This window comes from Micropruina sp. (assembly GCF_047606665.1).
Lineage (GTDB): Bacteria > Actinomycetota > Actinomycetes > Propionibacteriales > Propionibacteriaceae > Micropruina.
This window is the reverse complement of the sequence record NZ_JASGEF010000032.1, coordinates 1-42,890: the sequence shown is the minus strand read 5'-3', so window position 1 is coordinate 42,890 and position 42,890 is coordinate 1. Positions and strand designations below refer to the sequence as shown.

General features: G+C 68.3%; 39 protein-coding genes. 21 read left to right on the top strand and 18 right to left on the bottom strand.

The annotated features are described in order from the left end of the window. Positions 1-73: 73 nt before the first annotated feature. Positions 74-982, bottom strand: a complete 909-nt coding sequence (locus QM619_RS07090) for a lysostaphin resistance A-like protein (RefSeq protein ID WP_415106016.1) — start codon at positions 980-982, stop codon at positions 74-76. A 132-nt stretch (positions 983-1,114) separates the two neighbouring features. Between QM619_RS07090 and QM619_RS07085 the strand changes: the two genes are divergently transcribed. From QM619_RS07085 to QM619_RS07075, 3 genes are all read left to right on the top strand, one after another. Further along, a complete protein-coding gene (locus QM619_RS07085) occupies positions 1,115-2,284 on the top strand; it encodes a sensor histidine kinase (RefSeq protein ID WP_415106010.1) in 1,170 nt (389 codons plus the stop codon). After that, complete coding sequence (locus QM619_RS07080; protein ID WP_415106008.1) at positions 2,275-2,940, top strand: response regulator; 666 nt, start codon at positions 2,275-2,277, stop codon at positions 2,938-2,940. The genes QM619_RS07085 and QM619_RS07080 overlap by 10 nt, the downstream gene beginning before the upstream one ends. 107 nt (positions 2,941-3,047) lie before the next feature. Continuing rightward, the gene (locus QM619_RS07075; RefSeq protein ID WP_415106005.1) at positions 3,048-3,368 is read left to right on the top strand and encodes a type II CAAX prenyl endopeptidase Rce1 family protein; all 321 of its coding nucleotides are present in this window, start codon (positions 3,048-3,050) and stop codon (positions 3,366-3,368) included. Positions 3,369-3,810: 442 nt separating this feature from the next. Here the strand turns inward: QM619_RS07075 and QM619_RS07070 are convergent, their stop codons facing one another. After that, positions 3,811-4,461, bottom strand: a complete 651-nt coding sequence (locus tag QM619_RS07070; protein ID WP_415106002.1) for a class I SAM-dependent methyltransferase — start codon at positions 4,459-4,461, stop codon at positions 3,811-3,813. A 318-nt stretch (positions 4,462-4,779) separates the two neighbouring features. Beyond that, on the bottom strand, positions 4,780-7,182 hold the full coding sequence (locus QM619_RS07065; protein ID WP_415105999.1) for a family 20 glycosylhydrolase: 2,403 nt from the start codon (positions 7,180-7,182) through the stop codon (positions 4,780-4,782). A 289-nt stretch (positions 7,183-7,471) separates the two neighbouring features. Between QM619_RS07065 and QM619_RS07060 the strand changes: the two genes are divergently transcribed. The 4 genes from QM619_RS07060 (at position 7,472) to QM619_RS07045 (ending at position 11,558) form a co-directional block, all read left to right on the top strand. After that, complete coding sequence (locus QM619_RS07060; RefSeq protein ID WP_415105996.1) at positions 7,472-8,401, top strand: alpha/beta hydrolase; 930 nt, start codon at positions 7,472-7,474, stop codon at positions 8,399-8,401. A 286-nt stretch (positions 8,402-8,687) separates the two neighbouring features. Further along, complete coding sequence (locus QM619_RS07055) at positions 8,688-9,989, top strand: MFS transporter (RefSeq protein ID WP_415105993.1); 1,302 nt, start codon at positions 8,688-8,690, stop codon at positions 9,987-9,989. A gap of 97 nt (positions 9,990-10,086) precedes the next feature. Then, the gene (locus tag QM619_RS07050; RefSeq protein WP_415105991.1) at positions 10,087-10,584 is read left to right on the top strand and encodes a VOC family protein; all 498 of its coding nucleotides are present in this window, start codon (positions 10,087-10,089) and stop codon (positions 10,582-10,584) included. Between the two features lie 68 nt (positions 10,585-10,652). Then, a complete protein-coding gene (locus tag QM619_RS07045; protein WP_415105988.1) occupies positions 10,653-11,558 on the top strand; it encodes an alpha/beta hydrolase in 906 nt (301 codons plus the stop codon). A gap of 133 nt (positions 11,559-11,691) precedes the next feature. Here the strand turns inward: QM619_RS07045 and QM619_RS07040 are convergent, their stop codons facing one another. Further along, positions 11,692-12,597: a helix-turn-helix domain-containing protein gene (locus QM619_RS07040; protein WP_415105985.1), complete on the bottom strand. Its 906-nt coding sequence runs from the start codon at positions 12,595-12,597 to the stop codon at positions 11,692-11,694. Between the two features lie 288 nt (positions 12,598-12,885). Between QM619_RS07040 and QM619_RS07035 the strand changes: the two genes are divergently transcribed. The 5 genes from QM619_RS07035 to QM619_RS07015 all read left to right on the top strand — a co-directional run bounded on the left by QM619_RS07035 (position 12,886) and on the right by QM619_RS07015 (position 18,448). Continuing rightward, positions 12,886-13,329, top strand: coding sequence for a hypothetical protein (locus QM619_RS07035; RefSeq protein WP_415105982.1), 444 nt, complete (start codon positions 12,886-12,888; stop codon positions 13,327-13,329). Between the two features lie 371 nt (positions 13,330-13,700). Further along, complete coding sequence (locus tag QM619_RS07030) at positions 13,701-14,873, top strand: integrase (RefSeq protein WP_415105979.1); 1,173 nt, start codon at positions 13,701-13,703, stop codon at positions 14,871-14,873. Between the two features lie 426 nt (positions 14,874-15,299). Further along, positions 15,300-17,177, top strand: coding sequence for a universal stress protein (locus QM619_RS07025; protein WP_415105977.1), 1,878 nt, complete (start codon positions 15,300-15,302; stop codon positions 17,175-17,177). Between the two features lie 102 nt (positions 17,178-17,279). Then, positions 17,280-17,771 carry a universal stress protein gene (locus QM619_RS07020; RefSeq protein WP_415105974.1) on the top strand — a complete coding sequence of 164 codons (492 nt, stop codon included), beginning with the start codon at positions 17,280-17,282 and terminating at the stop codon, positions 17,769-17,771. Between the two features lie 92 nt (positions 17,772-17,863). Further along, positions 17,864-18,448, top strand: coding sequence for a MarR family transcriptional regulator (locus QM619_RS07015; RefSeq protein WP_415105971.1), 585 nt, complete (start codon positions 17,864-17,866; stop codon positions 18,446-18,448). A 126-nt stretch (positions 18,449-18,574) separates the two neighbouring features. Here QM619_RS07015 and QM619_RS07010 read toward each other — a convergent pair whose 3' ends face one another. The 4 genes from QM619_RS07010 to QM619_RS06995 all read right to left on the bottom strand — a co-directional run bounded on the left by QM619_RS07010 (position 18,575) and on the right by QM619_RS06995 (position 23,401). After that, positions 18,575-19,408, bottom strand: a complete 834-nt coding sequence (locus QM619_RS07010) for a PRD domain-containing protein (protein WP_415105968.1) — start codon at positions 19,406-19,408, stop codon at positions 18,575-18,577. A 52-nt stretch (positions 19,409-19,460) separates the two neighbouring features. After that, on the bottom strand, positions 19,461-21,482 hold the full coding sequence (locus tag QM619_RS07005) for a glucose PTS transporter subunit IIA (protein WP_415105965.1): 2,022 nt from the start codon (positions 21,480-21,482) through the stop codon (positions 19,461-19,463). A 189-nt stretch (positions 21,483-21,671) separates the two neighbouring features. Beyond that, the gene (locus tag QM619_RS07000; RefSeq protein ID WP_415105962.1) at positions 21,672-22,157 is read right to left on the bottom strand and encodes a universal stress protein; all 486 of its coding nucleotides are present in this window, start codon (positions 22,155-22,157) and stop codon (positions 21,672-21,674) included. Further along, a complete protein-coding gene (locus tag QM619_RS06995) occupies positions 22,154-23,401 on the bottom strand; it encodes an SLC13 family permease (protein WP_415105959.1) in 1,248 nt (415 codons plus the stop codon). Before QM619_RS06995 ends, QM619_RS07000 begins: the two co-directional genes overlap by 4 nt. A 99-nt stretch (positions 23,402-23,500) precedes the next feature. Here QM619_RS06995 and QM619_RS06990 point away from each other — a divergent pair, with 99 nt between their 5' ends. Then, complete coding sequence (locus QM619_RS06990) at positions 23,501-23,629, top strand: hypothetical protein (protein WP_415105956.1); 129 nt, start codon at positions 23,501-23,503, stop codon at positions 23,627-23,629. A gap of 101 nt (positions 23,630-23,730) precedes the next feature. On the opposite strand, the gene QM619_RS06985 is transcribed toward QM619_RS06990, so the two are convergent. The 4 genes from QM619_RS06985 to QM619_RS06970 form a co-directional block, all read right to left on the bottom strand. Continuing rightward, positions 23,731-23,856: a hypothetical protein gene (locus QM619_RS06985; protein ID WP_415105953.1), complete on the bottom strand. Its 126-nt coding sequence runs from the start codon at positions 23,854-23,856 to the stop codon at positions 23,731-23,733. A 52-nt stretch (positions 23,857-23,908) separates the two neighbouring features. Then, a complete protein-coding gene (locus tag QM619_RS06980; protein ID WP_415105950.1) occupies positions 23,909-24,964 on the bottom strand; it encodes a D-2-hydroxyacid dehydrogenase in 1,056 nt (351 codons plus the stop codon). Further along, positions 24,957-26,333, bottom strand: coding sequence for an MFS transporter (locus QM619_RS06975; RefSeq protein ID WP_415105947.1), 1,377 nt, complete (start codon positions 26,331-26,333; stop codon positions 24,957-24,959). Before QM619_RS06975 ends, QM619_RS06980 begins: the two co-directional genes overlap by 8 nt. A gap of 127 nt (positions 26,334-26,460) precedes the next feature. Next, entirely contained in the window at positions 26,461-27,255 is a 795-nt protein-coding gene (locus tag QM619_RS06970; protein ID WP_415105944.1) for an IclR family transcriptional regulator, read from the bottom strand. Positions 27,256-27,382: 127 nt separating this feature from the next. Between QM619_RS06970 and QM619_RS06965 the strand changes: the two genes are divergently transcribed. Beyond that, the gene (locus QM619_RS06965; protein WP_415105941.1) at positions 27,383-28,864 is read left to right on the top strand and encodes a glutamate-cysteine ligase family protein; all 1,482 of its coding nucleotides are present in this window, start codon (positions 27,383-27,385) and stop codon (positions 28,862-28,864) included. Between the two features lie 227 nt (positions 28,865-29,091). Here QM619_RS06965 and QM619_RS06960 read toward each other — a convergent pair whose 3' ends face one another. Further along, positions 29,092-29,484, bottom strand: coding sequence for a hypothetical protein (locus QM619_RS06960; protein ID WP_415105938.1), 393 nt, complete (start codon positions 29,482-29,484; stop codon positions 29,092-29,094). Between the two features lie 254 nt (positions 29,485-29,738). On the opposite strand from QM619_RS06960, the gene QM619_RS06955 reads away from it, so the two are divergent. Beyond that, positions 29,739-30,701 (top strand): L-lactate dehydrogenase, encoded by a 963-nt coding sequence (locus tag QM619_RS06955; protein ID WP_415105935.1) that lies wholly within the window; start codon positions 29,739-29,741, stop codon positions 30,699-30,701. 97 nt (positions 30,702-30,798) lie between these two features. Here QM619_RS06955 and QM619_RS06950 read toward each other — a convergent pair whose 3' ends face one another. After that, complete coding sequence (locus tag QM619_RS06950) at positions 30,799-31,305, bottom strand: hypothetical protein (RefSeq protein WP_415105932.1); 507 nt, start codon at positions 31,303-31,305, stop codon at positions 30,799-30,801. 308 nt (positions 31,306-31,613) lie between these two features. On the opposite strand from QM619_RS06950, the gene QM619_RS06945 reads away from it, so the two are divergent. Continuing rightward, positions 31,614-32,573, top strand: coding sequence for a DMT family transporter (locus QM619_RS06945; RefSeq protein WP_415105929.1), 960 nt, complete (start codon positions 31,614-31,616; stop codon positions 32,571-32,573). A gap of 36 nt (positions 32,574-32,609) precedes the next feature. On the opposite strand, the gene QM619_RS06940 is transcribed toward QM619_RS06945, so the two are convergent. Next, positions 32,610-33,398: a hypothetical protein gene (locus QM619_RS06940; protein WP_415105927.1), complete on the bottom strand. Its 789-nt coding sequence runs from the start codon at positions 33,396-33,398 to the stop codon at positions 32,610-32,612. A gap of 150 nt (positions 33,399-33,548) precedes the next feature. On the opposite strand from QM619_RS06940, the gene QM619_RS06935 reads away from it, so the two are divergent. The 4 genes from QM619_RS06935 (at position 33,549) to holA (ending at position 38,876) form a co-directional block, all read left to right on the top strand. Next, positions 33,549-34,523, top strand: coding sequence for a DUF4192 domain-containing protein (locus tag QM619_RS06935; RefSeq protein ID WP_415105924.1), 975 nt, complete (start codon positions 33,549-33,551; stop codon positions 34,521-34,523). 96 nt (positions 34,524-34,619) lie between these two features. Continuing rightward, positions 34,620-35,453, top strand: a complete 834-nt coding sequence (locus QM619_RS06930; RefSeq protein ID WP_415105921.1) for a helix-hairpin-helix domain-containing protein — start codon at positions 34,620-34,622, stop codon at positions 35,451-35,453. A 70-nt stretch (positions 35,454-35,523) separates the two neighbouring features. Beyond that, positions 35,524-37,770 (top strand): ComEC/Rec2 family competence protein, encoded by a 2,247-nt coding sequence (locus QM619_RS06925; protein ID WP_415105918.1) that lies wholly within the window; start codon positions 35,524-35,526, stop codon positions 37,768-37,770. A 128-nt stretch (positions 37,771-37,898) separates the two neighbouring features. Next, positions 37,899-38,876: a DNA polymerase III subunit delta gene (holA, locus tag QM619_RS06920; protein WP_415105915.1), complete on the top strand. Its 978-nt coding sequence runs from the start codon at positions 37,899-37,901 to the stop codon at positions 38,874-38,876. A 157-nt stretch (positions 38,877-39,033) separates the two neighbouring features. Here holA and QM619_RS06915 read toward each other — a convergent pair whose 3' ends face one another. The 3 genes from QM619_RS06915 to QM619_RS06905 all read right to left on the bottom strand — a co-directional run bounded on the left by QM619_RS06915 (position 39,034) and on the right by QM619_RS06905 (position 40,495). Next, entirely contained in the window at positions 39,034-39,603 is a 570-nt protein-coding gene (locus QM619_RS06915) for a hypothetical protein (RefSeq protein WP_415105912.1), read from the bottom strand. A gap of 296 nt (positions 39,604-39,899) precedes the next feature. Beyond that, positions 39,900-40,160 (bottom strand): 30S ribosomal protein S20, encoded by a 261-nt coding sequence (gene rpsT / locus QM619_RS06910; protein ID WP_415105909.1) that lies wholly within the window; start codon positions 40,158-40,160, stop codon positions 39,900-39,902. A 68-nt stretch (positions 40,161-40,228) separates the two neighbouring features. Next, positions 40,229-40,495, bottom strand: coding sequence for a Glu/Leu/Phe/Val dehydrogenase dimerization domain-containing protein (locus tag QM619_RS06905; protein WP_415105906.1), 267 nt, complete (start codon positions 40,493-40,495; stop codon positions 40,229-40,231). Positions 40,496-40,727: 232 nt separating this feature from the next. Here QM619_RS06905 and lepA point away from each other — a divergent pair, with 232 nt between their 5' ends. Then, positions 40,728-42,557: a translation elongation factor 4 gene (lepA, locus tag QM619_RS06900; RefSeq protein WP_415105903.1), complete on the top strand. Its 1,830-nt coding sequence runs from the start codon at positions 40,728-40,730 to the stop codon at positions 42,555-42,557. The last annotated feature ends 333 nt before the right edge of the window (positions 42,558-42,890 follow it).

Genomic DNA, 42,890 nt, shown 5'->3' with positions numbered 1-42,890 from the left:
GTGCGCGATCCCGGTGTTCGGCCGTGGTCCCGAAGGAGTCTGTGGTCCGGAAACAGCCCCCATGCGGTGGAACCTATGCGGACTGGGCGAGTGCGGTCGTCCGGGCGTAGCGGGAGTCACCGTCGGTGCGGTGCCACCACCAGGCGAAGACTGCCGCGGAGCCGACCGCGATGAGCGAGGACAGCAGTGCGTCCAGCCAGGTGCCGCTGGTCTCGTTCAGATCGGCCATGCCGAACGCGCCGAGGGCGAAGATGACTGCATTGTTGACCGCGTGCAGGGCGATGGCGGCCTCAAGCCCTCCGGTGCGCCAGGTCAGCCAGGTCGCGGCCACGGCGAACACGCCCACCGCGGCGAGTCCCCAGGCGTCGTAGTCGTGTCCGAGCACGAACAGCGGCAGCGAGATCAGCAGTCCCCAGATTGGCGCCCTGAGCCAGTGCCCGACGACCTGCATCAAGACGCCGCGGAACAGGTATTCCTCACCGGCGGCCTGCAGCGGAATGATCAGCACGGCGACCGCCAGCATGCCCAGCGTCCGGCCGGAGACGACGGGCGCCCACGGGTCGAGCGCCCAGATCACGGCGAGCGGCAGCAGCACCGGCCCGGTCGTCAGCATCAGGGAGCGGGCGAACAGGCCCCAGCGGAAGCGTCCCGCCACCGAGTCGAGGGTGCCGCGGCGTCCCATCAACCGCACGGTAAGGCGTCCGGCGGGAATGAACAGTGCCAGCATCAGACCCAGGAACGCTGCCTGCGCGGGGTCGTTCAGGTCGAGATTCTCGGCGCTCATCGAGTCGGGCGAGAACGGCAGCTGCATCCAGATCACCACCAGACCGACCATGAAGACCAGGTAGCTCAGGATGAACAGTCCGATGGTGGCAAGCGGACGCGACCAGCCGGGCGTGAGCCGGCTCAGCCGGAAATAGGTCAGCTCCTCCTGCGCCGGCGTTGGGGTGGATGTCGTGGTGTGTTCCAGTGAGAGTGTCATGGCTTCACCCTCGCGGTGGGCGCCCACCCGGCGGGATCGGTCGACCGGACGCCTCACGCCGCCGAAAGTCGCCCCTGCCCTCATCCTTTCGGCTGACAGAACCGTCCGCGCCGGATCGGTAGATTGCGCCGGGTGAGCATTCTGCGCGGAGCCCGGACGGCGGCGATCCTGGCCGGGGTCGCCCTGGTCGGGGTCGTGGTGCAGGTGGTCTCGTGGATGATTCTCTACCCCGACCTGCCCCAGCTGCCGGACGCCGAGTTCGAGCCGATCGCGTTATTGATGCTCGGCGAGGTGGTCCTCGGTCTGCTCGCGATAGTGCTGCTTCCGTTGGTGATCGGGGCAGGTGCCCGACCCGGACGGCGCGCCGGCATCGCCGCGCTCGTCATCATCGTTGCCGGGGCGTCCGCGTTCGCCCTACCGGCGTCCCTGATCGCGTTGGGCGTGATGGCGTCCTGGCGCCGGCGGGGCTGGCTGATCGCGGCCGCGGTGGCCTGGCTCGCGGTGCAGATTCCGATCATCGCGGCCGACGCGGACCCGTGGCTGGGCCTCGCCGCGGCCTCCTTGGTGGGTGCGGTGGTCGTGCTGGTGGGACTGTCGGCGGGACGCCGGCGCGAGCTGATGGAGTCCCTTCGCGACCGCGCCGAGGCGCTGGAGCGCGAGCAGGCGGCGGTCGTCGCCCGTACCCGGCTCGCCGAGCGGACCCGGATCGCCCGCGAGATGCACGACACGCTCTCGCATCGGCTGTCGCTGATCTCGCTGCATGCTGGCGGCCTCGCGGTGCACCCGGACGCGGAACCGGCCCGCGTCGAGGAGACCACCCGGCTCATCCAGCAGGCGGCGCAGACGGCGTCCGAGGAACTCCATGCCATGCTCGCCGTGCTGCGCGACGATCAGCACGACGTCCGGCCCGATCTGACCCTGGCCGACCTGACCCGTGCCGACCGGGACGGCCTCGCCGCCGCACCCGGCACCGACATCCAGGTCGACGTCGATCCGGCCCTCGCCGCGCAACTCGGCACCCTGAGCCCGTCGGCATCGAGGGCGCTCGCCCGCGCCGTCGCCGAAGGGATCGCCAACGCCGTCAAACACGCGCCGGGGCGGCCGGTCGCCGTCACCGTCACCGGGACGCCGAGCGAATGGGCGCAGGTGGAGGTACGCAATCCGCTCGGCGCCGGATCCGCGCTAGCCGGCGGCTATGGCCTCGTGGGGTTGCGGGAACGGATCGAACTCGCCGGCGGCCAGTTGGACGCCGGGCGCCACGGCAGCGACTTCGTGCTGCGAGCATGGGTGCCATGGACGTGACCCCGCCCGCCACCGCCCGCACCCTGCTTGTCGACGACGAGCCGCTGATCCGATCCGGACTACGCCTGATCCTCGACGGCACGCCCGGTATCGAGGTGGTCGGCGAGGCCGGCGACGGACGGGCCGGCGTCCAGGCTGCCGCGTCGCTGCGGCCCGACGTGGTGCTGATGGATCTGCGCATGCCGGTCCTCGACGGCATCGCCGCCACCCGCGAGATCGTCGCCGCCGGGCACGGCGCGGCCGTCGTGGTGCTCACCTCGTTCGACACAGAGGGGTTCATCGCCGACGCCCTGGACGCCGGCGCCCAGGGATTCCTGCTCAAGAACGCGCCACCGGAAGAGTTGATCGACGCCGTCCGGCATGCCGCAGCCGGGGCGATGCCGTTCAGTCCGGCCGTATTGCGCCGGGTCACTCAGCTGGCTGCCCGTGCGCCGCGTCCGGGTGGTGCCGACCCGCTGGGCGCCTTGAGCGACCGCGAGCGCGAGGTGGCGCTGCTGATCGCCGACGGCCTCGGCAACCAGGAGATCGCCGACCGGCTCTATCTGTCGCTGCCGACCGTCAAGACCTACGTCGGCCGGCTGCTGACCAAGCTGGACGCCGGCAACCGCGTCCAGATCGCCCTGGCCGTGCAGCGTGCGCGGCTAAGGAACCGCTGATCATTCGCGTCATCCCGGACTTGATCCGACTTGATCCAGGCCGGCGTGCTGGCGGTTGCCGCGGGGCGTCCGCTCTCACCGTCGATTCGGCCCCGCTGCTGTCGCGGATGCTGCTCGCCCTGCTGGTGGTCGGACCGGGGAGGAAGCCGTTTCCGCGGGCTGGTGCAAACCCGGCTCGATCAGGCGTTGGACGGCCGTGCGCGTCTTCGGCACCGAACTGGGCTGGGTGGGTGCTGGCCTCGCTACTCTTCGGTCTGGCCCACCGTCAGTCGCCCGTCGGTGCCGGACTGGCCGGTTGGGCGCTGTGGACGACGGTCGCCGGCCTGCTCTTCGGCTACATCCGGGCCAAGGCTGGCAGTTTCGTTGCGTCCGGGATTGTGCACGGGGTGCTGCCGGCCGTGTCGGCGGTCTTTACGCCAGGGCCGTGAACTCATGCGGTCGGGAGCAGCTGGCAAGGTCTCCGCAAGGTATCTGTGGATTTCCCGGTCGCTCGAGCCAAATTCTTGTGGTTATTCCGACCGTGGAGCGGGCCGATCCGGACTCGAGCCACTTTCTTGTGGATATGGACACCCCGGCGGGGTAGGTCATTTCCACCAGAATTCGGCTCGAGTGCGGACTGGACCTCGACACGGCTGTTATAACCATCAGAATTCGGCTTGAGCGGTCGACCACGGTCGAGCACCGAGTCCAGTGAACCTGCTCACCGTGTCGTCGACGCCCACACGGCCAGCTCGTTGCCGGCCGGGTCGGTGAAGTGGAAACGTCGTCCACCGGGAAAGTCGTCCACCGGGAAAATCGTAGGGATCGGCCAGCACCCTCCGAAACGGACGGCCGGGCCAGGCCAGGCTGCCACAGATCGTCCGGATCGGGTCAGCGCCGGGCGATCCCGCAGATCATCGTGTTGACCGGATAGAAGACGCTGCCACGCAGCTGCACTTCGACGATGGTGGTGTCCGCGAACCCGGCGTGTTCGATGGCGGCCGCGGTGTCGCGATGCAGATCGCACCCTTCGAACAGCCAGGCCCATGGGACGTCTAACGCATGCTGCATGCGCAACCGAAGGCTGCCGGGCGGGGCGGCGACGTGTTCGACGAAACGGAACCGGCCGCCGGGACGCAGCACCCGGACGACCTCGCGCAGCACGGCGTCCGGATCGGGCACGGTGCAGAGCACCAGCGAGCAGATCACCTCGTCGACCGAGCGGTCGGGCAGCGGGAGCCGGTCGGCGTAGCTGGGGAGGAGGGTCAGCGGGACGCCGGCCCGTGCGCAGCGGCGTTCGAGGGCCGGGTGCATGCGCAGGTTCGGCTCGACGGCGACGAGTTGGGCCCCGGCAGGAAGGTAGCGGAGGTTGGCGCCGATGCCGGGGCCGATCTCCACCACCCGGTCGGCGGCGAGATCGTCGAAGGCGGTCCGCTTGAGCGGCCGGGCGATGCGTTCGATGTACCGGTCGAACGCCACAAAGAACCAGGCGTTGAAACGTCCACGGACGGCGTGATCGAAGGTCTGTAGGCCATCGGCCATCGGACTCCTCCCAGCGTCTCGAATACATCGGCACCCCAGTATCGGTGCCGGGCCGCCCCCACGACAGCGGCATCTGTGACAGATCGGCCATTGGAATCGCCATGGGACCAGTTCAGTGCCGACCCCTTTCGGGACACTGTCTTCGTCATCCCGGCGGATGCCGGGATCTCTGCGGCCCTTGATCGTCGAGGGTGGTGGGACCCGAAGCTATGTGCCAGTTGCACGGGGTCTCGACCAGCGGTGGACGCGTCGATCAGTGCCTTCCTTGGTGAAGAACGGGCTTCCGTTGGCCGAGCTTGTCGAGTCCGGTCGGTTCAGTCAGCTCTGCGGACGCCGGCGGTGGCTGGATCCGGCTTGCTGCCAGGGGTGGGCGCCGCCGACGCTGCGGTGGTTGATGCCGGCGGCGTCCCAGCGTTCACCTTGGTGCACCAACCGGGCGAAGAAGTCGTCGGCGCCGGCCGGGGTCGCTGCCCAGGCGATCTCGGCCAGCGCGGCCACCCGCGGGAACGCCATGTACTCGAACTGTTCGATGGTCGGCAGATACTCCGCCCACAGTTGCGCCTGGACGCCGAGCAGTAGGCCGGGTGCGTCGTCCGGCACCCCGAGCGCAGGGTCGTAGCCGAGCACCTTCTGCCACGGCAGATGGCCGCCGATCGCGTGCGGCTCGTTCACGTGGTCGCTCTGGTACTGGTCGATGTAGGTGAACTCGCCGGGTGCCATCACCACATCGTGTCCGCTCGCCAGCGCCTTGACGCCGGGCAGATGGCCGCGCCACGACATCACCACGGTGCCGGGGGAGTCGTGACCTTCGACCACCTCGTCCCAGGCGACCGCCTGACGTCCGTGGGCGGCGAGCCAGTCGCGCATCCGGTCGGTGAACCAGTCCTGCAGGTCGTCGACACCGGCCAGGCCGAGTTCGCCGGCCAGCGTCGTCGCCGCCTTGCTCTGCCGCCATTGAGTCTTCGGGCACTCGTCGCCGCCGATGTGGATATGCCGGGACGGGAACACGTTGATGAGTTGGGTGACGATCTCCTCGATCAGCGCCAGCGTCGCGGGCGCCAGATGCAGAACCTCGTCGAAGACGCCGAACCCGGTAGCCACCGGCTTGCGCTCGGCGTCCGGATCGCCGTACTCCGGGTACGCCGCCAGCAGGGCTCGGACGTGGCCGGGCAGGTCGATCTCGGGCACGATCGTGACGCCGCGACGCTGCGCGTAGCCGACCAGGGCGCGAAGCTGGTCCTGCGTGTAGTAGCCGCCGTGCGGTCGTCCGTCGACCGCGTCCCAGGCCGGAACATAGGTGCCGGTGCGCCACGAGCCCACCCGGACCAGCTCGGGGTAGCCGTGCACCTCGAACCGCCACCCCTGGTCGTCGGTGAGATGCAAATGCAGCACGTCCAGTTTGAGGGCGGCCATCTGATCGACGAACCGGTACAGGGCCGGCAGCGGCTTGAAGTGCCGCGCCACGTCGACCAGGACGCCGCGCCAGCCGAAGCGCGGGGCGTCCTCGATCAGCAGCTGCGGCAGCACCAACGGCGCGCCGGGCAGCGGGGCGGGTCCGGACGCCCAGGCTGGCAGCAGTTGCCGCAGCGTGTGGCCGGCGGCCAGGTAGCCGGCGGAATCGCCGGCCGCGACCTCGACGCCTCGCTCGCCGATCTCCAGCCGGTAGCCGCCCGGCGCGATCCGGACGTCGTCGACCAGCCGGATCAGGCCATCGGCGTCCGGAATCAGGCGCAGCCCGGCGCCGGGGCCGAGGGCGTCCGCCACCAGGTCGATCGCCGTCGGCGAGCCGGTCACCGTGGTCGCCGTGGGCAGTGTCACCGTGCCGTGGCCGAGGGTGACGGACGCCGGCGCGGGAATCAGGCCCAGCGCGTTGACCCGGTCGGCGCCCGCGGTGAGCGCGGCACGCACCCGGTCGATCCACAGCCAGGGCGCTGTCCGGCCTCCCGGCAGTGCCTGGAAGTACTCCCAGACGTCCACGCCGCCGATCTCGGGGTATTTCGCGGCGATCGCCGACAAGGTGGCGCACAACCGATCGATGGCGACGTAGCCCTCGGCGTCCGCGGGATTGCCGACCACGCCGAGAACGAGCTTGTCGACTTCGACGACGCCCCGATCGATCACCCGCTGAATATCGCGGGTGTCCTGCAGGCTGCCGTAGCCGCTGTAGAACTGCAGCTGCAGCCAGTCGATCTGGTCGCCGCGAACCCGGTACAGCTCTTCGTAGTCGAAACCGGACAGATTGGCACCGCCGCACATCGCGGACGCGACCGGGGACAGAACGATGTCGAACTCCGGACCGAAATCGGCCCGCAATGCGTCGATCAGCCGGACGACGCCCGCGAGACTCATCTCCTGCTCGACGTCGATGTCGACGCCCTGCAGGTCATGCGTCCGGAGAAAATCGCGGAACGCCGGGTAATAGGTCGCGAACTCGTCCCCGTCGAGTTTGCCTATCGTTCCGGGGGCCCAACCGCCCACCATTGCCAGCACCCTCACCCCATGGCCGCGGACCATGGCGGCCTCCGACCACAACCTGTCGTGATGCGGATCGTCGTGCGGGTGGTCATTCACCGTGACCGTGGCGTCACTGCGAATGTGCACCGCGGCAATGATCAGATGGCTGAGACCGCCGCTGGAGATCACCGGGGCGAGCGGCACGAACGTCTCGCCGTGTCCGTGGGACTGGTGATAGACGACGACGCGCGGCGTGGCTGATGGCAACGGGGCAACTCCTATCGGCGATCGGGTGATCGGGTCACCTGGACGGCATCAGCGACGGGGCGGCTGTCGACGAAACGGTATCGCGGAACGTGATGTCGCTTCGACCGGCCGTGCGGCGGTTCACGCGCAGCAGCGGTGGTCCGTCCCACCCTCGCGAACCGGCGGGCAGGGGCCGGTCGGCGTACCTGGGACGCATCTGTCTCTGGTGCAGACGGCCACGGTCGCCCAGACTGGAACCCGACCGGGGCCGGTTGAGCCCTGCGATTCCCCCAATCGATGAGAGGACGACATGGCGTCGGACATCAAACACGTCACCTTCCGCAACCCGGACATGTACTGGGACATCGCGGCTGACATCTACTTCCCGCCCGGCTTCGACGAGTCGAAGAGCTACCCGGCGATCGTCTGCGCGCACCCGATCGGCAGCTGCAAAGACCAGACCTCCGGGAACATCTACGCCACCGCGCTGGCCGAGGCCGGCAACGTGGCGATCGCCTTCGACGCGAGCTTCCAGGGTTCCAGCGGCGGCACCCCGCGCTTCCTGGAAGATCCGGCGCAGCGCGTCGAAGACTTTCGTCGCGTGGTCGACTACCTGGTCACCCTGCCCTACGTGGACGGCGACCGGATCGGCGTGCTCGGCGTCTGCGGTGGCGGCGGCTACACCCTCAACGTCGCGATGACCGAGAAGCGGTTCAAGGCCGTCGTCTCGATCACCGGCGTGAACTACGGCCGGATGCTCCGGGACAACACCGGCGACGGGCTGCTCGACGCGCTTCGCGGGGTGGGCGTGCAGCGCACCGCCGAGGCGCGCGGCGCCGAGGGCGTGGTGAACGGCATGCTGCCGCCGACCGCCGAGGGCGCCCAGCAGGTCGGCGACATCGACGTGATCGAGGCGTTCGACTACTACCGCACCGGACGCGGCGAGGCCGCCAACGGCTGCGTGCTGTTCGAGGCCGCACACGGCGCGTCCGCGCTGGGCTGGGACGCCTTCCACCTGGCCGAGCGGCTGCTCGACCAGCCGCTGCTGGTCGTCGTCGGCGACAAGCAGGGTGCGTTCGGCGCCTATCGCGACGGCCTGGAGATCCACGAGCGGGCGGCGTCCACCGACAAGGAGCTGCTGGTCCTGAAGGGTGTCTCGCACTACGACCTGTACGACCAGCCGGTCGGAGCCGGCGAGGCGCTGAAGCGGGTCGTCCCGTTCTTCGCCGAGAAGCTCTGAATCGTCGTACCGCCGGCCCCGGACCCTCAGGGTTCGGGGCCGGTTGCCTTTGTCCCCCGACGTCTCTTTCGGACGCGATGCGCGGGCACGCTCAGGGGCGTGCCGCAGGCGGTTCGGCCGATAGCTGAGTGGGACAGTTCTGGACCAGGATATGTGTCGATTCCGGCGATATTCTGTGGGCGTTGTGCGCGCAGCGGCAGCGTTGTCGCTATGCGCGCGACATAAACCAACCAGTTCTTGAAGAGGATTTCGTCGTCGCCTCCTCGTGACCGCCAAGGGACCTCACATGTCTGAATCGCATTCGTCGGCGAACGTCGCCGACAGTCTCCAACCACCGACACCCGAGGGCATGGAGCCATTCCGGCTCAATGCCGTCCAGCGCAACACGCTGTTCTTCTCGCTGATGATCGGGTTCTTCCTGATCTTCGTCTGCTACGCCAGCGTCGGGGCCGTGTTCTTGCCCGCGGCGCTCTCCGAACTCGACGAGGCGAACAAGGAAAACAACCTCGCCGCGATCATGAGCCTGACCGCCGTGTTCACCATGTTCATCCAGCCCATCGTCGGCGCGGTCTCCGACCGTACCCAGTCGCGGTTCGGACGTCGGACGCCGTGGATGGTGCTCGGCGGCCTTTCCGGCGGCACGATCGTCATTCTGATGCAGTTCGCCAACACGTTCGCCTACCTGGCGATCTGCGCGATTCTGGTGCAGGTTCTGCTCAACATCATGCAGGGCCCGATCTCGACGATCCTGGCCGACCGGGTCAGCTATGACCACCGCGCCTTCGGATCGTCGTTCGTGGGTGTCGGCCAGGCGCTCGGCATCTCCGGCGGCATGGCGCTGGCCGGCAACCTGATCAACCAGATGGGCGTCGGGTACACCATCTTCGGCGCCACGATGATCGTCGTCACCCTGCTCTTCGTCGTGCTCAACAAGGACATGGACTCCACCGGTCTGGTCCGGGACGCCTTCAGCTGGAAGGAGTTCGGGCTCGGTTTCGTCCGTCCGTTGAACTTCAAGAAGCACCCCGACTTCGTCTGGGCCTTCGGCGGCCGCTTCTTCATGGTGCTGGGCTACCAGGCGATTCAGGCGTACGGCCTCTACATTCTCACCGACTACATCGGCCTGCCGATCACCGAGGCCGGCCAGGTGCTGGGCATCATGTCCATTCTCACCATGATCACGATGATGATCTCGACGGTCGTCTTCGGCCGGCTCTCCGACACCACCGGACGCCGCAAGATGTTCGTCTTCGGCGCCAGCGCGCTGATGGCGATCGCCATCGCGGTGCCGATGGTAGTGCCCACCACCATGTCGATGTACATCTACGCGTTTGTCGTCGGTATCGGCTACGGCGCCTACACCTCGGTCGACCTGGCTCTGATGATCGATGTGCTGCCGTCGTCCGGAGCGGTCGGCAAAGACCTCGGCGTGCTGAACCTGGCCTCGAACATTCCGCAGATCCTGGTGCCGATCCTGGCCGCTTTCCTGATCGCCCTGGTCGGGAACTACACGGTGATCTTCATCTACGCGATCGTCGGCGTGGTGGTCTCGTCACTGCTGGTCTTCCCGATCAAATCGGTGAAATAGCCGGCGCATTCTTCACCGAGGGCGGCCGCGATTCCGAACTCCGCCGCCCTCGGTGAGCCCTCCGTTTCGTCCAGACCACGTCTCTCGCTCAAGGAGCATGCACATGCCGGTACGGCCACGTTTTGAAAATTCGCGAATCCTGGTGTCGAACATGGACGCCTCGCTCAAGTTCTATTGCGACACGCTCGGGCTGGTGCCGGTCGGCGGCTTCCGGGTGAAGGGCGAGGTGGCGTTCGTCGAGATCTTTCTCGCCGACCGGGAGAACCGCCGCTGCCTCACCCTGCAAGAGTCGCCGCTCACCCCGGTCGCGTCCGGGACGACCGGCTACCCGCCCTTCGTGATGACGGTCGCGACGCCGGACGACCACGCCGAGGCGCTGCGCGCCGTTCAGGACGCCGGCTACGAGATCGCGGTGCAGCCATTGGAGATCGGCGACACCAGGTGCTTCATGCCGGTCGACCCGGACGGCTACCTGGTCGAGGTCATCTACCAGCCCGGCGAGGACGATCTGGCCTGGGGGAATGTCGACGGGGAGTATTCGGTCATCGAGGTGGACGGCCTGCCCGACGGTCTGCTCGGCCGGACCCTGAAATAGCCCGGCCACGCGTCGGCAGCCCAACCGCCACGTCGAAATCATTCACTTCACCACAGAGGAGTCATCTCATGGCAACGTTCACAGAGCCGGTGCGCGGCGGATGGTCCGGGCGTATCGCGCAGCTGAACACCGAGTACTTCGAGGCCGCGTCCGACACGTTCGGCGGCAAGGTCGGTGTGTCGGTGTCGTTCCCGAACGGCTACGACCCGGACGGCCCCGCCATCCCGGTCGTCTACGCACTCGATTCACAATGGCACGGCGGAATCTACGAGAAGATGCATCTGGGGCTGACCGGGCCCGAGGGCACCCAGGCCGTGCAGCGATTCGTCCAGGTCAACATCGGCTACATCGACGAGGGCGTCGATGCGCTGGCCGTGCGCAACCGCGACCTGGTGCCCCCTGGTGAACCGGTTCCCGCCGCAATGCGCGACTTCATCACCGAGATGTTCGGCTCGCAGGAGGGACTGGTAGAGCAGTTCTTTGAATGGCTGGACAACCCGCACGCCGACCACTTCCTCGCCTTCCTCGAGAACGAACTGCACCCGTTCGTGAAGGGCCGCTACAACGTGAGCGACGAGAATGTGGGACTGTTCGGGTTCTCCTACGGTGGTCTGTTCGCTATCTACGCGTTGACCCAGAACTCGACGCTGTTCAGCAACTTCGGCGCCGGCAGCCCCGGCATTCTGGTGCCGGACAGCACGATCTGCGATCTGTACCGGGCATTCAAGGACGATCCGGCCAGCGCGGGGCGGGCACGCCACCTGCATGTGACATTGGGCGCGGGAGAGATCTTCGGTCCGCATGCCTTCTATCGCCAGCTGGCGATCGAGGTTCTCCAATTCCTGGATCTGGTGAGCGGCGACCCGGTGCCCGGTGTGACGTTGTCCACCAAGGTCTTCGAGGTCGAAGACCACGAGACCGGCACCATCGACGCCTACCGCAGCTTCGCGCGCACCTGCTACCCGGCGAAGTAATCGTCCTCGGCCGAGCCTGCCGGGCGCCGTTGGTCGAGCTTGTCAGCCTGTCGTTGGTCGAGCTTGTCGTGCTGTCGTTGGTCGAGCTTGTCGAGACCCTTGGTGGTACATCGGCGGCACGGGTTCGACAGACTCAACCAGCGGCAGACCGACGTTCGGCTGGTGTGGGCAAGGGCGTCGCCGGGGACGAATTGCGGCCGTTCGCGGCAGTCGTCATGTCGGCGAGCATCCGCAGGGCCTGCTCCGAGTGCGAACCGGCCCGTGCCGTCCACAGAATGAGTTCCTGGTCGGGGTCGGACACCGAGGCCAGCGTGTCCCATTGCAGGGTGACGTCGCCGATGATCGGATGCCGGAACACTTTCGAGCCGACATTGCGCACCGCGACATGGTGGGCGGCCCACAGCGTCCGGAATGTCTCGTGCCGAGCCGACATCTCATCGATCAACGCGTTCAGTTCGGGATCGTCTGGGTAGCGGCTCGCCGACATCCGAAGATGTCCGAGGCAGGTGATCGCGACCGCCTCCCAGGACGGGTAGAGGTTGCGCATCGCGGGCGAATCGAAGAGCAGCCGCACGTAATTGCGGTCCGATGCGGGAAGCGCACCGAAATCGACCATCAGCGCGGCGGCCAGCGAATTCCAGGCCAGAATCTCCATCCGGGGGCCGACCACCAGGGCCGGAGTGAAGGTGAGTTCGTCGAGCAGCGTGCGCAGCGCCGGACGCAGGCGTTGTGGGCTGGAGGGCGGGGGATGGACGTCGTCCTTGCCGGCAAGCTCGAACAGGTACGCGCGCTGATCGGGGTCGAGCTGCAGACCGCGGGCCAGGGCGTCCAGGACGCCGAGGGACGCCGGCCGCCGACCCTGCTCGATCCGGGTGTAGTAGTCGGTGCTGATCGAGGCGAGCATCGCCACCTCTTCACGGCGCAGCCCGCGCACCCTCCGGCGGGCGTCGCTACGAGGCAGTCCGACTGCCGCCGGGGTGAGTTGCGCGCGGCGGGTTCTGAGGAAGGCGCCCAGGGTCGTGGCGCGATCGACGCTCATCATCGGGCGGTCGCCTGTCGATGTCTCGAGTCACCGATCACCGCGCGAAGCTCCTTGTCCTGGCCGGTCGTCCGTCGGGATGACCTCCGAGTAGCCGCCAGGCACAACCCAGCCTCCGTCAGGGCGTTGACGATCGCGACTCTACCCGCGGGCACGGGCCGGGACCTGGGCCAAGAGTGGCCCATGTTGGGGTGTCTCGGGCGCGGGATAGGGTCGGAACGGGTCGAACGGACGGCGACGGAGCCCGTCCTCGGCCCCCTCGCCGATCCTTCTTGGTGGGAGATCAGCATGCGCTATCCCGACGAACCGTTGCGCCTGCTCGACGGGCTGATCGCGGGGCTCCGGTTCGCTCCTGCCGAGGCTGGGGACGCCCCGACCATCGTCTACCTGCACGGCGGCGAGAGCCAGGCATCCGACGCGGTCGTGCAGCTGGGGGCCGCCGCCTACAACGGCTATCCGGGCATCTCGCTGAACCGTCCCGACTATCTCGACAGCGCCTCGCTGGGCATGCCGTACGACCAGGACGAAGGGTTCTATCTGGCCAGCGCCAAACGGCTGGACGACGCCATCGCCCTCCGTGGACGCCGGCGTCATGGAGGGCGCCTCGCACGCCATTCACGACGGTCCGCGGGGCCGCGGCTATCTGTTCTCTGTGCTCGCCTTCGTCGAGCGGTGCCGCACCGCACCGTGAGCATCACGTCGCAGACAGTGGAGTCGCGGACGCGCCATTGACGCCGACGCGATCCGTGGGTGCCGCGATCCCCGAGTTGGATCGTCCGCTGCCCGATTCTGGGTGACAGCTGCGCATCCACCCGAGGCGATCTGCGGCCGCCAAACCTTACACCGTGCGTCCCGCACGCCCGCGCTCGGGGGCTGCAGCGGATCCCGCCGGTCAGGTCCTCGCCCGGAACTGCATTGATCAGCGTTCCCTCTCACGGTTGACATAAGGCGCAGTTTCTATAGAGACTGGATTAATAGAGGTGATCGGTTGCCTGCTGGCTCGGTGGCCTCACAGATGGCGCTCCTCGGATGCGTGCGTGCGCCTCACATCGGAGTCTCCGCGTGACTGTTCTCGTCGTGCGGCCGAGACGTGGAGGTTGTGGTTGTCGGCGCGTCACGAAGTCGCCAAGCAGTTCGCCCGCACGTACGCGCAAGCGGACAAGGCGCGCAAGGGCGAACTGCTGGATGCACTCGCCGCAACCACCGGATGGACCAGGGACCACTCCCGACGGGCGATCCGTCAGGCGGCCCTCGACCACCACGATGCCGGTCCACGGTCGCGTAAGCCCAAACCGCGAAAATACTCCGACGACGCCCTCGCCGTGTTGCAGGAAGTCTGGAGGCTCACCGGCCGGCCGTCGGGCAAATATCTGGCCGCGGTGATGGACGACATCCTGAACCGGCTGATCCGGTTCGCCGAGCTCGACCAGGTCGGTGCGCGGCTCACCCCGGAGGTGCTGGACGAGGTGCGGTCGATGTCCGCGGCGACCATCGACCGCTACCTGAAGCCGCATCGGGTGGAGGCTCGTCCGGCGAGCCCGGCCGTGCCGAACCTGAGCCAGATCCTGCGGCCGTCGAGCCACGTCTGCGTCGCCGCCGGACGTCCGACGGGTGCCGCCCTGTTGGAGGTGAAGGCGGTCGCTCACTGCGGCGATGATCCCACCGGCGAGTTTCTGTGGACGGTGGCCGCCACCGATCCGATGACAGGATGGACGCAGCTGCGGACCGCCGCCAATCGCTCCGTCCGAGACATCGCCGCGGCCATGGACTGGATCGCCGGCAACGTCGTGCTTCCGCTCGGAGGGGTCGTCGTGGGGACTGGTGCCGACGAGTTCATCCGCGGCGCGGTGGCTGACTGGGCGCACGCCAGGAACGTCGAGATGGTGGGAGTTCCGGATCGGGGCGACGACCTCGCCGACAGCGGGCAACGCCGGACGGGACGACGTGGGCGGCGGGCTAGGTACCGGACCGACGCGGAGCGGCGGTTGCTCGACGAACTGTGGGAGGTGAGCGCCGCGCGCAAGAACCATCTCGTGCCGTGCGTCAAGGCTGTCGGGTGGATCCAGTCGGACGTCGGGCGGAAGCGGCTCTACGACGCGCCGCGCACCCCCTATCGCAGGCTGGTGGAACAGCGTGGGCTTGCGCCGGCGGCACGCGCCCGGTTGGACGACGAGCACGCCCGGCTGAACCCCGCCCAGATCACCCGCGACATCGAACGCGTTCAGGACGAGTTGCGAGGCATTGCCGAACCGGATGCCGAGCCGACCGCCGGCTGATTCTGATCGGGATGCGCCACGGCCGAGGAGGCCGGGGTCGTGCGACGTGGGACGCGGTCGATCGGGTCGTCCTGCCGGAGGTGACCGGGCGCGCCGGCAACGGCGGGTGGGCGTGCCCGACGAGCTCAGCCGGAGCCGCCGTGGCAGAGGTGTGTCACGAACATTTCTTGATGAGGCAAGCACCGGTATTCGCGTACATGATTCTATGAGGCAGGTGGACGTATTGGTTGGTCGCAGATTCGCAGGCAGGTGCGCATGTCCGCTGAATCCCGTCTGCGTGTCGGTGCGTGACGTCGGGGGCATTCTTTCGACGCCGATGCCGTGTCGCGTGCGTGCTTTTGTGAGGCGCGTCCGACCCTTTCTCTCCGGATATCGACATGGTAACGTTCGCGGCGATCCGGACCAACGACGCCCCAGGAGGCCTGTATGACGACTCTGACCCGGGACAAGATCGCGACAGCCGACGCAGCGAACGACGCCGAGGACAGTCGGAAGCCGCTGCTCAGCACCCAGACCATCCTCTTGATGAACCTCGGAGGATTCGGTACGTCATTCGCTTTCGGCCTGCAGCAGACCGCCATCAACCCGCTGTTCGCGATGCTGGGCGCCGACGGACATTCGCTGCCGATCCTCAACCTGGCGGGTCCGATGACCGGCCTGATCATCCAGCCGATGATCGGGGTGATGAGCGACCACACCTGGCACCCCAAGTGGGGCCAGCGCCGGCCCTACATCGTCGCGGGCTGCGTTCTCGCCGCGCTGTGTCTGTTCTTGTTCCCGTTCGTCTCGGCCATCTGGATGGCTGTCGTGCTGTTGTGGGCGATGGACGCCGGCAACAACACCGCCGCCGAGCCCTACAAGGCGATGATCGCCGGCAAGCTGCGGCTCTCGCAGAGAACCCAGGGCTTCCTGCTCCAGGCGATGCTGGGCGCGGCGGGCGGCATCGTCGCCAACATCGCGCTGTTCGGCTTCCAGCAACTCATTCAGGGCAGCTCGGCGGCGGGCATCCCGAACTGGGTTCCGGCGGTGTTCTGGACCGGTGCGGCCTGCGCGCTGATCACCGTGATGATCTCGACGGTCTACACCAAGGAGATTCCGCCCACCGACGAGGAACTCGCCAGGATGCGGGCCAAGAGCGTCGGCCCGGTCGGGATCGTCAAAGAGATCGCCGAGGCGGTCAAGGTGATGCCGATGGGCATGCACAAGCTCGGCCTGGTCTACGCCTTTCAGTGGTACGGCCTGTTCATCTGGTGGCAGTTCGCCTCGCTGGCGATCGGCAAGACCGTGTTCAACGCCGAGCCGGGCGGTCCGGGCTACGAGGAGGCGGTCGGCTGGACCGGCCTGGCCAACGCCTGGGGTTCGGTCGTGCAGCTGCTGGTGTCGCTGGCCCTGATCCCGATCGCGGTTCGTTTCGGTGCCAAGCGCGTCCACGCGGTCTGCCTGCTAGTCGCGGGCGTGGGCTTCACGGTCTTCCCGCACGTCTCCGACAAATACCTGATGTTCCTGCCGCTGGCCGGCTACGGCGTTGCTATGGCGAGCATCGCCTCGCTGCCGTACGTGATGGCCACCTCGATGGTGCCCAAGGAGCGAATCGGCGTCTACCTCGGCATCTTGAACATGATGATCGTGGTGCCCCAGCTGGTGCAGACACTGACCTTCGGCTGGATCTACGAGCATCTGCTCGGCAACGATCCCGGCAACGCTATGACGTTCTGCGGCGTGCTGTTCGTCTTCGGCGCCATCGCCGCGACGTGGGTCAATGCGCCGCACGCCGACGACGAGTCGCCGATCATGCCGCTGGGCTCCCCGCGTCGGATCACCTCGGTCTACAAGCGCGTGATCGTGGGTTCTGACGGCACCCCGGCGTCGCTGGCGACGGTCGGGCACGCCGCCGGCCTGGCGGCAGCCGCCGAGGCCCGGCTGGTGGTGGTGTCCGCCTACAACCCGGACGTCTCCGCGGGCCTGACCAAGCCCGGTGCGAACGAGCACATCGACCTGTACGGCGAGGACGCCGCCCGCGCCGCGGTCGAGGCGTCCGTCCGTGAACTCACCAAGCATCGGTTCAAGCGGATCGAGACCCACATGATCCCGGGCAGTCCCGCCCAGGCCGTCCTGGAGGCGGCCGGAAAGGACCCCGACAATCTGATCGTCGTGGGCAACCGAGGCGTCGGTGCGGCCGAGGGTGAGGCGCTGGGCGCGGTTCCGCGCGAGATCGTCAAACAGGCGGTGTGCAACGTGATGATCGTGCAGACCAACGACGACGGTTCGGTGATCGCCGGCGGCGGGATCCGGCAGGCGGACTGACGCCGTCCGATTCGCCGGGCAGCTACCGCCCGGCAAAACGGCTTCCACTCGGGCGCGTGCCACGCACCCCGACCAATCGACGCACCTGGAGGAGATCACGAGATGAAATGGAAGAACCTCGTCGTGGGGGTCGACGGCTCCGAGAGCAGCCGCGCCGCCCTGCGCTGGGCCTATGACGTCGCGCTGACGCAGAATGCCGAGCTCACCACGATCCTGACCTGGCGGCCGGTGCCGCCGCCACCCGCCGGCTCGGCGTCCACCTACAACCCGGAGTACGACCACGCCGACCAGGCGCGCGTCGCCGAGGAGCAACTGCTCGCGATCATCAGCGAAGAGTTGGGTGACGATCCCGGGGTGCTGGTGAGGCCGAAGGTGGTGGTGGGACGCGCGGCGAAGTCGCTGATCGATGCCTCCCACGATGCCGACCTGCTGGTGGTGGGCAGCCGGGGGATCGGCGGTTTCGCGGGCATGCTGTTGGGATCGGTCAGCCAGCATGTCGCCGCGCACGCGGCCTGCACCGTCGTCGTTGTCCGTGCTCCGGGCAGCGACGAGGCAGCGGCGACCGACGAGTCGCTCGCTGACGACGTCGGCTGACTCGGCGTCCTGGGCACCTCGGGCCTGCTGTCGCGCCCGGCTCCTGCCCAGAGCTGTTGAATATATCTATGTCGGAGGATAATCTCCGTTATATGAGAACTGAGGCACCTCTGCTCGCCCCGATCTTTCGTTCGGACGGACAGGCACGCCTTCTCTCGGCTTTGTTGCTCGGCGACGACGAACTCAGCGTGACAGACCTGGCGACGCGCACGGGGTCTGCCTACCCGAGTGTGCATCGCGAAGTGGCGCGGCTCTTGGACGCCGGGATCCTCGCGGAGCGCCAGGTTGGCCGTACCCGGTTGATTCGGGCGAACGCAGGCAACCCGATCGTGCCTCCGCTGCGTGACATCCTGCTGATCGTCAGCGGACCGGCGGCGCTTCTGGCCGAAGAACTGCGGGGGATCGGAGGCGTGGAGTCCGCGTTCCTGTACGGCTCGTTCGCGGCTCGTGTGCAAGGGGTCGAAGGGCCGGCGCCGAACGATATCGATCTGATGGTGATCGGGACGCCCGATCCCGATCTGGTCGACGAGGCGTGCGACCGCGTCGAGGACCTTGTCCAACGACCTGTGAATGCCACCATCCTGACTGCCGCCGAAGCGCAGCAGGAGTCCGGCTTCCTCACCCAGGTGCGTAATAGCCCGATTGCGCCGATTGTTGGCTCTCCGCCATGGCAGTGACCCCACTGACCACGGCGCAGGCCCGTGCGGTCGCAACCCTGGTTACAGCCCAGTACTCAGCTGCTCTCGGGCTGGGGGTGGGAACATGACCGGGTTCAGCGGGAACAGCCACGAGCCGCGCGCTGATCAGCGCTCGGTGGTCACTCGTGCGACGTGCAGGGCCAGGTATGAGATCTCGTCCGGGGTGAGTGCCGAGCCGAGCCGCAGTTCCAGCACGCCGGCCAACCGGACGGCGACCTCGGCCGCCTTCGGGAACGATTCGCGGATGGCCAGGCCGACGCTGGTCGGCTCGGCGTCCAGTTGCTTGTGGTTGTGGATCCGGACGAACAGGTAGCGCAGGTGGGTGATGAACCGTCCGACGCTGACGCTGCCGGCATCGAGGGTGATGCCGTAGGCCTGCTCGATGACGGTGACCAGCTGCTGGATCACCCCGGTCATTCGGTAGGTGTACGACAGGTCGCCGGTGGCGAAACCTGCGTTGACCAGGTGTAACGCCAAACCGACGGCTTCACTGTCGGGGAGCTGGACGTCGCTGTGGGCGTTGATCTCGCGCAGCAGCGCCCCGGCCTGGCGGTACTCGTCGGTGTACAGGTGCTGAACCTCGGCGAGCAGGGGATAGGCGATGTCTATGCCCAGACTGACCCGGCGGATGGCGAAGCTGACGTGATCGGCAAGGGCGATGACCGCGGCCGGGTTGCGGCTGACCGCGTCGAGGCCGACGGCGCCGATGGACCGGCTGACCAGTTGGATGTGCTCGGGCGGGATGCCTGCCAGCAGTTCGGCGAGATGGTCGGGGTCGCGTCCGTCGGCCGGGACGAAGATGCGGACGACCTTGCCTGCGTCCACGCTCTGACCCGGCCGGGCCTGGAACCCCAGGCCGCGGCCGGTCAGGATGACTTCGCGCCCCCGCTCGTCCAGAGCGAGGACGAGGTTGTTGTTGAAGACGCGCAGAATTTCCATGCGATCACACCGGTGGCCGCCCCCGAGCGGGGGCGGCCACCGGCGACTCCTCTCAGGCCTCGATGTCGATGACCGGGTCGCCCAGGGAGACCGTGCCCGGTGCAGCCGGCGTGACCGACTTCAGAGTCATCGTGTTGATCACCACGACCATGGTGGTGGTGTCGTATCCGGCGGCCTTGACGGTGTCCAGATCGACGGTCGCGAGCGGGTCTCCCACCTCGACCCGCTGATCCTTGGCGACGCCGACCGTGAAGCCCTTGCCCTCCAGCTGGACCGTGTCGATGCCGACATGCACCAGCACCTCGACGCCGTCGTCGGTCTTGATGCCGAAGGCGTGACCGCTCTCCGGCACCGTCATCAGCACACCGGACACGGGCGCGATGACCTGGCCGTCGGTCGGCACGATACCCACACCGTCACCCAGCGCCTTGGAGGCGAACACCTTGTCGGCGACATCGGTGAGCGCGACCAGCTCGCCGGCGACCGGGGCGGACACCGTGCGGGTGGCGACCAGGGTTCCGACGGCGGCGGGGGCCGCAGTGGCGACCGCAGCCGGGGCGGCGGCGGGGGCCGGGGCAGCGGCGGCCTGCTCGGCGGCGAATTCCGCCTTCTGCTCCGGGGTGCGGTAGTCGCTGATGATGACCAGCATCATCGACACCACGAAGGCCGCGACGATGGCGATGGAGTAGATCCACATCGGGCTGAACACCGGGATGGTGAGCAGCGAGGTGAACGCGAAGGTGGAGGCCTTCACGGTGCCGAACATCCACCCCAGGATGCCGATCGTCACGCCGCCGACCGCACAGCCGACCAGCATCCGCGGGTAGATCCGCTTGTAGCGCAGGTGGATGCCGTACAAAGAGGGTTCGGAGATGCCGCCCAGCAGGCCGGCGGCCAAGGCGCCGATCGCGGTCTGCCGCACCTCCATGTCCTTTGCCCGGCTGGCCACGACCAGAACGCCGGCGGTGGCGCCGAAGCAGGCGAAGTTCCAGGTGCCCATCGGGCCCTGGATGAAGTCGTAGCCCAGGGTGCTGATGTTGGCCAGCATCAGGGCGTTCAGCGGCCAGTGCAGGCCGAGCGGCACCAGGAACGGGTAGATCATCGGGATCAGCACGGCGAACAACAGCGGCACCGCAGTGTTCAACCAGGCCAGCCCGGCACCCAGGCCGTTGCCGATCCAGATGCTGAACGGGCCGATCAGGAAGCCGGTGATCGGGACCATGATCAGCAGGCTGAAGAACGGCACGAACACCATCTGCACGTTCTCCGGGAAGATCTTCAGCAACAGCTTGTACAGCTGGGCCAGCACCGCGACCATGATCAGCGGCACGAACACCTGGCCGCCGTAGCCGTTGAGTTGCATCGGCAGGCCGAAGATCTTCGCGACGCACTGGTCATTGCCCAGCACCTCGACACAGACCGTGTCGGCTGCGTCCTTGAGCGACAGGAACTCCGGGGTGAACATGGCGGCCATGATCGAGGCGCCGATCCAGGGATCGATCTTGAGTGCCTTGGAAGCGTTGTAGGCGACCATGATCGGCAGGAAGTACAGCACCGAGCGCCACATGCTGTCCCAGAACACCCAGGTGGCACCGGCGTCGGTCAGCCGGTCGGCGCCCTGGAACGGGACGAGGTGCAGCGCGTCCAGAACGGCCGCGATGGCGATGATCAGGGACGAGCCGAGCAGCACGCCGAGCAGCGGCCGGAACGCGTTCGAGAGGTACTCGAAGAAGGCGTCGAGCCAGGCCACCTTGCCGCGGGCCTTGGCGCGTTCGGCGGCCTTGATGTCGGCATCGCTGACTGCCGCGGACGGCGCGGCGCCACCCTTCATCGACGGCAGGTTGGTGATGTCGGCATAGACCGACGCCACGGCGCCGCCGATGATCACCTGGTAACGGTCACCGCTCTGCGGAACCGAGCCCAGGACGCCCTGAATGGCGTCCAGCGCCTTGGCATCGACCAGGCCGGCGTCCTTCAGTTCGAAACGCAGCCGGGTCGCGCAGTGGGTGAGACTTGTGATGTTGCCGGGACCGCCGACCTTTTCGACGATCTGCTCGGCCGTAGTGGACGCCATTGTCGGTTCCTGTCTACTCGTTAGCATTTGGGGAAATCTGGACTGGAAACAAAAAACGACCCGAGTTGCACCGCTAGATGCGACTCAGGTCTTGCCCCTAGTCGGGTAGCAACCCTTTGGTGAGCTTGCGCTCTCCGAGCACAGTAGCACCCGTGGTGCGGGAGCGTCAGCAAACCTGCGGACGACACGTCAGCGGTCGGGCGGTGGGGGCGGGATCGACCCCACCGCGGGTGCGTTCCCCGGCCAGATCAGCAGCACCCGGCAGGGGGCATGGTCGACCACGAACCGGGTGTGCTTGCCGAGGCTGCCCGGCCCGAGCCGGGTATGGTCGCCGTCCCGGCCCAGGATCAGGTAGTCGGCGTCACCCGCGGCCGCGGTGACGATCCGCTCGGGGAAGCCCGACTCCAGCCGGACTTCGGCGTCCTGACCGAGCCGTTCGCGGGCTTGCCGCAGCATCGTCTCGGCGGCCTCGCGGCCGAGCTGGTCGAGTTGTTCGGTGGCCTGCCGCCGGCGTCCGCGTCCGATCAGCGAACCGAAACCCGTGTCGGGTGCGCCGGCGGACGCTTCCCGGACGCAGATCAGGGTCACCTCGGCCGGACGGGACCCTGCCAACTCGCGGGCGGCGTCGACACAGGCCGGCCAGGTGCCTTCGCGCACCCAGATCGTGATCTTCATGCCATACCTCCGATGGTCAGCGAAATCCACAGTGCCAGCACACCCATGACGATCGCGATGGGGGTGGCCAGCAGGCCGAGCAGGGTGAACTCCTGGATCGGCGTCTCGTGATCGTGGGCCTGGACGATCCGGCGCCACAACAGAGTGGCAAGCGATCCGACGTAGGTCAGGTTGGGCCCGACATTGACGCCGATCAGCACGGCCAGCACCGCGCCCGGACCCGATTGGGCGGCGAACGGCAGCAGCACCAGCACGGCGGGCAGATTGTTCACCAGATTCGCCAGCAGCGCGGCCAGGCCAGCCCAGAGCAGCAGCGCGATCAGCGATTCGCCGGACGGCACGATTCGTCCGATGGCCGCACCCAGACCGCCTTCGACCACCGCCGTCACCACGACGCCCAGCGACAGCACGAAGGCCAGGAAGCCCAGGTTGATGAAATCGGGGATGTCCTTCGCCGTGACCTGCTTCAGCTTCAAGGCACGGGCCAACAGCACCAGCGCGCCGGCCAGGGCGACCCAGGCCGCTTCGATCTGGAACAGGGACGCCACCACGAAGCCGGCCAAGGTGAGCGCCAGCACGAGAGCCGAGAAGCGCGGCAGCTGCGGCACCTCAGGCGGTTCGGGGTTGGTCGCCGGAATCGACAGGTCGGCGGCGAAGAACCTCCGGAACGCGACGTACTCGACCACCAGGACGCCCAGCCAGGGCAGCGCCATCAGCCCGGCGAACGACACGAAGGTCAGCCCGGCCGCCGACATCGCCAGCAGATTGGTCAGATTCGACACTGGCAGCAGCAGCGAGCCGGCATTGGCCAGGTGCGTGCAGGCGTAGGCGTGCGGTTTCGAACGCACCCCCATTCGGGACGCCGTCGCGAAGACCACCGGGGTGAGCAACACCACCGTGGCGTCCAGCGACAGCACCGCGGTGACCGATGCCGCCAGCACGAAGACGGCAATCAGCAGGCGTTGCGGATCGCCCCGGCTCTTGGCGGCCATCAGGGCGCCGGCGTAGCGGAAGAGGTCGTCGGCATCGCACAGTTCGCTGATCACCAGCACCGCGGCAAGGAACGCGACCACCGGGAACAGGTGTTCGACCTCGGCCCAGGCCTTGTCCCAGCCCAGCGCGCCGGTCAGCAAGACCACCAGCGCCGCTGGGACGGCGGCCACCGCCTCGGACAGGCCACGCGGCCGGATCACGGCGAAGCCGAGCACAACGACCAGCATCGATACCGCGATGACCTCGCCCACGGACGTTCACCCTAGTCCTGCCGGACGCCGGCCTGCCCTCACCCCAAAGGGTCGGAGCGAAGCAGACGGGGTCATCCCGGATGACCCGGGATCTCTGCGATGACACTGTCAGGGTCGGGAGAGATCCCGGCGTTCACCGGGATGACGTGGGCCGGGGTGACGTGGATCAGCCGCGACGCAGCGAACGCGGGACCGTCCGGCACCGACCGCACCGGCGTGATCGACTGACCGGAACGGAACGGCGGCGAGGTCCACCAGGGTGACCAGGTCGACGTCGGCCACCCATTCGCCGGCCCTCGGGTCCTTGCCGATCCAGCCGACGCTGCCGATCAGCGCCCGGCGGCGTCCACGTCGACCAGGTAGGGACTGACCCCGGTGGCCAGCCGTTCCGGGCGGCCCACGGCGTCCAGATCGATCAGGCTGAGGGTGTCGGAACCGACGCCGGCCGGGAACACGTCCCGGCGTTGCGCGCCGGTTTGGCGTCGGCGCTGACGAACAAGTTCGACGTCAGTACCCCAACGCAGTGTCCACCACATTGTGCAGCGGACGCCCGGCCAGATAGCGCTTGAGGTTTCCGCAGAAGATCTCGCAGATCCGCTCGTCCTCCTTATTGTCCAAACCGCCCGAATGCGGGCTGATCAGGACGTTCTCCAGATCCCACAGCGGGGAATCGGCGGGCAGCGGCTCGACCGCGAAGACGTCCAGGGCGGCGAAACCGACCTGTCCCGAGCGCAGCGCCTCGACCAGGGCGTCCTCGTCGATCACGGTGCCGCGTCCGACGTTGACGATCGTCACGCCCGGCTTTGTAAGCGACAGCAACTGTGCGTTGACCAGCTTCTCGGTCTGCGCGGTGCCAGGAAGGGTGAGCACGATGTGATCGGCCCGGCCGACGATGCTCGCCAGGTCGTCCAGAGCATGCACCTCGTCGACGTTCTTGACCTCGCTGACCCGGCGCTTCACGCCGAGTGTGGTCATGCCGAGCGCCTTGCAGCGCTTGGCCACCTGCTGCCCGATGCCGCCCAGGCCGCCGATCAGCACGGTGCTGCCCTCGAGCGGACGTCCGACCACACGGGTGGGCCAGTCGTGGGCACGCTGCTGACGCTGCAGCCGGGGGAGTTCCTTGCAGCCGCAGACCAGGCCGAAGATCGCCCACTCGGCCAGCGGAATGCCGTGGGCACCCGCCGAGGTGGTGAACACGATCCGTTGCAGCGCCTCGGCGGGCAGGCCGGCTGCGACCACCTGACCGCCGCCGCCGGCGGCCATCGTCATCACCCAGCGCAGACCGGGATTGGCCGCGACCGTTCGGGCCAGGGCGGCCGGCTGGACGTCCGGGATGCCGTAGAGCACCTCGGCGCTGTCCACCAGGGCGTCGAAACGGGCCTGCTGCTCCGGCGTCCGGCGGAACGAGGGGTCGCCGGCGAAGTCTGCCGGGTGCCGCATCGGCGGCAGCAGCTCCTGGTCGACGACCACCTCGACCCGAGGGTCGACGGCCGCGACCCGGTCGCACAGTTCGGGGGCCAGCGGCGTGGCGACGACCACCCGCACCTTGTCCTGCTCAGGCATGCACAATCTCCTGTCCGGCGTCGTTGAGATCCGTCAGACTACGGCCCTTGGTCTCCGGGGTGACGAAGGTGGTGAGGAACGAGATCAGCGACAGCAGCGCCGAGTAGCCCGCGACCACCCACCAGGCGTTGCCGGTGACGGCGAGGACCGAGGCGCCGACCAGCGGAGCGATGCCGCCGGCGAGGACGGCGGAGAACTCGCGTGCCGTGGCCACACCGGTGAACCGGTGCTGGTTGCCGAACAGTTCGGGCAGCATGGCGCACTGCGGGCCGAGCATCGCCTGGACGCCGACGCCGATGCCGACGCCCATCACCAGCAGCACCAGCCAGATCTGGCCCAGGGTGAGCAGCCAGATGCCGGGGAAGGCGAACGCCATGCTGAAGAACGCGCCCCAGCGGTAGACCGGCACCCGGCCGAACCGGTCGGAGAGGTGACCGAACAGCACCACGGTGAAGATGGAGATCAGCGCGGCCACGACCGCACCCCAGGTGCTGAGCAGGGCCTGGCCCTTGTAGGCGGGCAGGCTGGCCACGTAGGCGAGCAGCAGCGCGGAGTAGATCGACGAGTTGCCGTTCTCACCCATCCGCAGGCCGATGCCGATCAGAATGTTGCGCCTCGAGGTGGCGATGGCCTGGCCGACGCTCTGCTTGACCGGGGCCTCGCGATGGGCCTCGGCTTCTTCCAGGGCCTCGAAGGCGGGCGACTCTTTGAGCCGCATCCGGATCACGACGGCGACGATGATCAGGACGGCGCCGAGCAGGAACGGCACCCGCCAGAGCCAGCCGAACAGGACGTCGCGACTCGCCAAGGCCAGCAGGGCGAAGGTGCCGGCGCCGAGCAGGGTGCCGACCTGAATGCCGACGAAGGGCAGGGCGGCGAAGAAGCCGCGGCGCTTGCGTGGCGCGAATTCGGAGATCAGGACGGTGGCGCCGGCCTGCTCGGCGCCGGCGCCCAGACCCTGGGCGATCCGCAGCGCGACCAGCAGGATGGCACCCCAGATGCCCACCGAGTCATAGGTGGGCAGCAGGCCGATCAGCATCGACGAGCCGCCCATCAGGGCGATGGTGATGATCAGGACGACCTTGCGGCCGATCTTGTCGCCCATGGCGCCGAAGACCAGGCCGCCGATCGGGCGGGCTGCGAAGCCCACCGCGTAGGTGCCCAGTGCCGCGATGGTGGCGCCGGCGGGACCGAGCGGCTTGAAGAAGAGTTCGCCGAAAATCAGTGCGCTGGCCAGGCCGTAGATGTAGAAGTCGTAGTACTCCAGGGCGGAGCCGACCGACGACGCGAGGGTGGCGCGCCGGAGCTGGACCGGATCAACCGACTCCGGCTCCTCCGTGGGTGGGCGGAGAGCGTATGGCTGAGACATGAGAGCTCCTTTGTTCTCGATGTGATGCCACCATCATCCACCATAGATCGAACGATGGGCAATAGATCGAACAACTTCCCGTGAGATCTTCCTTGAACCAAAGGTTGGGACGCGGGGCGTGGCCCGGTCAGCCGGTGGCCATCGGGTTGCCCAGCGAGGTGGCGACCCGGGTAAGTTCGGCGACCAGCCGGTCGCGGACGTCGTCGTTCCATTCGGATTTGTGCTTGGTGATGCTGATCGCCAGGATCGGCGCGCGCACCCCGCGGGTGGGCGCCACCACCGCGAGCCCGACCACGCTGTCGGCCGATTCCTCGTCGTCGATCGCGTAGCCGCGGGCGCGGGCCAGCTGGACGTCCTTCAGCAACCGGGGGACCGTCCGGCGGGATCGGCCGGTCAGCTGCGGCAGCTCATCGATGCCGTGGTAGAGCCGCTCGATCTCGGAGTCGTCCAGTCTGGCCAGCAGTGCTTTGCCCTGCGCGCAGGAGGACGCCGGTAGCCGGTCGCCGATATTAGTGGTCAGCCGGATCGCCGGATGGCCCTCGTAGCGAGCCAGGCAGAGCGTCTCGATGCCGGCCGCGGTCGAGAGTCGCAGCGTCTCGCCGCGAAGGATCTCCGACTCAAGGCAGGCCCGATGGAACTCGCTCACCTGGTCGAGGCGGGCGAGATAGGAGCCGCCCAGCTCGACCAGTTTGCGGCCCAGCGAGTAGCCGAGGTCGCCGCGCCGGATCAGGCCGCCGAGCTCCAGGGCGGTGCAGATGGTGCTGGTGGACGATTTGGGCACGCCGAGATCTCGGCTCAGGTCGGACAGCGTCATGCTGCCGGACTCGCTGGCGGCGATCGCGTCCAGAATGGCAACCGCCCGGCTTACCGCCGGCGCCGCCCCAGGGGGAGTGACATCGGTTCCACCACGCACGGGACACATGGCGGCACCCTAGCGATCGTTCGCTTGATTGAACATAAGCCAATGAACTGAATGGACGCGTGGATGTGCGTTCGTTGGTCGGTTCGGGTGGTGCGGACCTCGTCCGGCCTGGGTCATACTCCCCGCCATGGGACGCGACATCGAGGCCAGGAGCTACACCAGGGAGCAACGTCAGCGGTACCGCGAGAAGGTGCAGCACTGCTTGGACGTCTTCGAGCAGATGCTGGCCACGGACAGCTTCGAGTTCGACGAGCCGCTGAGTGGGATGGAGATCGAGCTGAACCTGATCGGCACCGACTACCTGCCGAAGATGGACAACGCGGAGGTGCTGCGGGCGATCGCCGACCCGGAGTATCAGACCGAGCTCGGGCGATTCAACATCGAATTCAACGTGCCGCCCGGGCCGTTGGCGGGCGACGCGCTGGTCACCCTCGAAGAGACACTGCGGACGTCGATGAACGAGGCGGAGCGGCGTTCGGCGGCCCTCGGCACGCACATCATCATGACCGGCATCCTGCCCACCGTGATGCCGGAGACCTTCGAGGGCGAATGGATGAGCGAGAACATCCGCTATGCCGCGATCAACGATGCCGTGCTGGCCGCCCGTGGCGAGGACATCCACATCGACATCGAGGGGCCGGGCGGCGAGACGCTCACCCGCTACGTCGATTCGGTCGCGCCGGAGTCGGCCTGCACCTCGATGCAATTGCATCTGCAGGTGCGGCCCGACGAATTCGCCGATCATTGGAACGCGGCCCAGGTGCTGGCCGGCCCGCAATTGGCGGTGGCCGCGAATTCGCCGTTCCTGATGGGCCGGCAGTTGTGGGCGGAAACCCGCATCGTGTTGTTCGAGCAGGCGACCGACACTCGCCCGATCGAATACGCGAATCAGGGTGTCCGGCCGCGGGTGTGGTTCGGCGAGCGCTGGATCACCTCGATCTTCGACCTCTTCGAGGAGAACGCCCGGTGGTTTCCTGCGTTGCTTCCGGAACTCGATCCGGAAGATCCGCAGGCGGTCTTCGACGCCGGAGGCATCCCGCAGCTGGCGGAGATGCGGCTGCACAACGGCACCATCTACCGCTGGAACCGCCCGATCTACGACATCGCCGGCGGGACGCCGCACCTGCGGCTGGAGAACCGGGTGCTGCCCGCCGGGCCGACCATCGTGGACACGCTGGCCAACGCCGCGTTCTACTACGGCACGCTGCGCACCCTGGCCGCCGACGACCGTCCGGTCTGGACGCGGATGGCGTTCGCCACCGCCGGAACCAACTTCATCCAGGGATCGCGGCTCGGCATCGACGCCGACCTGTTCTGGCCCGGCGTCGGCGAATTGCCCGCCTCGGAGCTGATCCTGCGCCACCTGCTGCCGTTGGCGTATCAGGGCCTGGACGCCTGGGGCGTGGATCCGGCGGTGCGCAACCGGCTGCTCGGGGTGATCGAGGGACGCTGCAAGACCGGCATGAACGGTGCGCAGTGGCAGATCGAGGCCGTCCGGTCGCTGGAGGCGTCCGGATTCTCCCGTGTGGAGGCATTGCGCCGAATGGTCGCCGGCTATGCCGAGCGGATGCACGGCAATACACCCGTGCATACCTGGGAAATGATCTAACTCCGCTATGGATAGGACTCAGGATTCCCCTCGCGCGCGGGTCGGCCGCGAATTGTTTGTTACGATTCGCGGGTTGGTTGCGAGGAAAGGTGGGGGATGGCCGCGCTGCCACACGATAAGGACCGCACAGCTTCTGTCCGCAGCGCCCGGCGCGTCGACGATCGGACGCCGGCAGCGTCCCATGCCCGACCGCGACGGATGGTGCGTGAACGGAACCGGCTCCTGCCCTATCTGCTGAGTGCGGCGGCGATCGGCATCGCGGTGCTGTTGGTGCCCGCGCTGACCAGGTCGTCGGCGACGGGGGCCGTGCCCGGGCCGGCACCGAGCGCCGCCGTCGTCCAGGACAGCCCGGTGGTCGCCGCGCAGGGGACCCCCACTCCGACGCCGTCGTCGACCGCCGGTGGCGAGACGCCCGACCACGAGAAGACCTTCGCCCCGCAGCTGCCCGCCAAGCTGGCGGCGCCGACGGGTTCGGCAAAGCCCGCGCAGCCCACAACCACGACCACCACGACGACGTCGCCGAAACCGATCACCCCGACCAGGTCATCGAAGCCGAAGCCGGCGCCCAAGCCGTCCAAGAAGCCGAAGCCTCCGAAACCGACTCCCACGCCCCCGGTCACACCAGCGCCGGATCCGTCCGGCTCTGTCGATCCGACGCCCCCACAGCCGCCGTCGGAGACACCCTCGCCGTCCGAACCCGAACACACCGATCCGGCGCCGACGAAGCCGGACCCAGATCCCACCGAGTCGGAACCGGAGCCGACCAGGGCCGATCCGACGCCTACCGAAGCCGAGTAGCACGGCGAACGGGATCTCTGCGGCGAAGTGAACCGTTCCCGCGTACGACGCGGTGCCGGTCGCTAACGTTGGATTCATGGCGACTTCCACGAGTACGCGTTCCAAGCTCTCCATCATCGGAGCTGGCGCGGTCGGTTCCTCACTTGCGTACGCTGCGTTGATTCGCGGCTCCGCCGACGAGATCGCGCTCTACGACCTCGACCAGAAGAAGGTCGACGCCGAGGTGCGCGACCTGGGCCACGGCACCCAGTTCACCCCCTCCTCCGGTGTCACCGGCGGCAACAACATCGAGGTTGTCAAAGACTCCAATGTGGTAATCATCACCGCCGGGGCGAAGCAAAAGCCCGGCCAGACCAGGCTCGACCTGGCCGCCACCAACGTCAACATCCTGAAGTCCTTGATGCCGCAGCTGCTCGAGCAGGCGCCCGATGCGCTCTACGTGCTGGTCACCAACCCGTGTGACGTGCTCACCGTCGTGGCCCAGAAGATCAGCGGTCTGCCGACCTATCGGGTGTTCTCCACAGGCACCATGCTGGACACCTCCCGGCTGCGCTTCGCCATCGCCGAGGTGGCGCGGGTGTCGACCGCGCACGTGCACGCCACCATCATGGGCGAGCACGGCGACAGCGAGTTCCCGGTGTGGTCCAGTGCCCGGATCAACAGCGTCCCGATCCGCGACTGGGTCGACTCGACCGGCAAGCGGATGTTCGACGAGGTCCTGCTGGCCCAGTTGGGTGACGAGGCGATGCACGCCGCCTACACGGTGATCGAGGGCAAGGGCGCCACCAACTACGCGATCGGCCTGACCGGCGCACGCCTCACCGAGGCGCTGCTCAGCGGCAAGCGTTCGGTGCTGCCGCTGTCCAGCGTCCTGGACGGCTTCCACGGCCTGCACGGGGTGGCACTGTCGGTGCCCAGCCTGGTCTCCAGCAACGGCATCGAGCGGGTGTTGGACGTGCCGATGGACGCCCAGGAGATCACCATGCTGAGGCGTTCCGCGGCCACGCTGAGGGAATCGCTGAAGTCGCTGGGCTTCTGACCCGTTCCCGTCCCGGCGCCGCAGTCGTTGCGCTCCCCGAACTTCGCAAGCCCCAAATAGTTCGGGGAGCGTCTTGTTGGGGACGCGGGGTGCCGGTCTATTTGAGCGGCAGGGTGCGGGCGGCGATGTCGTGGGCGAGCTCCAGGGCCGCCTGGCGCTGCTGCTCGGAGCTGCCGCCGAGGCCGAGGACCCGTACGTAGTACCGGGCGTCGACGGCAACCAGTGCGGTCGTGGTGGAGTCTTCGCCGGTCACCCCGGAGCTCTTGTCGCCGCTGTAATTCTCGGTCTGGCTGAGCTTCTGCAGCTCCTCTGCCAGCTCGGCCCCCTTAGGGTCGTGGACGACCTGGACGGTCAGCAGTCCACCGCCGTCCTCGCCTTGGAGCGCGCATTCGCCGGTCCGTAGGCCGGGCTTGAAGGTGGAGATCTCGCGGAGCCCGGAGATCGCCTGGTCGACGACCGATTCGGCCTTGGCGGCGTCCACCCGGTCGTCGCACAACTGACCGCGGGTACCGACCAAGGACGGCCCGGGGTCGGGATCCGCGGAGGCGCAACCGGAGAGCAAGACCAGCAGAACGGCGGCTGCGACGGTCAGGTGCCTCACCATGCTGACAGGTCACCTTCCGTGCGGGCCGGCGAGCGCAGCGACCGGACGCCCGCGGAGCGGCCCGGCAATGACCCGGTACGAGCGGCGAACCGGACACCGGCGGGCGTGAGCGGATCGAACAGGGCGGGCATGCCTTGACAGTACTCTGCGCGCGAGGCCCGGACACGACTTGTTCGCCGATCGTCGGGACACCATGAATGATCCGTGCCGTGGTAACGGACGACGGACGCGCCGAACTGTTTCGGTGAGCGCCTGGATGACTTCCCGCTGCCGGTAGGCTGACCCCGCGCCTCACAGATTGGACGCCGATGCTGCCGTTGTCCGGACCAGGGTTCTCCCTGTTCGAGCAGAACATCCCGCTCGCCATCGCGATCGTGGTGTGCTCGTCGGTCGCCTACGCCGGTGGATCGACTCTCCAACATGTCGCGGTCGGACGCCTGGTCGACCCCGATGCCGACAACCGTGCCATGGGGCTGCGGCAGTTGTGGCGGCTGATTCGCACGCCCTTGTGGCTGCTCGGGCTGTTGACCATCTTCATCGGTGCTTCGGCGCACATCTTCGCGCTGACGCTGGCACCGGTCACGGTGGTCCAGCCGGTCGGCATTCTGGCGGTACCCTGGGCGGTGTTGATGTCGGCGCGGATCCATCGGCACACCGTGACCAGGGCGATGTGGCTAGCGGTCGCGATGACCGTCGCCGGCATCGTGGTGTTCACCCTGCTGGCGGCGGGGGCGGCGTCCACGCACACGGTGCTCGACCCGGTGGCGATCTCGATCGGCTGCGCGGTGATCTGTCTGATCGGCGTGGCGCTCGGCCTGCTCGGCTGGAAGGGGCCGGTCTCGGCGCGCTGCCTGATGTGGGCGTCCGGCGGTTCGTTCTTCTACGGACTGTCGGCCGGCATGGTGAAGGCCACCTCGGAGGTGGTCAAGCAGGACGGCTTCCACGGCATGCCGATCTTCTGGGTGGTCGCGCCGTTCCTGGTGCTGTCCTACGGCATCGGCGGGTTCATGGTGCAGCAGGCGCTGGCCAACGGCCCGGCCGAGATCACGGTCGGGTCGATGACCACCACCGACCCGATCGTGGCGGTAACGTTCGGCTTGGTGGTGCTCGGCGAGGGTGTCCGGATCACCCCGATGGGCGGCATCGGCATGGCGCTGGCCGGGGTGTTCGCGGTCTGGGGCGTGGTACTGCTGTCCCGATACCACCCGGACGCCGCCAAGCCGTCGCCCGCCGTACCGGCAGGTGCTCAGCAAATGGTTGCCGGCTAGGTCTTTTGGTCCATCGCGGCTACGGAAAGGTCCGGGTCAGCCTTTGACCGGGAGCGCCGACATCTGGCGACCCGACCCGTTGGCCAGGATGATCGTGGCGTCCCCCTTCGGCATAGGGAAGAACACGTAGCCGGTCGCCGGGTGACCAGGCGTCGACGTGCCGGTCTGCAGGTCGGGGCTGCGCGGGCTGCCGGTCGGCGTCACCAGGTCGGTGGAGGCGTTGGAGAAGGCCATGAAGCTGAAGTCGATCGATCCGGAGTCGGAGAAGATCCGCAGTTGTAGCTGGAGGCCTTCGTCGGTCCAGGTGGAGTCGAGGATCTCCCAACGTCCGCTGCGGCGTCCGTCCGGCGTGGTGAAGGGATGCCCCGGTCCGGCGGCGGTCGCCGTCGGAGTCGCGCTGGCGCCGGGGGCGGGCTGGTTGCCGGCCAGTGAGCGGACGTAGATGCCGCCGCCGATCACCAGCACCAGCGTGATCAGGGCGACGAGTGTGATCAGCAGCGGCGTCCGGTTGGGCGGCGGGGCGAACTGGTTGATCGAGACCGACGCCAGCGGTTGCGGGCCCAGCGCCTGCCGAGGATCGAAACCGGGCGTGGTCTGCGCGTCCGGCCGGGAGTCGGCGGGGTGACCGGGCCACCAGCCGGACGGCGGCTGGGCTTCGGACGGCGGCTGGGGATTCGGCTGGGCACCCGAGGGCGGCGGCGGGTAGCCCTGGCCATACGGCCGCGTGCCGCCCGGCTGCCACGGCGGCGTCCCCCCGTTGGTGTTCGAGCCGGGGCCCTGGGGAGGGGCGCCGGGCGGCCAGCCGTTGCCGGATGCGTTGCTCATCGCCACTCAGGCTACTCGTGCGGTCCGACAGATTCTCCGGGGTCGGGGACGCAGGCACTCGCCGGCTCTCGCTCAGCCGCTTATCCACATCTCGGGGTGACGTTCGGACGATTTTGATCGTTCTCGCGATCGCGGGCGGTCACTGAGGGCATGACCTCAGATACCTCCGTTCCCATCGCGCGAGTCCACGATCTGCCCGACCTGCTGGGCGTGATTCCCCATCTGCTCGGCTTCCACCCCGAGGAGTCGATGGTCCTGGTCGTGATCGACGACGGCTGCGTGCAGCTGACCGCCCGTGCCGACCTGGGCGACGTTGGGTCTCCGGGCCACCTGGAACTGTTGATCGACCGCATGCTGGTTCGTTGGCCGTCCGGCGGCATGTGGCTGGTCGCCTACACCGTGGCGGAAGCGGAGGGCTGGCGGCTGCTGGAGCGGGCCCGCGACCATCTCGGCCAGACGCTGGTGGGCGACCCGATCTGCGTCGTCGGTCCGTACTATCGGGCGGGCGACAGCGCCGGGCCGGTCTTTCCGCACGATCCGAAGGCCAGCATCACCGCGGTTGCGGCGACCGTGCATGGTCTGCAGGCGCGGCCCAGCCGGGCGATGCTGGCCGAGTTGGTGCGGCCCGATCCCCGCGAGGCGCGCGTTGTCGAGGACGTGTGGGTGCGGGCCCTGGAACGCGTGCTGGCGATCGATCCGGCACGGCGTCCCGACGAACTCATGCGTGCTTTGCGCCGGGCGTTGGCCGACCCGGCGGCGGTCCGACCCGATGACCTGGCCTGGCTGGGCCTGTTGATCAACGATCCGTTCGCGCGCGACCGGGCCGTGCTGTCGTTGCAGCGTCCGAAGGCCGGGGCGTGGGTCGAGTTGTGGACCCGTGTGGTGCGGGCCTGCCCCAACGGGACACAGGATCAAGCGTTGGCGGTGCTGGCGCTGGCGGCATGGGTGAACGGCGACGGCGGCCTGCACGCGGTGTGCCTGGAGGAGATGGACGCGCTCGGCATCGCGCCCGGCCTGAAACGCCTGCTGGAAAGCCTGAACGAGGCAGTGGCTCCGCCGAGCGACTGGGACGAGCTGCGGCTTCGGTTCAGTGAGCTTCTGGATGCGGACGAGGACGTCGCTTGACCAGGTTCCGGGCGCGGCCGGCGTCCGGGGCCCGAGTTGTCCACAGGCTAGCGGCGAATATGAACGAATTCGTGCGCGGGTGCCCACGGTGAGGGCGTGGTGAGCCGAGATCGTTCCGTCGACGACCTGTCCGAGGTCGTCCGGCGACGCCTGGAGGGGCTGCTGGCCGAAATACCCGCGCGCCGCGCCGTCGGTGACGCGGTGTCCGTGCCGCTGGATCCGGATCTCGGTGCCGCGCTCGAGCCGGGTACGGATTTCGACGACGAGGAGGAGCCCCCGCTCCCGGTCGTCCGAGCTTCCGCCGCGCGAGGCGTGCTGGGGCAGCGAGTCCGACGGTTCGTGCGAGAACACCTGGTGGTGGTCGGAATCATTGTCCTGAGCGGGGTGCTGTGGGGTGGCTACAACCTGATGCAGGCCCGCAGCACTCCGGTCGCGACGGCGCCTCAGCCGAGTGTCGAGGTGAGCGTGCCATCCCTCACCCCGAGCCCATCGGCTGCCACCGAACTTCTGGTGCATGTGATTGGCGAAGTGCGCAAGCCCGGCGTGGTCTCGCTCCCGGAGGGCGCCCGTGTCCAGGACGCCATTGCGGCGGCAGGTGGGCTGACCCGCCGGGCTGAGCCGGGTGATCTGAATCTGGCCGCGCCGGTCGCCGACGGCGCCCAGCTGGTGATCGGACGCACCGGCAGCCAGCTGCGCACGAGTACGTCCGCGGGACCGGGCGGGTCGGCCTCCGGCACCGCAAAGATCGACCTCAACACGGCCACCGCCGACCAGCTGGACGCCCTGCCGGGCGTCGGTCCGGTGACCGCGCAGAAGATCCTGGCCTGGCGTTCCGCGCACGGCCGGTTCCGGACGGTGGCCGAACTGCAAGAGGTCGACGGCATCGGCCCCAAGACCTACGCCGAGATCGCTCCCCATGTCCGGGTCTGATGTACCGCCGGTGCCGCCGATCGATCTTCGGCTGGTGCCTGTGGCGGTGGCTGCCTGGGCCGGTATGTGGGTGGCCACGTCTGTCGAGTCCGGCTGGCTCACGCTGGGCGTGCTCGTGAGTGTCGCGATCGCCGCGGTGGCCCGGCGTCGACGCTCCTGGGCCCTCGCCGCGGTCGCCCTGGTCGTGCTGGGCTGCATGGCGACCGGCTGGGCCCGATGGTGGTGGCGGGGGCACGATCCGCTGGTCGGCCTGGCGGCACAGCAGGCCGTCGGCGTCGCCGAACTGACCATCGTTGGGACGCCTCGCACCGGTGAGCGTCAGGGTGTGCGGCCCCCGTGGTGGTCGAGTGCCGCCCGCCTGCAGAGCGTGGACGTCCGCGGCGAGCAACTGCGAAGTGGTGCCCTGGTGCGGGTGAGCGCCAACGGCGACGCGATAGCCGGGTGGGCGGCGCTGGCGCCGGGCACGCGAGTCCGGGCGACGGTTCGGTTGGCTCCGGCCGAGCCGGACGAGGCCGAGATCGTTCTGCTGCGGGCGCGGGAGGGGCCTGCCGTCGTGGCACCCCCGGCACCGCTGGACGCGGCCGTCGAGGCGGTCCGTGCCGGACTGCGGTCCAGCGCCGCCCACCTGGACCCGGAGCCCCGCGCATTGGTCCCCGCCCTGGTGGTCGGTGACACCTCGGCGATGCCGTCCGATCTCGTCGACCGCTTCAAGGTCGTCGGGTTAACGCATCTGACCGCCGTCTCGGGCGCCAATCTGACTCTTCTGCTGGCCTTCCTGGGCACGGTTGCCCGCAGTTGCGGGGTGACCGGGTGGTGGCTGCGCGGCCTGCTCGGTCTAGGTGTGGTGGGTTTCGTGCTGCTGTGCCATGCGGAACCCAGCGTCGTCCGGGCGGCGGCGATGGGTCTGGTCGGCTTGGCTGCGCTGGGCGCCGGAGGTGCCGGTGGGCGTGCGGTGCGGGCGCTGTGCGTGGCCGTGCTGGTGATCGTCTTCGTCGATCCGCCGATGGCGCGCTCGGCCGGATTCGCCCTCTCGGTGCTGGCCAGCGCCGGGATCGTGGCCTGGTCGCGGCCGTGGACGGACGCCCTGGCCCGCTGGCTGCCACGAGTGCTGGCGGAAGGTCTGGCCACGCCGTTGGCGGCGCAACTTGCCACCCAGCCGCTGGTCACCCTGCTGTCGGGGCAGATCAGTCTTGCCGGCCTGGTCGCCAATCTCGCGGCCGGGCCGCTGGTGGGTCCGGCGACCGTCCTGGGCTTCCTGGCCGCGACACTCGCCCTGCCATTGCTGCCGCTGGCCGCGGTCTTCACCACCGGCGCCGGCTGGTGTGCTCAGGGATTGTGCTGGATCGCCCGGCTGGGCGAGTTGTTCCCGGCAGCGGCGGTCGCCTGGCCGGCCACTCCGATCGGTGTGGCGTTGGTGCTCGGCGGCTGCGTCGGCCTGGTGCTGGTGATGCCGCGGCTGTTGCGAAGCGCCTGGTGGGCGGCCGCGGCCGGGTTGCTGCTGATCGTCACTCTGCTCCGGCCGCCGAGTCCGCCCGGCTGGCCGCCGGCCGACTGGCTGGTGGTCTTCTGTGACGTCGGCCAGGGGGACGCCACGCTGCTGCGGGTCGGACCGCATGCGGCGGCGCTGGTGGACGCCGGACCGGATCCGGCAAAGCTGCGCAGCTGCCTGAGCGGGCTCGGTGTCGACACGGTGCCGTTGGCTGTGCTGACGCACTTCCACGCCGATCACATCACCGGAATCACCGAGGCTGTGGACGGTCATCACACGCGTGCGGTCGCGGTGTCCTCGGCGACAAGTCCGGGGTTCGGACGGGCGCTGGTCGAGAGAGCGGCCGCCGGCGTCGGGCTGACGACGGTCCGGCCCGGCAGCCGCCTTGACGCCGGGCAGCTGAGCATCGAGGTGCTCGCCGAACGCACCACCGAGACGGTGCCCACCGGCGACGAAGGAGAGTCGGCGGGGGAGAACGACGGTTCCCTGGTGATGCGGGCGAGCGTGGGCGGTATCCGGGTGCTGCTTCCCGGCGATGTCCAGGAAGACGGGCAGCGCAACGCGCTCATGACCTGCCCCGATCTTGCCGTGGATGTCCTGCTGGTGCCGCATCACGGCTCCGGCCATCAGCTGCCGGAGTTCCTGGCCGCCAGCCGGGCGTCCGTTGCGGTGTTCAGTGTGGGCGCCGACAACGACTATGGGCACCCTGCGGCCCGCACCCAGAGCGCGGTCCGCGACCTCGGCATGCGGGTATCCCGCACCGACCAGCAGGGTTCGATCGCAATCAGCAAGAGCGGCGACGCCCTGCTGGTCACCACCCAGCGATGACGTCCATCCGGTCAGGGACGCCACCCGTGGCCGGAAGCAACGACGCCCGCCCGTGCTCGTGAGTTGCCTTCTCGGAAGGCGTCCGGCACCTGCCTCGAGATGTCGGTTATCGATGGCATGCTGAGGCCATGACCGCGCCATTCGCGACCGCGACCCTGATTCAGGGCCCCGAAAGCCTGCTTGCCGAACGTGCGGTGCGGCAGTTGCTGGAGCAGGCCACCGCGGCACAGCCGGACGCCACCGTGAGCCGAGTGCCGGCGTCCGGACTCGACCGGGGCACCCTCGCCGAGATCACCACCGGATCGCTGTTCTCGGCGGCCACCGTGGTGGTGATCGAACAGCTGGCCGAGTTGCCTGCCGACCTGGCGGACGATCTGCTGGCCCTCGCGGTGGAGCCCGGCGACGACCTGGCGCTCATCCTGGTGCACGAGGGCGGCGTCAAGGGCAAGGCGCTGCTCGACCGGCTGCGCAAGGCGAATGTCGGCCGGATCGACGCCCCGGCGGTGAAAGCCTGGGAACTGCCCCAGTTCGTCTCGGCGGAGGTACGGCGCCGGGGCGGCCGGATCGACCGGGCCACCGCCGAAGTGCTGGTGAGCGCGGTCGGCAGCGATCTGCGCAGTGTTGCGGCCGCGGTCACCCAGTTGCTCGACGATACCGAGGACGCCACCATCACCCCCGCCGATGTGCGGCGATACTTCGCCGGGCGCGCCGAGGTCAGCGGCTTCGCGGTCGCCGACCATTGCCTGGACGGCAATCGGGAGGCGGCGCTGGACAGCCTGCGGTGGGCACTGGAAACCGGTGTGGCGCCCGTCCTGCTGACCAGCGCGGTCGCCTCCGCACTGCGGAACCTGGGCAAGTACCTGGGTGCCCGCGACGATCGGCTCCGGGACGCCGACCTGGCCCGCCGCGTCGGCGTCCCACCATGGAAGCTGAAAGACCTCGCCCGGCAGTCACGAGGTTGGAATGCGCCTGCTGTTGCCACCGCCATTCAACTCGCCGCCACCGCGGACGCCCAGGTGAAGGGCGCCGGAGGCGACGCCGGCTTCGCCTTGGAGATGCTGGTGCTGGGCGTCATCGATGCCCGCGGACGCGCCCGGCGTCCCTAGGAAGACGCTCATCGAGCTTGCCGAGACCGCGAACGGCGGCACTGACCGGATCAACCGGCGAACGGTGGCGTGCGAAACCCGCCCGGGCGGCGGGGGGACGACCGCCCGGACGGGTTCGCGGAGGGGGAGGGTTGGCGCGTCCCCCTGCCCTGTGATCTCAGCGCTTGACTGAGATGTGTACGTGATCGAAGTGGTTCGCGGTCGCGCCACCTCGATTGGCCATCTTGCGCCAGTGCGGGTTCTGCACGGTCCAGATCTTCTGCCGGAAGATGACGTAGTGGATCTTGTACTTCTTGGCGGTCGACTTCCTCGTGAAGTACTTGGCGATCGACCAGCCGAGCGAGGCGTTCTTCCTCCAGTTCGGGATCATCACGTCGATGGCACGGCCGGCCGGATGGTCGCCGGAGTACTTGCTGCCGGCTCGCCAGCCACCGATGGACTTCACCTTCCGCCAGTCGTCCCGCACCTTGTTGGCCACCTTCTTGGCTTTGCCGGTGAGGCGCTCGTAGTTGTGCACCGTCGCCTTCGGACCCTTGGGGTAGAGGTTCGGGGCCCGTGTCACCGGTGGGGTCGGGGTCGGCGTGGGTGCTGGGGCGACGGGAGGAACCGGTGCGGGCTCGGTCGACAGGGTCGGATCGTCCGACGGGGTCGCGGACGATTCCACGGAGGGCGTGGGCACCAGCCCGCCGATGCCTTGCGCATTGGCCTGCAGGGCTCCGCCGAACACGCCGACACCTAGCGTCAGGACTCCTGCCGTCGAGGCGCCGGTCAACGCTAGCCGCTTGCCGATGCCCATGTGGTCCCCGATTTGCTTCGCGGGCTCGTCGGCGAACCCTGCCGATCCATAGTGTCGCACGGACCGTCTGAGAAAACCTAACCACACTCTCAGCTTTACTGCAATTCGCTCAGGATCCTGGCTCCGACGGACAGAGTCCGCGGAGCCAGGACGACGCGGCGTCCCGGCGCCACTTGGAGACTCACAGGCGCCGGCCCGGACGAGCGGGCGGCGCCTGTGTGGTCAGTTCAGAGCGCGGCGGCCTGAGCGGCGATCGCCGACTTGCGGTTCGCGGCCTGGTTGCGATGGATGACGCCCTTGGACGCGGCCTTGTCGAGCGCGCGGCAAGCGGTCTGCGCGAGGGTCTGCGCCTTCTCGGTGTCGCCGGCCAGGGCCGCCTCACGGAACTTGCGCACGTGGGTGCGCAGCGTGGACTTCACGGCCTTGTTGCGCTGACGAGCCTTCTCGTTCGTCTTGATGCGCTTCATCTGGGACTTGATGTTCGCCACAGGGCATGCCTCTTCGGTACTGGGTGCTCACGGTAATGCGCCCGCAGCGGACGCGACCACTCACGCTATCAAAGCCCCTTCCACCGCACCAAAACGCGGCCACCCGTGCCGGCGACGCTCCGGCCCGATGGACACCAGGTCTGCTGCCCAGCTGCTTCCGGCCTCCCGCATGACTGGCAGAACCGGATCACCTCGTTCTCGGAGCGGCCCTTCGGGTCGAAGTCCCACTCGTCCTTGCCGCGGCCGATCGGCATGCCGGTCCGCGAGTTCTTGAAGGTGTGGTCGAAGCCGAGGAATTCAACGACGCCGGAGTGGAGACGCAGGCCGCCTTGCACGGGCCGAGCGCCGAGTCGAGCTCGGCTCGGAGTCCGCGTTTGATCTCCACCTGGCTGTCGTCGGTGATCCACGGCACCCGGATCGGGCGGAAAGGTCGGCTGCAGTCGGGCAGTCGCGTTGCGCACTCTGCCGGTGTGAGGTTGTGCCCGTCCGCGACAGCCCAGATAGCGACTCTCGGGACTGCGCGCCGATCGGTAGAGTGACCCTTCGGACCAGACACAGGACAGGTGAATGAGCGGACCTCGCCCCGGCGCCACGCCCCCGGAGAGCATCCGGAATTTCTGCATCATCGCGCACATCGACCATGGCAAGTCGACCCTGGCCGACCGGATGCTGCAGTCCACGGGCGTGGTCGATGCCCGGTCGATGCGCGCCCAGTACCTCGACCGGATGGACATCGAGCGCGAGCGCGGCATCACGATCAAGTCGCAGGCGGTGCGAATGCCCTGGCAGGTCGGCAGCACCCATCACGTCCTGAACATGATCGACACCCCTGGTCACGTCGACTTCACCTACGAGGTGTCCCGGTCGCTGGCCGCCTGCGAGGGCGCCATCTTGCTGATCGACGCCGCTCAGGGCATCGAGGCGCAGACCCTGGCCAACCTGTACCTGGCGCTGGACGCCGACCTGCACATCATTCCGGTGCTGAACAAGATCGACCTGCCCAGCGCCCAGCCGGAAAAATTCGCCGCCGAGATCGCCCACCTGGTCGGCTGCGACGCCGACGACGTGTTCCGGGTGTCGGCGAAGACCGGCGAAGGCGTCCGCGAGCTGCTGGACGCCATCGTCGACCAGATCCCGGCGCCGGTGGGCGACCCGAGCGCGTCGGCTCGGGCGCTGATCTTCGACTCCGTCTACGACACCTACCGCGGCGTGGTCACCTACGTGCGGGTGGTCGACGGCGCGCTGGCGCACCGCGACCGGATCCTGATGATGTCGACGAAGGCCACCCACGAGGTGCTCGAACTGGGCGTGATCAGTCCCGAGCCGTTGGCGGCCAAGGGCCTCGGCGTCGGCGAGGTCGGCTACCTGATCACCGGCGTGAAGGACGTCCGGCAGTCGCGGGTCGGCGACACGGTGACGCTGACCGCGCGGCCGGCGGCGCAGAACCTCGGCGGCTACCGGCAGCCGAACCCGATGGTGTACGCCGGTCTGTACCCGATTGACGGCGCCGACTTCCCCGAGCTGCGCGAGGCGCTGGACAAGCTGCAACTCAACGACGCCGCGCTCACCTACGAGCCGGAGACGTCCGGTGCGCTCGGTTTCGGTTTCCGGGTCGGCTTCCTCGGGCTGCTGCACATGGAGATCGTCCGCGAGCGGCTGGAGCGCGAGTTCGACCTCGACCTGATCTCGACGGCGCCGAACGTGGTGTACCGGGTAGTGATGGAGGACGGCTCCGGGCATGTCGTGACCAACCCGTCTGAGTATCCCGAGGGCAAGGTTGCCGAGGTGTGGGAGCCGGTGGTGAAGGCGACCATCCTCACCCCGACGGACTACATCGGCACGGTGCTGGAGCTGTGCCAGGCGCGCCGCGGCGTCCAGACCGGGATGGATTATCTGAGCGAGGACCGGGTCGAGATCCGCTACCAGCTGCCGCTGGCCGAGATCGTCTTCGACTTCTTCGACGCGCTGAAATCGCGGACGAAGGGCTACGCGTCGCTGGATTACGACGAGGCCGGCGAGCAGGTCGCGAAGCTGGTCAAGGTCGACATTTTGCTGCACGGCGAGCCGGTGGACGCCTTCAGCGCGATCGTGCACGCCGATGCCGCCTACGCCTATGGGGTGGCGATGTCGAAGAAGCTCAAAGAACTCATCCCGCGACAGCAATTCGAGGTGCCGATCCAGGCCGCCATCGGTTCGCGGGTGATCGCCCGCGAGACCGTCCGGGCGATCCGCAAGGACGTGCTTGCCAAGTGCTACGGGGGCGACATCACCCGCAAGCGCAAGCTGCTGGAGAAGCAGAAGGAAGGCAAGAAGCGGATGAAGATGGTCGGCCGCGTCGAGGTCCCCCAGGAGGCCTTCGTCGCCGCGCTGTCCACCGGTGAGACGTCCAAGAAGTAGGCCCTGCACGTCCTGCCGTCCTTCCCAGCGGTGCCGACCGTCCGGTAAACCCCTGACTAGCTAGTGGGCACGGTCGCATGTTCGTTGGCGTTGGTGCAGCGGCTGCCCCACGGCTCTTGACCGGGGCATCGACTGCTGGAACCGGTTTCTGGTGGTTATCGCGACCGTTACCGGCGCCGCTGCCTGCTCGAACCGGTTTCTGGTGACTACCGATACCCCCTGGGGGTTATCCACATCCACCAGAAAGTGGTTCGAGCAGAGACAGCGAGCCGATACCGGTCGGATAACCACCAAAAACTGGTTCCAGTGCCCTCCCGGCACCGGCGACCCACG

Coding starts and splice junctions, on each gene's coding strand:
- QM619_RS07090 (WP_415106016.1), bottom strand. CDS start 982: ATGACACTCTCACTGGAACACACCACGACATCCACCCCAACGCCGGCG.
- QM619_RS07080 (WP_415106008.1), top strand. CDS start 2,275: ATGGACGTGACCCCGCCCGCCACCGCCCGCACCCTGCTTGTCGACGAC.
- QM619_RS07075 (WP_415106005.1), top strand. CDS start 3,048: ATGCTGCTCGCCCTGCTGGTGGTCGGACCGGGGAGGAAGCCGTTTCCG.
- QM619_RS07070 (WP_415106002.1), bottom strand. CDS start 4,461: ATGGCCGATGGCCTACAGACCTTCGATCACGCCGTCCGTGGACGTTTC.
- QM619_RS07060 (WP_415105996.1), top strand. CDS start 7,472: ATGGCGTCGGACATCAAACACGTCACCTTCCGCAACCCGGACATGTAC.
- QM619_RS07055 (WP_415105993.1), top strand. CDS start 8,688: ATGTCTGAATCGCATTCGTCGGCGAACGTCGCCGACAGTCTCCAACCA.
- QM619_RS07050 (WP_415105991.1), top strand. CDS start 10,087: ATGCACATGCCGGTACGGCCACGTTTTGAAAATTCGCGAATCCTGGTG.
- QM619_RS07045 (WP_415105988.1), top strand. CDS start 10,653: ATGGCAACGTTCACAGAGCCGGTGCGCGGCGGATGGTCCGGGCGTATC.
- QM619_RS07040 (WP_415105985.1), bottom strand. CDS start 12,597: ATGAGCGTCGATCGCGCCACGACCCTGGGCGCCTTCCTCAGAACCCGC.
- QM619_RS07035 (WP_415105982.1), top strand. CDS start 12,886: ATGCGCTATCCCGACGAACCGTTGCGCCTGCTCGACGGGCTGATCGCG.
- QM619_RS07025 (WP_415105977.1), top strand. CDS start 15,300: ATGACGACTCTGACCCGGGACAAGATCGCGACAGCCGACGCAGCGAAC.
- QM619_RS07020 (WP_415105974.1), top strand. CDS start 17,280: ATGAAATGGAAGAACCTCGTCGTGGGGGTCGACGGCTCCGAGAGCAGC.
- QM619_RS07015 (WP_415105971.1), top strand. CDS start 17,864: ATGAGAACTGAGGCACCTCTGCTCGCCCCGATCTTTCGTTCGGACGGA.
- QM619_RS07010 (WP_415105968.1), bottom strand. CDS start 19,408: ATGGAAATTCTGCGCGTCTTCAACAACAACCTCGTCCTCGCTCTGGAC.
- QM619_RS07005 (WP_415105965.1), bottom strand. CDS start 21,482: ATGGCGTCCACTACGGCCGAGCAGATCGTCGAAAAGGTCGGCGGTCCC.
- QM619_RS07000 (WP_415105962.1), bottom strand. CDS start 22,157: ATGAAGATCACGATCTGGGTGCGCGAAGGCACCTGGCCGGCCTGTGTC.
- QM619_RS06990 (WP_415105956.1), top strand. CDS start 23,501: ATGACACTGTCAGGGTCGGGAGAGATCCCGGCGTTCACCGGGATGACG.
- QM619_RS06980 (WP_415105950.1), bottom strand. CDS start 24,964: ATGCCTGAGCAGGACAAGGTGCGGGTGGTCGTCGCCACGCCGCTGGCC.
- QM619_RS06975 (WP_415105947.1), bottom strand. CDS start 26,333: ATGTCTCAGCCATACGCTCTCCGCCCACCCACGGAGGAGCCGGAGTCG.
- QM619_RS06970 (WP_415105944.1), bottom strand. CDS start 27,255: ATGTGTCCCGTGCGTGGTGGAACCGATGTCACTCCCCCTGGGGCGGCG.
- QM619_RS06965 (WP_415105941.1), top strand. CDS start 27,383: ATGGGACGCGACATCGAGGCCAGGAGCTACACCAGGGAGCAACGTCAG.
- QM619_RS06955 (WP_415105935.1), top strand. CDS start 29,739: ATGGCGACTTCCACGAGTACGCGTTCCAAGCTCTCCATCATCGGAGCT.
- QM619_RS06950 (WP_415105932.1), bottom strand. CDS start 31,305: ATGGTGAGGCACCTGACCGTCGCAGCCGCCGTTCTGCTGGTCTTGCTC.
- QM619_RS06945 (WP_415105929.1), top strand. CDS start 31,614: ATGCTGCCGTTGTCCGGACCAGGGTTCTCCCTGTTCGAGCAGAACATC.
- QM619_RS06940 (WP_415105927.1), bottom strand. CDS start 33,398: ATGAGCAACGCATCCGGCAACGGCTGGCCGCCCGGCGCCCCTCCCCAG.
- QM619_RS06935 (WP_415105924.1), top strand. CDS start 33,549: ATGACCTCAGATACCTCCGTTCCCATCGCGCGAGTCCACGATCTGCCC.
- holA (WP_415105915.1), top strand. CDS start 37,899: ATGACCGCGCCATTCGCGACCGCGACCCTGATTCAGGGCCCCGAAAGC.
- lepA (WP_415105903.1), top strand. CDS start 40,728: ATGAGCGGACCTCGCCCCGGCGCCACGCCCCCGGAGAGCATCCGGAAT.